Source organism: Bacillus sp. JJ864, from assembly GCF_036963045.1.
In the GTDB taxonomy this organism is placed as follows: domain Bacteria; phylum Bacillota; class Bacilli; order Bacillales; family Bacillaceae_G; genus Bacillus_A; species Bacillus_A pseudomycoides_C.
Map to the genome: position 1 here is coordinate 1 of NZ_JBALLY010000037.1, position 56,562 is coordinate 56,562.

At 38.3% G+C, this 56,562-nt stretch carries 52 protein-coding genes and 5 pseudogenes; 40 read left to right on the forward strand and 17 right to left on the reverse strand.

The genetic code is table 11. The features are described from left to right. Positions 1-381 precede the first annotated feature (381 nt). From V7024_RS07025 to V7024_RS07045, 5 genes are all read left to right on the forward strand, one after another. On the forward strand, positions 382-1,359 hold the full coding sequence (locus tag V7024_RS07025) for a LacI family DNA-binding transcriptional regulator (protein WP_335517550.1): 978 nt from the start codon (positions 382-384) through the stop codon (positions 1,357-1,359). Positions 1,360-1,469: 110 nt separating this feature from the next. Next, a complete protein-coding gene (locus V7024_RS07030; RefSeq protein WP_335517553.1) occupies positions 1,470-2,279 on the forward strand; it encodes an SGNH/GDSL hydrolase family protein in 810 nt (269 codons plus the stop codon). Then, a complete protein-coding gene (locus V7024_RS07035; RefSeq protein WP_335517556.1) occupies positions 2,276-3,193 on the forward strand; it encodes an ABC transporter ATP-binding protein in 918 nt (305 codons plus the stop codon). The genes V7024_RS07030 and V7024_RS07035 overlap by 4 nt, the downstream gene beginning before the upstream one ends. Beyond that, positions 3,186-4,178: an ABC transporter permease gene (locus tag V7024_RS07040; protein ID WP_335517558.1), complete on the forward strand. Its 993-nt coding sequence runs from the start codon at positions 3,186-3,188 to the stop codon at positions 4,176-4,178. Before V7024_RS07035 ends, V7024_RS07040 begins: the two co-directional genes overlap by 8 nt. Positions 4,179-4,197: 19 nt before the next feature. Further along, positions 4,198-4,890 carry a uracil-DNA glycosylase gene (locus V7024_RS07045; protein ID WP_335517562.1) on the forward strand — a complete coding sequence of 231 codons (693 nt, stop codon included), beginning with the start codon at positions 4,198-4,200 and terminating at the stop codon, positions 4,888-4,890. Positions 4,891-5,183: 293 nt separating this feature from the next. Here V7024_RS07045 and V7024_RS07050 read toward each other — a convergent pair whose 3' ends face one another. From V7024_RS07050 to V7024_RS07060, 3 genes are all read right to left on the reverse strand, one after another. Further along, positions 5,184-5,480: a DUF3817 domain-containing protein gene (locus tag V7024_RS07050; protein ID WP_335517565.1), complete on the reverse strand. Its 297-nt coding sequence runs from the start codon at positions 5,478-5,480 to the stop codon at positions 5,184-5,186. A 403-nt stretch (positions 5,481-5,883) separates the two neighbouring features. Continuing rightward, positions 5,884-6,705 carry a Cof-type HAD-IIB family hydrolase gene (locus V7024_RS07055; protein WP_335517568.1) on the reverse strand — a complete coding sequence of 274 codons (822 nt, stop codon included), beginning with the start codon at positions 6,703-6,705 and terminating at the stop codon, positions 5,884-5,886. Positions 6,706-6,879: 174 nt separating this feature from the next. After that, positions 6,880-8,187, reverse strand: coding sequence for a purine/pyrimidine permease (locus tag V7024_RS07060; RefSeq protein WP_335517571.1), 1,308 nt, complete (start codon positions 8,185-8,187; stop codon positions 6,880-6,882). A gap of 98 nt (positions 8,188-8,285) precedes the next feature. On the opposite strand from V7024_RS07060, the pseudogene V7024_RS07065 reads away from it, so the two are divergent. The 3 genes and pseudogenes from V7024_RS07065 to V7024_RS07075 form a co-directional block, all read left to right on the forward strand. Then, positions 8,286-8,573, forward strand: a pseudogene (locus V7024_RS07065) (potassium channel family protein); the annotation flags it as partial. A 92-nt stretch (positions 8,574-8,665) separates the two neighbouring features. Then, a complete protein-coding gene (locus tag V7024_RS07070; RefSeq protein ID WP_098914481.1) occupies positions 8,666-8,947 on the forward strand; it encodes a YwdI family protein in 282 nt (93 codons plus the stop codon). 61 nt (positions 8,948-9,008) lie between these two features. After that, the gene (locus tag V7024_RS07075; RefSeq protein WP_335517574.1) at positions 9,009-9,377 is read left to right on the forward strand and encodes a DUF423 domain-containing protein; all 369 of its coding nucleotides are present in this window, start codon (positions 9,009-9,011) and stop codon (positions 9,375-9,377) included. 161 nt (positions 9,378-9,538) lie between these two features. Here the strand turns inward: V7024_RS07075 and gerQ are convergent, their stop codons facing one another. The 4 genes from gerQ to hemQ all read right to left on the reverse strand — a co-directional run bounded on the left by gerQ (position 9,539) and on the right by hemQ (position 12,986). Further along, on the reverse strand, positions 9,539-9,955 hold the full coding sequence (gerQ, locus tag V7024_RS07080) for a spore coat protein GerQ (RefSeq protein WP_098914483.1): 417 nt from the start codon (positions 9,953-9,955) through the stop codon (positions 9,539-9,541). Between the two features lie 26 nt (positions 9,956-9,981). Continuing rightward, positions 9,982-10,404 carry a cell wall hydrolase gene (locus V7024_RS07085; protein WP_335517578.1) on the reverse strand — a complete coding sequence of 141 codons (423 nt, stop codon included), beginning with the start codon at positions 10,402-10,404 and terminating at the stop codon, positions 9,982-9,984. Positions 10,405-10,793: 389 nt separating this feature from the next. Then, a complete protein-coding gene (locus tag V7024_RS07090; protein WP_335517580.1) occupies positions 10,794-12,074 on the reverse strand; it encodes a serine hydrolase in 1,281 nt (426 codons plus the stop codon). Between the two features lie 168 nt (positions 12,075-12,242). Further along, positions 12,243-12,986 (reverse strand): hydrogen peroxide-dependent heme synthase, encoded by a 744-nt coding sequence (gene hemQ, locus V7024_RS07095; protein ID WP_335517583.1) that lies wholly within the window; start codon positions 12,984-12,986, stop codon positions 12,243-12,245. A 224-nt stretch (positions 12,987-13,210) separates the two neighbouring features. Here hemQ and pta point away from each other — a divergent pair, with 224 nt between their 5' ends. Next, entirely contained in the window at positions 13,211-14,182 is a 972-nt protein-coding gene (pta, locus tag V7024_RS07100) for a phosphate acetyltransferase (protein WP_335517586.1), read from the forward strand. A 34-nt stretch (positions 14,183-14,216) separates the two neighbouring features. Here the strand turns inward: pta and V7024_RS07105 are convergent, their stop codons facing one another. Both V7024_RS07105 and V7024_RS07110 read right to left on the reverse strand, forming a co-directional pair. Then, positions 14,217-15,062 (reverse strand): lipoate--protein ligase family protein, encoded by an 846-nt coding sequence (locus V7024_RS07105; RefSeq protein ID WP_335517589.1) that lies wholly within the window; start codon positions 15,060-15,062, stop codon positions 14,217-14,219. 659 nt (positions 15,063-15,721) lie between these two features. Next, the gene (locus tag V7024_RS07110) at positions 15,722-16,411 is read right to left on the reverse strand and encodes an RsfA family transcriptional regulator (protein ID WP_335517592.1); all 690 of its coding nucleotides are present in this window, start codon (positions 16,409-16,411) and stop codon (positions 15,722-15,724) included. Between the two features lie 236 nt (positions 16,412-16,647). Between V7024_RS07110 and V7024_RS07115 the strand changes: the two genes are divergently transcribed. From V7024_RS07115 to V7024_RS07140, 6 genes are all read left to right on the forward strand, one after another. Then, positions 16,648-16,872 carry a DUF1450 domain-containing protein gene (locus V7024_RS07115; protein WP_020059743.1) on the forward strand — a complete coding sequence of 75 codons (225 nt, stop codon included), beginning with the start codon at positions 16,648-16,650 and terminating at the stop codon, positions 16,870-16,872. 236 nt (positions 16,873-17,108) lie between these two features. Beyond that, positions 17,109-18,155, forward strand: coding sequence for a FecCD family ABC transporter permease (locus tag V7024_RS07120; RefSeq protein ID WP_438824446.1), 1,047 nt, complete (start codon positions 17,109-17,111; stop codon positions 18,153-18,155). Then, positions 18,152-19,168: a FecCD family ABC transporter permease gene (locus V7024_RS07125; protein WP_335517598.1), complete on the forward strand. Its 1,017-nt coding sequence runs from the start codon at positions 18,152-18,154 to the stop codon at positions 19,166-19,168. Before V7024_RS07120 ends, V7024_RS07125 begins: the two co-directional genes overlap by 4 nt. Positions 19,169-19,183: 15 nt before the next feature. Beyond that, a complete protein-coding gene (locus tag V7024_RS07130) occupies positions 19,184-19,975 on the forward strand; it encodes an ABC transporter ATP-binding protein (RefSeq protein ID WP_335517600.1) in 792 nt (263 codons plus the stop codon). Between the two features lie 166 nt (positions 19,976-20,141). Then, complete coding sequence (locus V7024_RS07135) at positions 20,142-21,083, forward strand: ABC transporter substrate-binding protein (RefSeq protein ID WP_335517605.1); 942 nt, start codon at positions 20,142-20,144, stop codon at positions 21,081-21,083. A gap of 138 nt (positions 21,084-21,221) precedes the next feature. Continuing rightward, entirely contained in the window at positions 21,222-22,526 is a 1,305-nt protein-coding gene (locus V7024_RS07140; RefSeq protein ID WP_335517608.1) for an HD domain-containing protein, read from the forward strand. 35 nt (positions 22,527-22,561) lie between these two features. Here V7024_RS07140 and V7024_RS07145 read toward each other — a convergent pair whose 3' ends face one another. Continuing rightward, a complete protein-coding gene (locus V7024_RS07145; RefSeq protein ID WP_020059749.1) occupies positions 22,562-22,750 on the reverse strand; it encodes a 2-hydroxymuconate tautomerase in 189 nt (62 codons plus the stop codon). A 109-nt stretch (positions 22,751-22,859) separates the two neighbouring features. On the opposite strand from V7024_RS07145, the gene V7024_RS07150 reads away from it, so the two are divergent. Genes V7024_RS07150 through V7024_RS07160 form a run of 3 tightly spaced genes read left to right on the forward strand, consistent with a single transcriptional unit; the run spans position 22,860 to position 24,739 of the window. Continuing rightward, positions 22,860-23,534, forward strand: a complete 675-nt coding sequence (locus V7024_RS07150) for a site-2 protease family protein (RefSeq protein ID WP_335517613.1) — start codon at positions 22,860-22,862, stop codon at positions 23,532-23,534. Between the two features lie 16 nt (positions 23,535-23,550). Beyond that, positions 23,551-24,060: a YwhD family protein gene (locus tag V7024_RS07155; protein ID WP_335517616.1), complete on the forward strand. Its 510-nt coding sequence runs from the start codon at positions 23,551-23,553 to the stop codon at positions 24,058-24,060. Positions 24,061-24,097: 37 nt separating this feature from the next. Next, positions 24,098-24,739: a GNAT family N-acetyltransferase gene (locus tag V7024_RS07160; protein ID WP_335517620.1), complete on the forward strand. Its 642-nt coding sequence runs from the start codon at positions 24,098-24,100 to the stop codon at positions 24,737-24,739. Between the two features lie 47 nt (positions 24,740-24,786). Here the strand turns inward: V7024_RS07160 and V7024_RS07165 are convergent, their stop codons facing one another. From V7024_RS07165 to V7024_RS07175, 3 genes are all read right to left on the reverse strand, one after another. Continuing rightward, positions 24,787-26,844, reverse strand: a complete 2,058-nt coding sequence (locus V7024_RS07165) for a transglycosylase domain-containing protein (protein ID WP_335517623.1) — start codon at positions 26,842-26,844, stop codon at positions 24,787-24,789. A gap of 519 nt (positions 26,845-27,363) precedes the next feature. Further along, a complete protein-coding gene (locus tag V7024_RS07170; protein WP_006097186.1) occupies positions 27,364-27,771 on the reverse strand; it encodes a nitrous oxide-stimulated promoter family protein in 408 nt (135 codons plus the stop codon). A 320-nt stretch (positions 27,772-28,091) separates the two neighbouring features. Further along, entirely contained in the window at positions 28,092-28,814 is a 723-nt protein-coding gene (locus V7024_RS07175; protein ID WP_335517628.1) for a glycerophosphodiester phosphodiesterase, read from the reverse strand. A gap of 152 nt (positions 28,815-28,966) precedes the next feature. Here V7024_RS07175 and V7024_RS07180 point away from each other — a divergent pair, with 152 nt between their 5' ends. From V7024_RS07180 to argS, 7 genes are all read left to right on the forward strand, one after another. After that, a complete protein-coding gene (locus tag V7024_RS07180) occupies positions 28,967-29,368 on the forward strand; it encodes a MerR family transcriptional regulator (RefSeq protein ID WP_335517630.1) in 402 nt (133 codons plus the stop codon). A 5-nt stretch (positions 29,369-29,373) separates the two neighbouring features. After that, complete coding sequence (locus V7024_RS07185; protein ID WP_335517633.1) at positions 29,374-30,528, forward strand: MFS transporter; 1,155 nt, start codon at positions 29,374-29,376, stop codon at positions 30,526-30,528. A gap of 366 nt (positions 30,529-30,894) precedes the next feature. Then, positions 30,895-31,722, forward strand: coding sequence for a polyamine aminopropyltransferase (gene speE / locus V7024_RS07190; protein WP_098914502.1), 828 nt, complete (start codon positions 30,895-30,897; stop codon positions 31,720-31,722). Positions 31,723-32,026: 304 nt separating this feature from the next. Further along, a complete protein-coding gene (gene speB, locus V7024_RS07195; protein WP_020059760.1) occupies positions 32,027-32,902 on the forward strand; it encodes an agmatinase in 876 nt (291 codons plus the stop codon). A gap of 242 nt (positions 32,903-33,144) precedes the next feature. Beyond that, positions 33,145-33,504, forward strand: coding sequence for a YxeA family protein (locus V7024_RS07200; protein WP_335517637.1), 360 nt, complete (start codon positions 33,145-33,147; stop codon positions 33,502-33,504). 275 nt (positions 33,505-33,779) lie between these two features. After that, positions 33,780-34,217: a DUF1934 domain-containing protein gene (locus tag V7024_RS07205; protein WP_020059763.1), complete on the forward strand. Its 438-nt coding sequence runs from the start codon at positions 33,780-33,782 to the stop codon at positions 34,215-34,217. Beyond that, positions 34,217-35,887 carry an arginine--tRNA ligase gene (argS, locus tag V7024_RS07210; RefSeq protein WP_335517640.1) on the forward strand — a complete coding sequence of 557 codons (1,671 nt, stop codon included), beginning with the start codon at positions 34,217-34,219 and terminating at the stop codon, positions 35,885-35,887. The genes V7024_RS07205 and argS overlap by 1 nt, the downstream gene beginning before the upstream one ends. A 921-nt stretch (positions 35,888-36,808) precedes the next feature. Here argS and V7024_RS24360 read toward each other — a convergent pair. Next, positions 36,809-37,039, reverse strand: a complete 231-nt coding sequence (locus V7024_RS24360; protein ID WP_438824447.1) for a winged helix-turn-helix domain-containing protein — start codon at positions 37,037-37,039, stop codon at positions 36,809-36,811. A gap of 520 nt (positions 37,040-37,559) precedes the next feature. On the opposite strand from V7024_RS24360, the pseudogene V7024_RS24365 reads away from it, so the two are divergent. Next, positions 37,560-39,924: pseudogene (locus V7024_RS24365) on the forward strand (Cna B-type domain-containing protein); the annotation flags it as partial. A gap of 42 nt (positions 39,925-39,966) precedes the next feature. Then, positions 39,967-40,062, forward strand: a pseudogene (locus tag V7024_RS24370) (Cna B-type domain-containing protein); the annotation flags it as partial. A 196-nt stretch (positions 40,063-40,258) separates the two neighbouring features. Here the strand turns inward: V7024_RS24370 and map are convergent. Next, positions 40,259-41,053, reverse strand: a complete 795-nt coding sequence (map, locus tag V7024_RS07225; RefSeq protein WP_335517649.1) for a type I methionyl aminopeptidase — start codon at positions 41,051-41,053, stop codon at positions 40,259-40,261. A 146-nt stretch (positions 41,054-41,199) separates the two neighbouring features. On the opposite strand from map, the gene V7024_RS07230 reads away from it, so the two are divergent. The 4 genes from V7024_RS07230 to V7024_RS07245 are packed head-to-tail and all read left to right on the forward strand — an operon-like array spanning position 41,200 to position 44,561. Beyond that, the gene (locus V7024_RS07230) at positions 41,200-42,102 is read left to right on the forward strand and encodes an ABC transporter ATP-binding protein (RefSeq protein ID WP_335517652.1); all 903 of its coding nucleotides are present in this window, start codon (positions 41,200-41,202) and stop codon (positions 42,100-42,102) included. Continuing rightward, positions 42,099-42,833 (forward strand): ABC transporter permease, encoded by a 735-nt coding sequence (locus V7024_RS07235; RefSeq protein ID WP_335517655.1) that lies wholly within the window; start codon positions 42,099-42,101, stop codon positions 42,831-42,833. The genes V7024_RS07230 and V7024_RS07235 overlap by 4 nt, the downstream gene beginning before the upstream one ends. 1 nt (position 42,834) lies before the next feature. After that, positions 42,835-43,962, forward strand: a complete 1,128-nt coding sequence (locus V7024_RS07240) for a sensor histidine kinase (RefSeq protein WP_335517658.1) — start codon at positions 42,835-42,837, stop codon at positions 43,960-43,962. Then, on the forward strand, positions 43,959-44,561 hold the full coding sequence (locus tag V7024_RS07245; protein ID WP_335517661.1) for a response regulator transcription factor: 603 nt from the start codon (positions 43,959-43,961) through the stop codon (positions 44,559-44,561). Before V7024_RS07240 ends, V7024_RS07245 begins: the two co-directional genes overlap by 4 nt. 46 nt (positions 44,562-44,607) lie before the next feature. Here the strand turns inward: V7024_RS07245 and V7024_RS07250 are convergent. Further along, positions 44,608-45,260: pseudogene (locus tag V7024_RS07250) on the reverse strand (M4 family metallopeptidase); the annotation flags it as partial. 181 nt (positions 45,261-45,441) lie between these two features. On the opposite strand from V7024_RS07250, the gene V7024_RS07255 reads away from it, so the two are divergent. Both V7024_RS07255 and V7024_RS07260 read left to right on the forward strand, forming a co-directional pair. Next, complete coding sequence (locus tag V7024_RS07255) at positions 45,442-46,299, forward strand: helix-turn-helix domain-containing protein (protein ID WP_335517664.1); 858 nt, start codon at positions 45,442-45,444, stop codon at positions 46,297-46,299. Positions 46,300-46,386: 87 nt separating this feature from the next. Next, entirely contained in the window at positions 46,387-46,533 is a 147-nt protein-coding gene (locus V7024_RS07260) for a quorum-sensing peptide PapR (protein ID WP_335517667.1), read from the forward strand. A gap of 222 nt (positions 46,534-46,755) precedes the next feature. On the opposite strand, the gene cls is transcribed toward V7024_RS07260, so the two are convergent. Further along, entirely contained in the window at positions 46,756-47,949 is a 1,194-nt protein-coding gene (gene cls, locus V7024_RS07265; protein ID WP_335517670.1) for a cardiolipin synthase, read from the reverse strand. A gap of 293 nt (positions 47,950-48,242) precedes the next feature. Here cls and V7024_RS07270 point away from each other — a divergent pair, with 293 nt between their 5' ends. The 7 genes and pseudogenes from V7024_RS07270 to rpoE all read left to right on the forward strand — a co-directional run bounded on the left by V7024_RS07270 (position 48,243) and on the right by rpoE (position 56,278). Continuing rightward, on the forward strand, positions 48,243-50,351 hold the full coding sequence (locus V7024_RS07270) for a (Fe-S)-binding protein (RefSeq protein WP_335517673.1): 2,109 nt from the start codon (positions 48,243-48,245) through the stop codon (positions 50,349-50,351). Positions 50,352-50,480: 129 nt separating this feature from the next. Beyond that, positions 50,481-51,656 (forward strand): annotated as a pseudogene (locus tag V7024_RS07275) (acetyl-CoA C-acetyltransferase); the annotation flags it as partial. A gap of 17 nt (positions 51,657-51,673) precedes the next feature. Beyond that, the gene (locus V7024_RS07280; RefSeq protein WP_335517680.1) at positions 51,674-52,525 is read left to right on the forward strand and encodes a 3-hydroxybutyryl-CoA dehydrogenase; all 852 of its coding nucleotides are present in this window, start codon (positions 51,674-51,676) and stop codon (positions 52,523-52,525) included. 76 nt (positions 52,526-52,601) lie between these two features. Further along, positions 52,602-53,732 carry an acyl-CoA dehydrogenase gene (locus V7024_RS07285; RefSeq protein ID WP_335517683.1) on the forward strand — a complete coding sequence of 377 codons (1,131 nt, stop codon included), beginning with the start codon at positions 52,602-52,604 and terminating at the stop codon, positions 53,730-53,732. Positions 53,733-53,745: 13 nt separating this feature from the next. After that, complete coding sequence (locus V7024_RS07290) at positions 53,746-54,885, forward strand: acyl-CoA dehydrogenase (protein ID WP_335517685.1); 1,140 nt, start codon at positions 53,746-53,748, stop codon at positions 54,883-54,885. Positions 54,886-54,952: 67 nt separating this feature from the next. Further along, on the forward strand, positions 54,953-55,594 hold the full coding sequence (locus V7024_RS07295) for a TetR/AcrR family transcriptional regulator (protein ID WP_335517687.1): 642 nt from the start codon (positions 54,953-54,955) through the stop codon (positions 55,592-55,594). A gap of 150 nt (positions 55,595-55,744) precedes the next feature. Continuing rightward, positions 55,745-56,278 carry a DNA-directed RNA polymerase subunit delta gene (rpoE, locus tag V7024_RS07300; RefSeq protein ID WP_335517691.1) on the forward strand — a complete coding sequence of 178 codons (534 nt, stop codon included), beginning with the start codon at positions 55,745-55,747 and terminating at the stop codon, positions 56,276-56,278. Positions 56,279-56,562: the final 284 nt, after the last annotated feature.

Here is a 56,562-nt window from a genome sequence, read left to right on the forward strand (position 1 = left end):
TTTGCCTCGTCCGAGGGGGCGAAACGACCGGAGATTCTAGCCGCTAGAGCTGGACAATGCTTTCGCTGAATTTTGAGGTGGGAGTATTACTGCCCGTTAATGCGGGATAAAAGCCCCTTTCTTTTTAGGTGGACGAGAGCATCTGGCCGCACATAGAAACGGTCAGGGCCTTTTCCTACCACATGCAAGGTTTAAAACAAAAGGAGAAAGCAAGTAGCGGTCATGTTGTATTTGGCATAGCCGTGATTTATATGTCGAAAAGTTAAAATGGATATATAGTCTGCTAGCACAGGATATAATGTGGAAAGCTTACCAGGTCAAGGGGGACATTTCTAAATTTTTTTGTATGCAGTAATATGTAGGGAGAAGGGAGCTTGTATGATGCCGAATATAAAAAAAATCGCAGAAATGGCAGGGGTCTCAATTTCTACTGTTTCTCGCGTTTTAAATAATCATCCTTATGTAAATGAACAGAAACGAAAAGAGATATTAGCCATTATTGAAAAGTTAAATTACACGCAAAATTCAAATGCAATTCATTTAGTACGTGGAAGAACGAATGCGATTGGTGTGCTTCTCCCGTTCGTCAATAATCAGTATTACAGCGCCATTATAGAGGGGATTTCAAGAGAGGCTGCAAAACATAATTACAATATGATGCTCTGTCAAACGGGTTATAACGTTGATAAAGAGATTGAAGTTTTGAATATGCTAAAGATGAAAAAGTTAGACGGGGTCATTATATGTTCGAAAATCAATGATTGTCAGGAAATCGAAAAATACGCAACATTTGGCCCGGTTGTGACGTGTGAAGATACGATATCCAGTACAATTTCTAGTATTCATATTGATCACTACAAAACGTTTGCTTTAGGAATGGAATATTTAATAGAAAAGGGACACACACGAATCGGTTACTGCATTGGACGAAGTAATAGTTTTAATAGCCAAAATCGAAAAAGAGCTTACGCAGATGCTTTATCATCTATTCACGTTACGCCGCGAGAAGAGTGGCAATTTGTAGACTGTTTCACGATAGAGGATGGGACTCGTATTGTTCAATCGTTACTTCATATGAAAGAGCGTCCAACGGCTCTTCTCGTATCTTGTAATCATATTGCAGCTGGTATTGTAACTGCTGCTCAAAAAAACGGTCTTTCCATTCCAGAGGATCTCACAATTATTGGGTGCGATGATCAGCAAGTTGCAGAAATATTAGATATTACAACCATTGCGCATTCAAGTGTGGAAGTTGGTGCAGGTGCATTTACCATTTTGCACGACCAAATTATGAATAAGAAAGCAGAAGTAAAACGAATTGAGTTATTTGCGAAGTTAACGGAAAGAATGACAACATAAACGAAAAGCACAATCTTAATTAAAATGATTGTGCTTTTTTATAAGAGGAGGAAAATCGCTTTTCAAAATCCCGTTTGGTATAATATGGTCAATCTATAAGGGGGGGTAGCATGAGACCGAAATTTGTGAAAGTTATTTTATTCGTTGCACTAGCTTCTTTTTGTTTATTGGCATACGGATTTATTACTAGTGTGAGTGATGTTCTAAATCCGAAAACTTCTAAGCTAACTCCTACCGTGCAAAAGGAAGCAAAAGGGAAACAACAAAAGGAAACACTGCAAATTGTTAGCTTAGGTGATTCGTTAACACGCGGTGTTGGAGATAAAGAAGGTATTGGATATGTTGGACGGATGAAGAATGAATTGCAAACAAAATACAAACAAAAGGTAGCGCTCACAAACTTGGCGGTGAGTGGTGCGAAAATGCCGGATTTATTAAAACAAATGGAAAGCAGCGGTACCGGGTATGCAATTAAGCAAGCTGATGTGCTTGTTTTGACAATTGGCGGAAATGATTTATTTCCAGGGTGGGAATCACTTGGAAACCTTGATTTAACGACATATCGTCCAGATACCGAAACATTTCAAGCTAATGCGAAGAAAATTTTGGAACAATTGAGGAGTTTAAATCCAAACAGTCCGATTTTTTGGATTGGCTTGTACAATCCATTTGAAGATGTAGAAGAGTTAAAAGGCTCGTCTCCGATTGTTGTCGATTGGAATGGATCATTAGAAAAGCTTGCGCTTAGTTATTCAAACGTATATGTTGTCCCAACATTTGATATGTTCCAAAACCGTGGTAAGGATTTATTATATTCTGATCACTTCCATCCGAATGAAACCGGTTATACATTGATAGCAGATCGTTTATTACAAAACGTTGTTAGTCAGTTAGAACTAGCTGGAGGTGAGAAAAAATGACGACAGTTCTATCTGTCCGGAATTTAAAGAAGGTTATTAAGAAAAAAACGCTCGTTGAAGATGTATCATTTGATATACAGCAAGGAGAAGTATTTGGATTTTTAGGCCCAAACGGAGCGGGGAAGACAACGACGATTCGGATGCTTGTTGGTCTCATTGCAGCAACAGAGGGAACCATTTTGATTGGTGGATATGACATAAAAGAAAATTTTCGCAGTGCGATGCGGCAAATTGGTAGCATTGTTGAAAACCCTGAATTGTATACATATTTAACGGGATTTGAAAATTTAAAGCAATTTGCTCGTATGCTAGGCGGGATTTCCGATGAACGAATTATGGAAATTGCCAAAATGGTACATCTTGATGAACGTATTCACGATAAAGTGAAAACATACTCACTTGGGATGAAGCAACGCCTTGGGATTGCACAAGCTCTTCTTGGTAGTCCGAAACTTCTTATATTAGATGAACCGACAAATGGCCTCGACCCAGCTGGTATTCGAGAACTTCGTGAATTTGTACATACACTTGTGAAAGAAGAAAACATGAGCGTATTCATTTCTAGTCATTTATTAAGCGAAGTACAAATGATTTGTGACCGCGTCGCGATTATTAATAAAGGAAAAGTAATTACGGTCGCAAGAGTTGAAGAGTTAGTGAAACAAGCAAGCGACCGCGTGGAGTGGGTTGTGACGCCGCTAGATAAAGCGAAAGCATTGCTTGAAGAGTCGGATGAAGTGACAGAACTTGTCGTAGAAGAAGGACGACTATTATGCCGCATGAGTCAAGAGCGAGTAAGTTTTTATAATAAGCAGTTAGTTGAGCACGCTGTAGATGTTCATAGTGTAAAACAAGTTGTATTTACATTGGAAGATCTATTTATGGAACTGACAAAGGGGGAGCAACATGCGTGAATTTGCGAACCTCGTCTATAATGAGGCAGAGAAAATATATCGAAAGAAACGTATTGTAGTAGTCATGCTCATTTTGGCGATTTTAATTCCGATTTTTGTTTATGCACAGTACCGAGAAGTGCAGACGACCATAAAGCGTCTTGGTACGAACGATTGGAAGGTATCACTGCAGCAGCAAATCGTTGATTCACAAAACCGTTTAAATAATTCGCGCCTTCCTGAAGAATGGAAATCTTGGTTAAAGGTAAGAGTGCAGCAGCAACAATATTATTTAGATCATAATATTAATCCAAGTGCGCCGGGCGCACCGACATTTGTACGTATGTTTATTGAACAAGGAATTACGCTGTTTATCCCGCTTCTTATTATGATTGTAGCAATTGATATCGTCTCGGGAGAACGGAGCGATGGAACGATGAAAATGCTCCTTACGCGGCCGATTCGGCGTTGGAAAATTCTTTTAAGTAAATATGTAACGATGGTCTTGTTTATTTCACTCATTTTATTGCTTGTCCTAGTTCTTTCTTATGTGTTTTCAGGTATTGTATTTGGTTATGCTGGATGGGATTTGCCGGTGCTGACAGGTTTTGTAACCGAGAAAGATACGTTAAATACAAGTTTTGTTCATCTTATTCCGCAGTGGCAATACATTGTTATGGCTTACGGACTTGCTTGGTTTGTAGCAATTGTTGTTGGCACCATCTCATTTATGGTTTCCGTACTGATTCGCAACACACCAGCTGGTATGGGAGTTATGCTGGCAGCGTTAATTGCTGGAGGTATCTTAAATAACTTTGCCACGTCCTGGGAAGGTGCAAAATATATTTTTAGTGTCAATTTATCGTTAACGGATTATTTATCAGGACAGTTACCAGCGTTGCAAGGATTATCGATGAGTTTTTCATTACTCAATCTCACGATATGGGCAGTTGTATCGCTCATGATCGCTTTTGTAGTATTTACAAAACAAGACATGGTGAATTAATACGATAGGAAGTGACAGAATGGAACAAATACTAAAGAATGATTGGGCGCCGCTACTAGCACCTGAATTTGAAAAACCATACTACCAACAATTACAATCATTTTTAACAGAGGAGTATCGTACACATGTTGTGTATCCAAAGCAGGAGGATGTTTTTAATGCTTTGCGTTATACAAGCTATCAAGATACGAAAGTCCTTATTTTAGGACAAGATCCATATCACGGGCCAAATCAAGCGCATGGGTTAAGTTTTTCGGTGCAACCGGGCGTACGTACGCCACCGTCACTGCAAAATATGTACAAAGAGCTGCAGGATGATCTTGGCTACGAAGTCCCGAATAACGGTTATTTAGTAAAATGGGCAGAGCAAGGTGTGCTTTTACTAAACACTGTATTAACGGTGCGGCAAGGAGAGGCTAATTCTCACAAAGGAAAAGGGTGGGAAGTTTTCACGGATCGTATTATTGAGTTGTTAAATGAACGGGAAAAACCAGTTATCTTTGTATTATGGGGACGCCCTGCACAGACGAAGAAAAAACTTATTACAAATCCTAATCATCATATTATTGAATCTGTTCATCCAAGTCCATTATCAGCACGCCGAGGATTCTTTGGCAGCAAACCATTTTCAAAAATAAATCATTTCTTGGTGAATAATGGAGAACGGGAAATGGATTGGCAAATTCCGAATCCCTCTATATATTCAAATTAAAAAACCGACATAAAAACCTCTTTCTTTTTAGGGAGGAGACCAGAGCAACTGACCGTGCATAGAAGCGGTCAGGGCCTTTTCCTGCCACGCGCAAAGTTTGAAAACAAAGAAAGGCAGCGAGGTGTAGGTCCATTTTTATCTTCATGGCAGCAATTATAGGTAATAAGGGGTGTATTTTTGCTGGAATTATATTCCTTACCAAACTTCTAAATGAAATGTATGGCTGAGTAGTTAAAATTGATTTATATAAATGAAGATCTCAGATAGAAATAGACCGCTACATAGATAGCGGTCTATTTATTTTCTTCTTGTTTTAATTTTGCATCTAGTACGAACGTACCAAATGGAATAACAGATGCAACAAGTGCACCAAACGCCCATGATTTTGACTTATTATGAATCGTCGTTACTTGAATAACGGCGAAGATGAATAGTATAAACAGGACACCGTGTGCCATACCCGTTACAGTAACAGCTTTCGGAAAATCTGCAAAATACTTCAGCGGCATTGCAATGAATAGAAGGATTAGAAAAGAAATCCCTTCTAGTACTCCAATGACTCTTAAACGTCCAATCGGTGTTGATAACATAAAATGGCCTCCTTCATTATGTAAGCTTGTATATGGTAAATTTGTATTCTTTTTGTAAATAAAATAGCCTATATAAATACAAATTAAACAATCGACATAAAAACCCTCTTTTTTAGGCGGGCGAGAGCATCTGGCCATGCATAGAAGCGGTCAGGACCTTTTTCTGCCACATGCCAGATAGCGATCATGTTGTACTTTGTATAGCAGAAACTTATATGTCGGAAAATTAAAATGGATATATAGTTAATTCCATTATAATCAAAAATAAACTTTACACTATGAGAATAGTGTAAAGTTCGAAATATCTTCACAGGCTCATGCATATAAATAATAAATCGCGCCTAAGTATTTGACTCGGGCGCGATTTTATGAATGATTGATTCTCTTCAACGTGAAAACTGTTCTATACTAGCACTTCGCTGTTCAAAACAAATTGTTCTACGACTTTTGCAACACCATCATTCATGTTTGTGTCTGTTATATGATTTGCAATGGCTTTAATATCGTCCGGTGCATTGCCCATTGCAACGCCAAGGCCAGCAAATTCAATCATAGCCTGGTCATTATAGCTATCGCCCATCGCAATCACTTCTTCACGTGTAATACCGAGTTTTTGGATAAGTTGGTGTAAGCTCGTTCCTTTTGTTACACCATACTCTGTAAATTCTAAGAAGAACGGCTTAGAACGCATAACACTTAATTGTCCTTCAAATTCTTGTTGTAATTTCTTTTCAACTTCTGCAAGACGTTCAGGTGCTTTCATCATTAATACTTTCACAACAGGTTCTTTCACTGCACTTACAAAATTATTAACCTCTATAACTGGCATACCTGTAATATAAGCTTCAACTTCTGTATATTCATTATTTTCCTCTGTCACAATCTCATCGCCAATGTACGTATGAATCCAAACATCTTCGTTTTGGCTTGTTTTATATAAATTATGAACAATTTCAGGTGATAATGTGCTGCTAAATAACTCTTCGTTTGTTTTACAGTTAATAATTTTTGCGCCGTTAAACGATAAAATGAAGCTGCCGTATTCTTCTAACTTTAGTTCTTTTGCAATTGGCCACATCGCAAATGTTGGACGACCAGAGGCTAGTACAACTTTTACACCGCGCTCTTGGGCGTTCATTAAGGCTTCTTTCGTACGTGGTGAAATCGTATGGTCATCGCGCAGTAATGTATCATCTAAATCTAGTACAATCATTTTATAAGACATTTGAATAATCCTTCCTATTATGAAATAAATCGTAAGGCATCGAACCTCTTTGAAGATGGAATCGATTCTACATGAATGTATATATGAGCAAGCATATTTTACTTGCCCATATATGTTTCTATTATCGTAACAATTCTTAAAATAGACTGCAACGCTTGAAGTTTGCAATTTTGTTTACGTTTTGTGTCGATTGGATGGGCGAACCTCTTGTTTGTCTGTTGAACGAGAGAATAATATTTCTAGTATAATTGCCATTACAGAGCCGAGTACAAGGCCGTTGCTTAAGAAAGATGCTAGGAATGGCGGCAGTGAAGAAAAGGCCTCTGATGGGATGAACATGACGCCAATTCCGGTAAAGAGAGCGAGGCCTGCAACTTTAAATAAGCGTTCTTTATCTTTCACAGTTTCATATTCTCGAAAAGCCAGCCCAATCATACTGGCGAAGACCGGATAAATCGCTGCATAGCCGACAGCTACTGGAATGGCTGCGATGAATGAAGTAACCTTTGGAAATAAGCTCATAAGAATAATAAAGGATGAACCAAGAATAAACGGTAATCGTTTGTAAATATTCGTTGTCGCAATGAAACCTGCTGATCCAGAAATAGCGACAGGTCCAATTGCTGAAAACAGACCGCCAAGAAGTTGATTAATACCGGTTATAATTCCTGCTTGCTTAAATCGATTTTGCACGGCAGTAGTTTCGTATTTCGAAACTACTTGTTGAACAACGCGAATACTTGCTAACATGTTAGTTAGTAGTAATAACGTAACAAAGAGAACGGTAATAACCATATTCCATTCTAAGCGAGGTGTACCAAATACGAAGATGGATGGCATTCGGATCATGTCTGATATAGGTGTGATGGGATTTGATAGACCGAAACATGCAAATAAAATCCACCCAATTACAATACTGCACAGTACAGAATATTGACCAATCACAGGTAGCTTCGTAACAAAGAAAGATAGAAAAATAATGATAAGAGAAAGAATAAAAACTTTCCCTTGAACAGCTGTATGCTGTCCGTTAAGTCCAAACATGCCTTTTAAAAATGATCCGCTTAGCTGTGCAACGAGTAAAAATAGGTAGGTTCCAATAACAGTTGGTGTAAAATAGCGGACAAGTTTATCAATAAGTCCAAATATACTAAGAAGAATGCAGATGAGACCACTTAATAAGAAGGAATATTGCAGTACGCGAAGCGTTTCACTACTTGAGCCAAATAATACAACGCCTAGGCTTGCATACAAGGAAAAGATACCCCACCAAAGTCCAGCAGGCCCTTCTTGAATGGGTAAGCGATGGCCAAAAGAAGCTTGTAAAATACCTGCAAATCCAAGAACAAATAATGTTCGTTGGACAAAAGCGATCGCTTCTGAACCTTCTAATCCATAGTTAGCGGCGACACTAATTGGAACGATTAGGCTGCCAGCTAAAATAAATAATGCCCATTGCAGGGCAGAAAGAAATGTTTTCATTATATATCAACCTCTTTCTTGTATTCCATTTCTAGTATATATGTATTTGATTTGTTGTGGCAAAGATTGAATAGAGAGAAAAGAGCTGAAAGAATATTATGAGTGCGCGTAAACAATTGAGCATTGCAATTATATGTATGTGTTTTATAGTAATTATTGGAAAAATTGGGTTTATGATGATAGAAGGGATTAGTCTGTTTCAAGCATTTTGGATGACGATGATTACTGTATTAACAGTTGGGTATGGAGATGCCGTTCCATTAACGAAAGCAGGAAAGATTTTTGCGCTTTTAATCATTCCAATCGGTGTTGGTATCGTGACGTATGCGATTGGGGTAGTGGCGGCTATGATTATTGAAGGAAATTTATTTCAGGCCATGCGGAAAAATTTGCAGAACATGATATGATAATAGTATTTGGTCCGGTAGAGAAATTGGAGCAATTTGAGAAAGAATTACAATAGATGAGGTGAGAAAGCATGCAAATATCTAGCGATAAGATTTTAAATAAAATGGCAAGTGAAATTGCAAAAGCGAAGGGGAGTGAATCACATAAAGCAAAAGAACATCTTTTAGTTGTTCGTGCGTTATGTGATCTATTACTTGAAGAACAGCCAGAAGCTTCTGTATATGTTGAACCAAAATTACAAGCAAACGTTATAGCGCCGCAAATGCCTGTTCAACCAATTGCTTCGTTTTCAGGAGAGCCTGTATATGTGAAAGAAGATGATGCAAACGGAAGCTCTCTTTTGGATTTTTAGACGCTAAATAGTTGGATTGTGCGCGGAAATTTTTTATTATTAAATAAAAAGGGGAATTCCAATGAAAATTTTCTTCTTATTAGGTTGTATTGCAGCACCATTAGCTGTTGCACTTGGAGCATTTGGAGCACATGGGCTTGAAGGGAAAATATCAGCGAAAATGTTAGATGTGTGGAAAACAGGTGTTACGTATCAAATGTTCCATGCAGGTGGATTGTTTGTTGTTGCTTTATTAATGGATAAGATTCAATCTTCTCTTGTAAGCGCAGCAGGTTGGTGTATGGTAGCAGGTATTGTGATGTTCTCTGGAAGTCTATACGCATTAAGTACAACAGGTATAAAATTTTTTGGTCCAATCACTCCGCTTGGCGGCGTAGCATTTATTGTAGGCTGGATTTTGCTGGGGACTGCGGTTGTAAAAGGTTTATAAAGTGAAACGTCCTCTTGGGAAACGCTTTTTTTCCAAAAGGTTAGTTGAACCAATCGGGCTCTTACAGATGGTTTGTACCTTACTTCTTTGCTTAACCTCTTACCAGCTGTTTGGGCGGGGTAGAAATAAAACAAAAGCTGGCATTTGCCAGCTTTTTTTTATTATCTTGGAGGGTAAGTTGCTGGTTGTTGTGTGGGGAAGTAGATGATTTCTCCTGGAAATTCTACATAATCAAGATAAATCATAAGCAGTAAATAACGTTTTCCGGACTTAGGTTCACTTAGAATGATATGATCGCGTCCTGCAGCTTCAATGACACCTGTATAGGATTGTGTACCAAGTGTGCTGCCGCGCTCATATGTCATGAATATAGTCGCTGTTTTTCCTTTGTTTAAACGAAGGATATTTTCAATATATGATTGCTCAAGTGGAAGCATCCCTTGAGAAACGGCAAGTTGTGCTTGCGCAGCTTGCGGCGTTGGCATTTGTTGTCCTTGTTGTCCTGGCTGCGGTTGCATATATCCGCCAGATGGTTGATAAAATCCTCCCCCATAGTATGGGTTTTGTTGCTGTGCCATACGAAATCCCTCCTCTTTTCAGTTCACTAATACACACTTGGACAGTCTCCAGCACTTGGTTGGAAAAAGCAATGGTTTTTAAAACGACCAGAGTTTTCTTGATTAAACCAAGTTGGCGGACATTCACCTCCTGGCCTAAAAAACCATAACGAAAAATTAGCGGGCCAGAATCGTTCCCCTTGAATCGTACGTCTTGCCAGAGCGATATCACTTTCACGGGCACGCTGATAGAAGTAACCTTTTTGTGTAGCCTCAAATCCACCAGGACTTTGAAATACCATTTGACGAAGGTTTCGGATCTTTTTAAAGTCTAAGCAATTCCCTTTTACGCGATTGACGCCGACATTTCCAACCATCAGCATTCCTTTAGGTCCTTCTCCTTCTGCTTCTGCCCGCATTAACCTGGCAAGTAGTTTTACATGTTCTTCTGTATAGGGAATAACAGCCATCTGTTTCACCTCTTTTATTACTCTGCTAGAGAAAAGGAAGTGTAGAACAATTACTAATTCATAAGTATGAAAAAAGGGGGGCGGATATGACAACCAAACCATGTTTTAATATGTATCTCTATAGATATTAGTTGAAAAACTAGAATAAAACCCCCTTTTTTTAGGGGGCGAGAGCATCTGGCCATGCATAGAGGCGGTCAGGGCCTTTTCCTGCCACATGCAACGTTTAAAACAAAGGGCGAAAGCAAGTAGCGGACATTTTCTTGCTGCATAGCAGGGACTTATATATTGAAAAATTAAAATGGATTTATATCACTACTCACAAGAAGTAAGGGTTATTCTGAGAGAGAATTGAATAATAAAAAGCTAGCGATTTTGCTAGCTTTTTATTATTCAAATAATTTATTCCACATATTAGAGAAGAAGTCTCCAATGGATCGCATCGTCAATACGAACCAATTTGCTTTGTCTACTTCCTGCGTTGTTTTCACATCGAATTTCATTTGTTTACTTCCATCAAGGAAACCATATTGATCAGTAGATTCTAAAACAAGTGAGCCTACTTTGGCATCCTTTTTCACAGGTGCAACTAAGCTTCCATCTTCGGACATTGATTTGTTTGCTTCATAGGAAATTTTGTAAGGAGGTTTACTTCCTTTTTTGGTGACTACCGTTATCTCTTTTTCAGGTGTCACAGCTACCGTATCTTCTTTTCCTTTTACGACAGGAATCGTATTATTTTTATCTATTTTCAACTTCTGTTTTTCAAAGTTCTTAAAACCATACTCCATTAATGCGCGAGATTCTATAAAACGCTCATCCATTGATTTTGTTTTAATAATAACGGAGATTAGGCGTAAATCACCGCGTTTGGCTGTAATGGTAAAGCAATACCCAGCTGAATCAGAACTTCCTGTTTTTAAGCCGTCTGTTCCTTCATATGCAAATGCAGCGCCTGGTAACATCCAGTTCCAGTTTTCCATACGAATTGGGCGTGGATGATTATCTGGGAAGTTTCTGAACCTTTGTTTTGTATCTGCCAATATCTCTGGATATTTTGTCATAATTGTTCTAGATAAGATTGCCATGTCTCTAGCTGATAAAGAGTTTTCACCGTTTGGATCTGTTCCTTCCGGATGCTTTCCTTTTAAATCAGCGTTATTTAAACCTGTAGCATTTACAAATTTATATTTCTTTAACCCTAGTTTTTTGGCATGTTCATTTGCAAGATTTAAGAAGTTCTTTTCACTTCCTGCAAGAAGTTCGGCAAGTGCAACACTTGATCCGTTTGCTGAGAAGACAATAATAGAATGATATAATTCTTTAACTGTATATTGTCGTCCCTTTTCAAATGGAACGTTGGAAAATTCGTTGTTACGGGAAATCTCGTAAGCATAATCAGAGATATTCACTTTTGTATCCCAGGTGATTTTCCCTTCTTTAATGGCTTCTAAAACGGAGTATATAACCATGAGTTTTGACATACTAGCAATTGCAAGTAATTCATCGGGGTTTTGCTCGTGTAGTATTTTTCCTGTATCTGCATCAAACAGAATAGCAGCAGCGGCTTCAATATGTATGTCTTCTTTCGCATAAGAGGGAGTTGCTCCTATGAAAGAAAACATGAGTGTAAGCCCTAATAAAATAGATAACATTTTCCTCATAATCAATTATCACCTTCGCATCGTTATTAGCATGTAGCTTGTACTATTCTAACATGAGTTTGAATATGGAAAGATTACAATTTTGTAAGCAAACTAGATAATTTTTCTATTTTATTAGAGGTTCCTATTATATAAGACAGCAAAAAAAGGGCAATTTCCGCCCTTTTTTTGCTGTTATACGTGTAAAAATTTTGCGACTTTTTCGCTTGGTAAAATGTTTCCAACAAAGAATGTTCCAAACTCACCGTAGCGTGCACTTACTTCATCAAAGCGCATTTCGTATATAAGTTTCTTAAATTGAAGAACATCATCGGCAAATAATGTTACGCCCCATTCATAATCGTCAAAGCCTACAGAACCAGTAATGATTTGACGTACTTTTCCTGCATATTGACGGCCAATTTTTCCGTGGCTATACATTAATTTTTTGCGATCTTCCATCGGTAACATGTACCAGTTGTCTTCGCCTTGACGACGTTTGTCCATTGGATAGAAACAAACGTGGTTTGCTTTTGGCAACGTTGGGTATAGACGCGCAAGAATTTGTGGATTTTGATATGGATCTTCTTCAGCAGGAAGATAGTTACTTAGCTCCACAACAGATACGTAAGAGTATGCAGGAAGCATATACTCTGCTAATGTTGTTTTATTGAATTCGGCTTCAATTTCATTTAATTCTTCCATTGTTGGACGTAAAATCATGAACATAATATCAGCCTTTTGTCCAACGATTGTATATAGGGCATGGCTACCTTGTTTTGCAGTTTCTGTTTTATTCCATTTTTCAACGATGTTTAAAAATTCGAACATTGCTTGCTGACGTTCATCACTAGACAATGTTTTCCATGCTGCCCAGTCCATAGAACGGAAATCGTGTAAACAATACCAACCATCTAACGTTTTTGCTGCTTCACTCATTAGATTCACCTCGAATAGTCAAGTTTTACACGTTAACTATATCATATATAGATGAAAAAGCATGTACCTTAGTCTTAGGCGCACAAAATTGTCACATTTTCTGGCGGAATTTTGGGAAAATATAATCATTTTTATTTTATCAATTTTTTAGAAGCAATAAGTTTAAAATAGAGATAAAAAGCGGTATTCTTAAATATGGATTTGAATTCGTAGGAGGATTATTGATGAGCGATTTATTTACAACAGTAAAAGTAAAAGTTCAAGGTAAAGGCATTTCTATCGTACTTCCTGAAGGTACTGATGAAAGAATTTTAGGCGCTGCAGAGCGTTTAGCAAAAGAAGAATTAGTAAAACCAATCTTAGTTGGTAATAAGGAAGAAATTAGCGCGAAAGCTGCTAGCATGAACTTAACATTAGCAGGTGTTGATATTTATGACCCAGCTACATACGAAGAAATGGATGCAATGGTAGCATCTTTCGTTGAACGCCGTAAAGGTAAAGCAACAGAAGAAGCTGCTCGTGAAATCTTAAAAGACGAAAACTATTTCGGTACGATGCTTGTATACATGGGAAAAGCACAAGGCTTAGTAAGCGGTGCAGCTCATTCTACAGCTGATACAGTTCGTCCAGCACTTCAAATCATTAAAACAAAACCAGGCGTTACAAAAACTTCTGGCGTATTTATCATGGTACGTGGCGATGAGAAGTACGTATTCGCTGACTGCGCAATCAACATTGCACCAAACAGCCAAGATTTAGCTGAAATTGGTATTGAAAGTGCAAAAACTGCTGAATTATTCGGTATTGACCCACGCGTTGCAATGTTAAGCTTCTCTACAAAAGGTTCTGCGAAATCTCCAGAAACAGAGAAAGTTGTAGAAGCAACTCGCATCGCAAAAGAAATGGCTCCTGAATTAACATTAGACGGTGAGTTCCAATTTGACGCTGCATTTGTACCATCTGTAGCAGAAAAGAAAGCACCAGGTTCTGTTATTAAAGGTGACGCTAACGTATTCGTATTCCCAAGCTTAGAGGCTGGTAATATCGGCTACAAAATTGCACAACGTTTAGGTAACTTCGAAGCAGTGGGACCAATCTTACAAGGCTTAAACATGCCAGTAAATGATTTATCTCGCGGTTGTAACGAAGAAGAAGTGTACAAGCTTGCTTTAATTACAGCAGCACAAGCACTATAATGATGAAAAAAAGCCCTGCATTTGCAGGGCTTTTTTACTTTTCTAATACAAGTGCTTTATTATTGCGGTCAATTATGCGTTGTAAGTGATGTTCATATAGCGGTACTTCATCTACTGTCAGCTGTGACGGCGTTAATTGCGGCGTAAAACGTTGTAATGTTTGTAAAAGGCGCATCATTAAATCTTGTACAGTAATTTCTTCACCAAGTAGTTCAGATAGTGAAGCCATTGTACTTGGTACAATTTCAGGATACGTAAATCTAGTTTCTTCACCTTGAATTGCTAAGTTGTAAAAATCACGAACAAGTGCCGCACGTTCGGAGCCACTTCCTGCAAGGCATAAGTAAATTTGTACAGCTACACCTCCGCGAATGCGGCGCTGTGAAATACCTGCGAATTTTTGATCGCGAATGCTTAAGTCATAGCTACCAGGGCAATAAGAGCCAACAATCTCTTTTGCCACGATATCGACATCGTAATCCTTTAACATTTCTTTGATTAAATGCCACATTGTATCGTATCCAAGGTCTATATCAATTCCCTTTTCTGTTTCTTGAAATAGAAGTGATACATTTAAAACCCCTTCATCAAGTACGACTGCAAGACCACCTGAATTACGAACAATAACATTGAAATTCTTCTGTTTTAAAAAAGAAATCCCTTCCTGTAAATGAGGAAGACGAGAATCTTGAATGCCAAGAACAACTGTATTGTGATGAACCCAAGAGCGCATTGTTGCAGCAGATGTACCGTTGCCAACGGTTGTACATAACGTATCATCCATTGCGAAAGACTGCAGCGCGTGAAATTGTGGACCTAAGCTTGATTGATCAACAATGCGCCACTCTGGCTGAGATAAAATCGAACGAGAATCGCTCATGTAAATAACCCCTTATCTATAAAATGACAATATTTATTATAGCAAAAAAGAGTGATTCTATAAAAACGGACAAAAAGGCCCCTTTTTTAGGAGGGCGAGAGGAACTGGCCGTGCATAGGAGCGGTCAGTGCCCTTTTCTGCCACGTGCTATGTATTAAAACAAAGAGAGAAACGAGTGGGGATCACTTTTTGTTTTGGTTAGCGGTGATTTATAAGTTGAAAAGCTAAGGTGGATATATATAGTTGAGAGTGATTTTATAAAAACGGAAAAAAAAGCCCTTTTCTTTTGGGAGGGCGAGAGGAACTGGCCATGTATAGGAGTGGTCAGTGCCCTTTTCTGCCACGTGCTATGTATTAAAACAAAGAGAGAAAACGAGTGGGGATCACTTTTTGTTTTGGTTAGTGGTGATTTATAAGTTGAAAAGCTAAGGTGGATATATATAGTTGAGAGTGATTTTATAAAAACGGACATAAAAGCCCTTTTCTTTTGGGAGGGCGAGAGGGCCTGGCCATGCACAGGAGCGGTCAGTGCCCTTTTCTGTCACGTGCCAGGATTAAACCAAAGAGAGAAAGGGAGTGGGGTGCACTTTTTGTTTTGGTTAGCGGTGGCTTATGCGTTAAAAAGTCAAAATAAAAAGGATGCTATGATAGCATCCTTTTTATTCTGCAATCTTTTCTAAATTTCCGTTTCGATCCATGCGAAATGATGTTTGTGTACGCTCTTCATCGTCCATTAATGCCAATTTACGTGCACGGTTCATAATTTTCATGAGCGTCTCGTAATCTTCTTGAACGGTTGTTGATTGCTGTTCTAATTTTTCTACTTTCTTTTCTAGTTCAGCATTTCTTCGCATATACTCAGCAAGGTCTTGTTTCAATCTCTCATTCTCTCTTTCGAGTGCGGATACTTTTACATTAGAAGTTCCGAGAGATTGTAGAAAATGGATAACGTCATGCATCGCAATGGAAGAATTTGTTGGCATTGCTTGCGTAGTTTGAATAGGTTGAACGGGTTGAACAGGTTGCTCAATCTCGATACTAATATTTTCGTTAACTGATGCAGTAGATGAAATTGGCGGTGTATATAAAAGGCGTTTTTTTGTTTGCTCGCCCCCATTTGCACGCATTTTATCTTTGCGATGTTTTTTCGCAAGTTGTAATGCTTGATCGTAACTATAGCGTACGACAGCATTCCAGCGGAAGCCGCAAGCTGCTGAGGTGCGATTTAATTTATCACCAACTTCTTCAAAGGCATTTAATTGTGTACTTCCTTCGCGGACGTGACGTAAAACGGTTTCAGCAAGAAGTAAATCATCTTCTTCAGTCCAAGCATCTTGTCTTACTTTCATAGATTCATCTCCCTTTCTTTTTATCAATATCTTATTTTTAGAATGGACAAAATGAATTACTTTTATACAAAGCTGCCAAAATTATGGTAGATTTTGAGTGAAAATATGTTTATATGCCACTTGTTTCTTGCAGGAAGAAAACTTGCATCACATCGAAAAGAAAGGTAAAATACCATTTAGTGTTTATTGTTATATGTACTTGAGAAAAGTTTCAAATAGAGGAAGTGTTATATACAATGGGAAACGAATTTCGTGTGTGTGATGATTGTCAGGCAACGAATATTAAGACGTTAGTACCGCGTTTAAAGAAAATAGATGAATGTGCAGATATTCAAATTGGTTGTCAATCATATTGCGGTCCTGGTCGTAAAAAATCATTTGCATTTGTAAATAATCGTCCAGTTGCAGCGCCAAATGAAGATGAGCTAATTCAAAAAATTGAAGCAAAGTTAAACAAGTAAAAAGATACGATGCTGTATCTTTTTTTGTTTTGTGAAATGTAACAAAGTTTTATATAACAAAATTAGTGGTTGACAAATTTCAGTTTGCGTTTGTAGAATAAAAGAGAACGATATTGAGAATCATTATCAAAAATCAAGTTATATTCTTGATTTTCTTTTTTTGCCTCTTAATGAGAATGAATTTCATTTTCTTGTTATACATATTGAAAGTTAGGATGTTGTAGATGGAAGTGAGTATGAGAAAGGTTTACGAAGAAGAATCGGTAGACAGAAAAGAGATAAAAAGCCGTCCGCTTATCGCCGTGATGATTTTAATCATTGGAACTGCTTTATTAGCTTTAAGTATGGCAGTTTCTATTTCATTTGGTGCTGCTGATATTAGTTTGAAAACAGTATGGCAAGCTGTATTTCAGTTTGATGCATCTACTACATATCATAGTGTGATTCAAGAATTGCGTCTTCCAAGGGCAATTGGAGGAGCAGCTGTAGGGGCGTTTTTAGCAGTATCTGGTGCAATTATGCAAGGGATGATGCGAAACCCACTTGCATCTCCATCACTTATGGGGATTACAGATGGAGCGGTATTTGGCATCGCAATCATGTTTGCATTCTTTCCAAACTCGCCATATGTAATGTTTGTAATTGCTTCTTTTATCGGTGCAGCATTTGGTGCAAGTATTGTATACGGAATTGGAGCAGCGTCTCCGGGCGGATTAACACCAATTAAGTTAGCGTTATCTGGTGCAGCAATTAGTGCCTTACTAGGCGCAATTTCATCTGGGATTGCCTTATATTTTAATCTAGCGCAAGAAGTTAGTATGTGGCATGCAGGCGGCGTTGCTGGTGTGAAATGGACGAGTTTAAATATGTTACTGCCAGTGGGTCTTGTTTGTCTTATTATTGCGATTATGCTAGCGAGGTACATTACGATTTTAAGTTTTGGTGAAGAAATTGCCATTGGCCTTGGACAAAATACGAAGCTCATTAAGTTTATTGGAACAATTCTTGTACTTGTGCTAACAGGTAGTGCTGTTTCCATGGCTGGGTCTGTTGGATTTGTTGGTCTTGTTATTCCGCATTTAACACGTTTTCTTGTGGGGTCAGATTATCGCTGGGTAATCCCATGCTCTGCAGTTTTAGGGGGATTACTTATTGAGTGTGCTGATATGATCTCACGTATTATAAATCCGCCGTTTGAAACGCCAATTGGCGCTGTAACAGCGATGGTTGGTGTACCATTCTTCCTCTACTTAGCACGTAAAGAAGGGAGAGGGAAAATGTGAGGCAAGGAATGTTAACGAGAAAAAACATCTCAGTTTTATCTAGTATTGGTCTGTTAATTTGCATCGTATGTTTAATGAGCTTACATACAGGTACGTTTAAAATTTCACCAGTTGAGGTGCTGAAAACGCTCGTTGGTCTTGGTGCAGAAGATCAAACAACGATTTTATTGGATTTTCGGATGCCGCGAATGATTGTTGCTCTTTTAGTCGGATCAGCTTTAGCGGTATCCGGTGCAATTATGCAAGGATTATCACGAAATCCACTTGCCGACCCAGGAATTATTGGCATTAATGCCGGAGCGGGATTGTCAGTTGTCATCTTTGTTTATTTCTTCTTTGGAAAAGTAACGATGACTTCGTTTTTATCTGTATTCATTCTACCGTTTTTTGCTTTAGTTGGTGCAATAGTAGCGGCGGTCATCATCTATGCACTTGCTTGGAAAGACGGTGTTTCGCCGGTTCGGTTAGTTCTCGTTGGGATTGTGGTAGCAGCTGGGTTCAGTGCTGTGAGTTTAGTGTTCTCGATGAAAATGACAGCGAATGATTTCCGTTTTGCTACGATCTGGTTATCGGGAAGCTTATGGGGGACAGATTGGAAGTTTGTATTAAGTGTGCTGCCGTGGATGCTTATTTTCTTACCAGTTGCTTTTATGAAAGCGCACGTTTTAAATGTAATGAATTTAGGAGATGCGGCGGCAACGGGGCTCGGTCTGAACGTTGAGAAAGAACGCCGTAAGCTATTATTTATCGCTGTTTGCTTAGCTGGTGCATCTGTTGCAGTTGCATGGGGGATTAGTTTTATTGGATTAATGGCACCACATCTTGCCCGCCGTTTAGTAGGCGGGAAATATCAAATTATGCTGCCAACTGCTGCGCTAATCGGAACATTATTGCTATTGTTTTCTGATCTTCTTTCGCGCAGCTTACTTACAACATCAGAAATACCGGTCGGTCTTGTTATTTCAGTAATTGGCGCGCCGTATTTCATTTATTTACTTATAAAAACAAGATAAGGGAGACGGGTCTGTATGCCATCTTTATCAGTTGAGTCGATATCTGTTGGATATAGTGAAAATTTAATTATTGATGGGTTATCTGTTGAAATACCGGAAGGAAAAATTACGACCATCATTGGCCCAAATGGATGCGGGAAATCTACGCTTCTGAAAACAGCATCGCGTATTTTAAAAACAAAACGAGGTACTGTTTATTTGGATGGAAAAGCAATTGAGAAACAGCCGACGAAGGAAATTGCGAAAAAGATGGCAATTTTGCCGCAAACAGCAGAAGTGCCAACAGGTCTTACCGTATTTGAACTTGTTTCATATGGGCGTTTCCCACATCAAAAAGGGTTCGGCACGTTATCAGAAGAAGACTATCGCTACATTCGCTGGGCGCTTGATGTGACTGGTATGAATGAATTTGCTAATCGTCCAGCGGAGGCGCTGTCAGGCGGGCAGCGTCAACGTGTTTGGATCGCGATGGCACTAGCACAAGGAACGGACTTGCTTGTACTAGATGAGCCAACAACATACCTTGATATGGCACATCAACTTGAAGTGCTGAACTTATTAAAAAAGTTAAATGAAGAAGAAGGAAGAACAATTGTGATGGTTATTCATGATCTAAATCACGCTTCTCGTTTTTCTGATCATATGATTGCGTTAAAAGATGGAAGTTTAATGAAGCAAGGAACGCCAGATGAAGTCATGACATCTGAAACGCTTCGCGAAGTGTTTGAAATCGAAGCGCAAATGGTTCCGTGTCCTGTTGGTGGCAAACCAATTTGTCTTACTTATGACTTAATGACAAGTGCGTAGACGGGCTTAATGTTGTTCTAGCGGGCAGTAAATTGCTGACGATAAAGCCTAAGGTTTACTGCCCGCTAGAACGGGAAAAATTTAAAATTCTATAATTCTTTATATATGGTTGTTTTGTTGAGAGCTCTTGTAGCACTTTCACTACAACGGATAAGGAGAGGAAAATATGAAGAAATTCAAAGCTACCCTACTAGTTTTCGTATTAGCGATTACTTCTGTATTATTTGCTGCATGTTCTTCTGATAAGAAAGAAGAAAAGAAAGCAGACGCAAAAAGTGAAGAGCGTGTTGTCAAACATGCAAAAGGGGAAATTAAAATTCCTGCAAATCCAAAGAAAATTGCGGACTTAAGTGGGTCAACAGAAGAGTTGTTAATTTTAGGAATGAAGCCGGTTATTACGGCAAATACGACGCAAGAAAAAATTGATTCACATATTGCAGATAAATTAAAAGGCGTACAACCAGTTGGTTCTGCTTGGGGAGATAAAATTAACATCGAGGCAGTAGCCGCTGCAAAACCAGATTTAATTTTAGTAAACAATCGTCAAGAAAAAATTTATGATCAGTTATCTAAAATTGCACCAACAGTCATGTTAAGTACTCCATTAGATCAATGGCGTCCGAAGTTTGAAGAAGTAGGTAAAATCTTTGATAAAGAACAAGAAACAGCTGCATGGTTAAAGAAATACGATGAAAAGGCAAACAAGTTACATGACCAAATCGTTGCCAAAACTGGCGATGCAAAATTCATGGTAATGGCTGCATATCCGAATGCATTCCGTGTGTACGGTGATTATGGATACGGTAGTGTTCTATTTAAAGATTTAAAATTACCAGCAGTTAATGGTACACCAGCAGATAAGCCGTTAGTACAATTACAAAAAGAAGCATTAATTGATTACAATCCAGACTTCTTATTTGTATTCACAACAGGTGACGGTAACCAGCGTCTAAAAGAATTTCAACAAGAAACCATCTGGAAGAATATGAACGCTGTAAAAAACAACCGCGTGTATATGATTAAAAATGAAGATTTAAATAAAGGATACTTCCCACTTGGTAAAGAGATGTTATTAGACGAACTATCTACGTTTATTTTAGGAAAATAATAATAATAGAGAAAATCACCTTCGTTTTTTGATGGTGATTTTCTTTTTATGCAGTAATATACAGTCTTTCATTTCTTTCTGTTTCGCCTTTCGTTTATAATAGGAGTAAGAACGTATAATGGAGGGCGGTGAATTTTAATGGCATATGTAAGCGATAAATTAAATGAAACGAAAGTGTTTAAAGACCCAGTGCATAAATATGTGCATGTGCGCGATCGCGTAATTTGGGATTTAATCGGCACGAAAGAGTTTCAACGTCTGCGTCGCATTAAGCAGCTAGGGACGACATTTTTTACATTTCACGGTGCGGAGCATAGTCGCTTTACTCATTCACTAGGTGTCTATGAAATTATTCGCCGCATGATTGATGATGTGTTTGATGGAAGACCGGATTGGAATGCTGAAGATCGTTTGTTGTGCTTATGTGCAGCACTTCTTCACGATGTAGGGCACGGTCCTTTTTCTCATTCATTTGAAAAAGTCTTTGAATTGAACCATGAAAAATTTACACAAGCAATTATTGTCGGTGACACAGAAATTCACGAGGTGTTAAGCCGTGTTGATCGTGAGTTTCCGCAAAAAGTAGCAGATGTCATTGCGAAAACTTCTACTAACAAATTAGCGATTAGTATGATTTCTAGCCAAATTGACGCAGATCGTATGGACTATTTATTACGAGATGCGTATTTCACAGGTGTGAAATATGGAAACTTTGATATGGAACGAATATTACGGGTAATGCGTCCATTTAATAATCAAGTTGTGATTAAATATAGCGGGATGCATGCTGTTGAGCATTATATTATGAGCCGTTATCAAATGTACTGGCAAGTATATTTTCATCCAGTCACGCGTAGTGCTGAAGTGATTTTAACGAAAATTTTGCACAGGGCGAAAGCGTTGCATGAACAGTACTATACATTTAAATATCATCCCGTTCATTTCTATTCTTTATTTGAAGGAGAAGTAACGATAGAGGATTATTTAAAGTTAGACGAGAATGTCATGTATTATTACTTCCAAGTATGGCAAGAAGAAGAGGATGCTATTTTAAGTGATTTATGCCGCCGTTTTATGAACCGTAACTTGTTCAAGTGCGTTGATTTTACGGAAAAGCATGGATTAAACAATTGGGTAGAATTAAATAGTTTATTTAAGAAGATTGGGCTTGATCCAGAATATTATTTAGTAGTAGATTCTACGTCGGATTTGCCGTATGACTTTTACCGTGCAGGTGAAGAGGAAGAACGCTTGCCGATTTTACTGCTTATGCCAAATGGAGAGCTGCGCGAATTGTCTCGTGAGTCGGACATTGTGGAAGCAATTACAGGTAAAAAAAGAACAGATCAGAAGCTATTCTATCCGCATGATTTACTGTATGAAGATGGACGAAAAGGAAAAGTAAAAGAAAAAATTATTCGTTTATTAGAAGGAAAAGAGTAAGAGAAGCAGCTGTGCTGCTTCTCTTATAGCAATGATTACTCTTGGTCGCTTAAGCGTTTTCCACCAAGTGCGTAATGATTTTTAGACATTTCTTCAATGAATACAACGATTTTTTCTTCTGGAGCACCAGTAGTTTCACTTACTGCAGCTGTTACTTTTTCAGCAAGGGCTTTCTTTTGCTCTTCTGTACGGCCTTCTAACATTTTCACTGTTACGTATGGCATATGTATCGCTCCTTTTATGTAGATTACAGTACTATTATAACGGATTCTTGAAAAGAACAATCAGAAAATGAAAGATTTTTTGTTTGGATAATGAAGAAGGAGATGAAGTATGGATAATTTCTTTAGATACCCATTGCATGAGTTACCGTTGTTAGCTCTTGCAGTTGCAATGGCACTCTCTGTACATGAGTTTGCACATGCATATGTTGCTTATAAATTTGGAGATTTAACGGCGAAAAATCAAGGGCGTTTAACAATATCACCCCTTTCTCATATCGATCCGATTGGTGCGATCGCATTCTTGTTTATTGGTTTTGGATGGGCGCGCCCTGTACCGGTAAACCCATATAACTTTAAGCGCCCGCGCCTTGCGGGGATTTGCGTTTCGATTGCGGGACCGATTAGTAATTTATTATTAGGGGCTTTCGGACTTGCCGCTTGGTATGGTTTGTTGAAATTTGGAGTGATTGAGGCCGTCCCAGTAGCAGTAGGGGAGACACTATTTCAGTTCTTTCAAATTTTTATCGGGATTAATATCGTTCTATTTGTTTTTAATTTACTACCAATCCCGCCGCTAGACGGTTATCGTGTTTTGGAAGATTTAGCGCCAAGCAATATACGTGCAAAAATGACACAATATGAGAAATACGGTGCGATTCTTTTATTAATTCTTGTTATTACACCGTTAGATCGCTATACGATTCAACCAATATTTCAAGTTGTCATTCCGAATGTTTTAAGTATGTTGCATAGTATAATTGGACCATTATTTGGATTGTATTAGAAGGGGAGGTTTTCCTATGACAGAGAAAAAGAAACAAATCGGTTTTAATATTATTAAAAATGACTCTACAGATGGACACGGCGGCTTTGGGGTCGGCGCATTAAGTCTTGAAAATATTTCTCCTGTTATTATTGATGTAACAGAAGGAACGGCAGTTGTGGACGTTGGAGCTATGCATGCTCGCAGTGCTGTTGAAAAAGGAATTAAATTTTTAATCAATAAAGAAGAAGTACCAAATGCAAAACCATACTGGCTCGTTTGGGTAACAATTGAGCGCACAGCAAAAAGCGCATATTATGCAGGTGTAACTGCATGTGAAATGACAGTAAATCGTGAAATTCGCCGCGGCTATAAATCACTTCCTGAACATGTAAATAAAATGGATAAATCATTAAAGCGTTACATTATGGTTGATCATATGGATGAACCTTCTAAAAAAGTGCTCGGAACATTCTTGAAAGAGCATAATGAAGAGCTATGGAATTCCTCTAGTGAGAAATTACGTAGTGAATTGTTAGGAGAATGATAGGCCCCCCTTTCTTGTTGAAAGGGGTTTTTGTTGTTTGAAAACATGTTTTCCATTGAATGGCGCAGGAAATGCTGATATTTGCCAGGGATATGTATTTAAATGGAAAATCAAGAGGTTAGAGGGTGAAAATATGAGAATGCGCGGGGAGTCTATTTTTATAAAAAGTTTAGAAGAATGTGATGCAGAAGCTATGGTGTATTTGGAATCGAAAAACCGAGGTTTTTTTCAACTGTATACAGCATTACGAGAGGATGATTTTTATACGTTAGAGGGTCAAAAGGAGCGTATTAGAAAAGGGAATGAAAAACAGGAGCTTGATGAGCAGTATTCATTTGGCATTTATCTAAATGAAACAGAAGAATTAATTGGATCTGTTACATTGTCTGAAGTATTACGCGGCCCTTTGCAAGGCTGTTTTATTGGATATACCTTAGACAAACATCATAATGGGAAAGGATATATGACGGAGGCTGTTAAGCTAGTCGTGTCTTACGCATTTGATGAGTTAAAGCTTCATCGGATTGAGGCGGGCGTTATGCCACATAATATCGGATCAATAAAAGTATTAGAGAAATCAGGATTTCATAAAGAGGGAATTGCAAGGAAAAATGTAAAGATAAATGGAAGATGGGAAGACCATCAAGTATTAGCGATTGTAAATGATAAGGATGAATAGAAAGAAAGGGAGCGGTAGAGTACGCTCCCTTATTCGTTCAATTTTTGTTACCACGGAAAATACTTCTTCCACCAGTTTTGTTTATTTTTGTCCTTCTCTTTTAACACTGCCTCAAATTCATCTTTTTCATCAATATGATCCATGCAGTACTCCGTTGGTTCGGTCCCTTTTACAAAATACATTTTGACAGAAACAGGGCACCCTTTCGTGGCGATTTTCCCGTTTTCAGGGTTAATGGTTAACGCGACTACATTGGCCGGTTTTTTAAAGTCTTGTTTTGGGGTTTCTTCTAACCCTTGCTCCATAATCGCGGCCCACATATTTTTTGCATAGACTTGCTCAGCTGGGTTAGAGATTGTTTTTTGTTTATCATAGCCGACCCAAATACCTGTTACGAGCTCTGGTGTAAAGCCGATCATCCAGCTATCTGTCTCGGTTGAACCGGACTTTCCAGCGTACGTGCGTGATAACTTTGGAATCAGATTTTGTCCGGTGACGGAGGTGTAGCTACTTAGCTTTTTATTAAACATGCCCGTCATCATTTCTTCCATTACAAAGGCATTGTTCTCATCAAGAATTTGTTTATTTTCTAAATGAGCATCATACAAAATGTTGCCGTCATGATCGACCACGCGCCGAATAAATGTTGGCTTTACTTGTTTGCCGCCGTTAGCAAGCATGCCATAAGCGTTTACCATTTCAAGAGGCTTTACAGGAGATGTTCCAAGAGCAAGTGATGGGACATCTTTTAATGAACTTGTAATTCCAAATTGCTTCGCTGTTTTTACGAGTGATTCTTCTCCTAAGAAAAGGTGTGTTTTTACAGCGTATACATTGTCGGAAACAGCTAGTGCTTGCATCATTGTAATGAAGTTATCGGCGTAATAGTTTTTATAATTAGTCGGATTATATTTTGAAACACCGTCACCTAAAGTGAACACGGTATATTCACTTTTTAAGCGGGTTGCTGGTGTAAAGCCTTGCTCAAGAGCGGCGTAATATAAAAAGGGTTTAAACGTCGAACCTGGTTGCCGGTACGCCTGTGTTGCCCGGTTGAATTGGCTTTTTTTATAATCACGTCCACCGACAAGGGACATAACTTCGCCCGTTTTAGGATTCATCGATACAATAGCTGTTTCTATCTCCGTTGTACTTGGAATGGTTTCGTTTACTGTACGTTCGGCAATTTTTTGTAACTTTGGATCTAGTGTTGTGTATACGCGCAGGCCGCCGCGTGCTACCGTTTGCTCATCAAGACCAGGATCATTGATGAGAGAAGTTTGCACGGCATCTTGAAAATAAGGTGCAACTTCTGCTACTTCTTCTTTTTCAAGCGGAGCGAAGCTGAGTTGTCCTTGTTTTGCCGCTGCTGCTTCTTTCTTTGTGATATATCCTTGCTCTACCATTTCATTTAAAATGATAGCTTGTCTTTCTTTTGCCCTGCTTTTATGCAAATAGGGAGAATACAAACTTGGTCCTTTTGGAATACCTGCAAGCATACTTGCTTCTGCTAAGTTTAAATCTTTCGCGTTTTTATTAAAGTAAAGACGTGCCGCTGCCTCGATTCCATAGGCACCGTGCCCGTAATAAATCGTGTTTAAATACCCTTGTAAAATATCGTTTTTATTGTAATTCACTTCTAGGCGAACGGTGTACATTGCTTCTAACAGCTTTCGCTTCCATGTTTTATCGTGATCTAAATATAAATTACGCGCATATTGCTGCGTAATTGTACTCGCACCCTGTACTTTTCCCATCGCTTTAATGTCGGCAATCACTGCCCCGCCTATGCGTTTTAAATCAAAGCCATGATGTTTATAAAAGCGCTGATCTTCAATAGAAAGTGTTGCTTCTCTTACGTAAGGTGAAATATGATCGAGGGACACGTTATAGCGTTTCTGCGTTCCGTGACTTTGCCCCATAACAGAATCGTCATTTGCATAAAAGATAGTGGTTTGTGGAACTGCAACAGGTGGTGGTCCTAAAATTTTCGCAACGAGTAACAAAATGAAAATAGTAAAAACAAAGAAAAGGCCACATGATAGCAGTGCAGTAAGGAAAAAGCGCATATATTTCGCATGTTTTTCATTTGCCGTAAGTTCCATTTTTTTTGTCACCCCTCATAGCATACTTTTACTAGTATTGAGGTTTTTGGTTGTTTTTAAACTATATAAATCCATTTTGGTTTTTTGAAATATAAGTCGCTGCTATACAGAACAAAACATGCCCGCTACTTGCTTTCTCTTTTTATTTTAAACTTGCAAGTGCATGATCGGTCCTATGCCTGGCCAGATGCTCTTGCGTCGGTTTTTTCATTTGTATTTATAGGAGTCGCGCCAGCATTTCGCGAATTTCGTACGCTAAGGAATTTCTAAGTTTAAAAACTTGGTTTTACCGTACGTTAAGAAAGTTCCATAAACGATATTTAATGCTTGTTACGGGACTTTGTTTTTGGTAATGAGTTTCGGAACTGGTTTTTGACCATCTTTCTGTTAGTTTCGTTAGAACTCAATAAAGTTCCTTAAACGTCCGTTTTTGGCTCCTATTGTTAAATCCTTGCTATATGTAAACGACAAATAGACCTAAAGATATAATAAAATTGATTTTTTAGGTCTATTTGTCTTTTAGCTCTTTTTTCTTTTCGGTAAGTCAGGAGCCTTCTTCATTGTGTCAACAACATGCATGACCGCGAAATATGGATGTTTTAAAATCATTTTCGGTCCGCTCTTCTTCATAACATCCTTAACGAAATCTTTCATATCTGGTTTATAACAATGAATTTTGCAATTTTGACATGCTGGCTTCTTCTCTTGAAATGGACATTTTGATAAACGAAAATAAGCATACTCTTTTAACTTCTGACATTCTTCACATATAGTATCTTGTTCATGTTCGTTTTTACAATACATATCAATCATAATGCTAATTGTTTTCTCTTCACGTTCAATTCGATTCATGGCTAGTGCCTCCCGTTCCAAAGTCTCTCTGCTTTGATTGTAAGACTTTTTTAGGGGGTTTACATGAATTTTCATTGACAGTTTTTCTAATGTTTATCTCTTTCCTACGAATTATTAATGGAGAATGTCCCTACCAATTATAACCAACAGTAAAAGCGAACACATTAAGACTTAAATAAACATCTTTCTTTTTCTTACGAGCTTCGGATGCTTAAATCAATGGAACGACAAGTGTCCACTCGCTTCTTCTACGCTATTGATTGATCTATTTTGACATGGAACTGATTCTATTGGTAGGTGGGACAGTTTGACGCTTACTGTTATATCAAGTAATTCAGCCTTAGCGTACGGAATCCGCGTTTTATGGTGCTACCCCATATACCAAAAAGAGCTTCTTAGTAAGAAAGAAGCTCAAAGGCACGTGTTGGCCAGTCGGTAATAATGACATCAACGCCGTAATCTATCATCTTTTGTAAATCTTCGTATTCATTAATCGTATAAGGACGGAATATATATCCTTGTTTCTGGGCTGTTTGTACAAACTCTTTTGTGAGTAATTCAAAGTTTGGATGGAGGCCATTAGCCTGTCTTTTTTTTGCTTCAGCAATTGGATCTGCGAGCGGTTCATCGTATAAAATCGCACGGGGAATCTCTGGTGCTAAAGCTGCAAGCAGAGCAACGGATTCATGGTTAAACGAAGAAAATATAATTCGATTAGTAAGATGAAATTCGCGAACAAGATCTACGACTTTCTCTTCTATCCCAGGATAACGAATGACATCTGTTTTTAATTCAATATTTAATTGCAGTGTTGTTGTAGAAAGCCAAATAAGCACTTCGCGGAGCGTTGGAATTTTTGCCTCATGAAAAGAAGAATCCCTACCGGCATCGAGTGCTTGTAATTGATGAACGGTTTGTTCACAGACAAGTCCTGCTCCATTTGTTGTTCGGTCCACAGTTTCATCGTGAATCACAACAAGTTCGCCATCTTTTGATACATGTACATCAAGCTCAATACCATGCGCACCAACGCGCTCTGCTTCTTGAAAAGCAATCATTGTATTTTCAGGGTGTGTACTTCTCACACCGCGATGCGCAAAAATAAGTGGTTGTTTCATATGTAATGGGCTCTCCTTCTCATTTGTTTTAATTCAATTATGAAACTGAGTAATTCAAAAGACAACCTTTGCGGGAAAATTTTACAAAGGTGTAATAGTTGCATAAAAGTTAACGTTAACGTAAAATGTAATAATGTTAAGGGGGAATGGACGTGTATAAAATTGAGGAAGTTACAAAGCAAACTGGTTTAACAAAACGGACTCTTCGTTATTATGAAGAAATTGGTTTAATTCATCCACCAGAGCGCAGCGAAGGAAATATTCGCTTATATACGGACGAAGATGTGGAGCGAATTAAAAAAATTGTAGAAGCGAAAGAAGTATTAGGGATTACGCTTCAAGAAATGCAGTATTTCTTATCGCTTAAAGAACGGATGGAGCAAAGAAGAAATAGCGATAACCCGCAAGGCCGAGAAGTCATTCAAGAAATAGCAAATATGCTGAGCAATCAAATGGAGACGCTAGACAAGAAAATGTTACAAATGCAGCGTGTGAAAGAAGAATTAGAAGATAGCTTGGAAAGAGCAACGAAGTTTTTAGAAAGAGGAGAATGATTCATATGGAGAGTAAACAACGATTTGGAAGGCTCATTACGGTTGTCGCTACGTTTCTTGCCTTTTCAGGAATTGGGGTAGTCGATCCGATTTTGCCAATCATCGCAGAGAAAATTGGGGCAACGCATTGGCAAGTAGAAATGTTATTTACAGCTTATATTTTAACAATGGCCATTATGATGCTGCCAGCTGGTCTTCTTGCGGCAAGGTTTGGTGATAAGCGTATGATGACAATCGGTCTTGCGATTGTAACAGTATTTGCATGTATTTGCGGATTATCACAAACCATTGCACAGTTATCTATTTTTCGTGCTGGCTGGGGTTTAGGAAATGCGATGTTTTTTGCAACGGCGATGACATTATTAATTGCGCTGAGCAAAGAAGTACATGAAGCAGTTGGATTGTATGAGGCTGCGATTGGTTTAGGGATGGCGGGAGGTCCGTTGTTAGGTGGTTTATTAGGTGGACACTCTTGGCGTTATCCATTTTTTGCGACAAGTGTTTTAATTGGTTTAGCATTTATTCTCGTTTTCTTTTTTGTAAAAGAACCAGAGCGCAAAGTGAAACGTCAGTCAGCTGGATTGAAAGAATTACTTAACCTTGTGAAATATAAACCTTTCATACAAGGTGCCATTTCCGGGATGTTATATTACTATGCTTTCTTTGTTGTCTTAGCGTACTCACCGCTTATTCTACATTTATCTGCCATTCAGCTTGGATTCGTCTTTTGCGGCTGGGGTCTTGCGTTAGCGTATGGTTCTGCTAAACTTGCTCATCGATTAGAAGAGAAATATGAGCCGAAGATGTTACTGCGTTATAGCTTACTTGTGTTTGCTGGCTTTTTAATTTTATTATTCTTCGTACAAGTAATGTGGTTACAAATTGCACTTATCATTTTATCAGGATTAGCGTCTGGTCTTAACAATGCATTATTTACAAGTTACGTAATGGACATTTCACCTTATGAAAGATCTATCACATCGGGTGTATATAACTTTGTTCGTTGGTTAGGCGGAGCAATTGCACCGATTCTATCTGGAATTCTCGGTCACGTGATTTCACCGCAAAGTCCGTTTTTAGTAGGAGGAATTGTTGCGCTAGTTGGATGTGTGATGATTTGTATACCAGTTCGTAAAAATGAGAGCAAAACCCTTTCCTAGGAAAGGGTTTTCTTTATATAGTTTGGGTAATATGCAAACGAAAATGACTTGTTTAAAACATATATGAATCTATTTTGATTTGTCGAAGTATAAACTGTTGCTATGTAGAAAAAAGGAACCTTCACTCGCTTGCTCTCTGGTTTTAACTGCGCATGTGGCAGAAAAAGGCCCTGACCGCTTCTATACATGGCCAGATGCTCTCACCCACCGAAAAAGAGTGGTTTTATATCGGTTTTTTAATTTCGATTTATATATTTATGGCATTTTATATTTTTAACTATACATTTTATATGTTTTGTTTTATTTTTGTTAGGGGACATTAATGGTGTCCACATTATAAATTGCAATGAAAGGCGTGATCGCACAATGGAATTATGGTTCACGGAAAAACAAACAAAGCATTTTGGAATTACAGCGCGTATTAACCGCACTTTACATACGGAGCAAACAGAATTTCAAAAGCTTGATATGGTTGAAACTGAAGAATTTGGTAACATGCTTATTTTAGATGGCATGGTTATGACAACACAAAAGGATGAGTTCGTATATCACGAAATGGTAGCGCACGTACCATTATTTACACATCCAAACCCTGAAAACGTTCTAGTTGTTGGCGGCGGTGATGGCGGTGTTATTCGTGAAGTATTAAAACACCCAAGCGTGAAAAAAGCGACACTTGTTGAAATCGATGGAAAAGTAATCGAGTACTCTAAAAAGTACTTACCAGAAATTGCTGGTGAATTAGAAAACCCACGCGTAGATGTAAAAGTAGGCGATGGCTTCCTGCACATTGCTGAAAGCGAAAATGAGTATGACGTAATTATGGTTGATTCTACAGAGCCAGTAGGCCCAGCTGTAAACCTATTTACAAAAGGATTCTATGCTGGAATCTCTAAAGCGTTAAAAGAAGACGGTATTTTCGTAGCGCAAACGGACAACCCTTGGTTCACACCGGAATTAATTTCAACCGTGTTTAAAGACGTAAAAGAAATTTTCCCAATTACGCGTCTATACACAGCTAACATTCCAACATACCCAAGTGGACTTTGGACATTCACAATCGGATCTAAGAAGCATGATCCATTAGAAGTAAGTGAAGAGCGTTTCCACGAAATCGAAACGAAATATTATACAAAAGAGCTTCACAAAGCAGCATTTGCATTACCGAAGTTCGTTGGCGATTTAATTAAGTAAGAAAAGCGGAAGTGGCTCGTTCAGAATGAGAGGGGGATGGAGCTCCTGACAGAGAGGCGTTTTTTGCCTCGGAGGAAGGCGCGAAGCCACCGAACATTCTAGCCACTGAAGCTAGACAGTAAGAAAAGCGGAAGCGGCTCGCTCAGAATGAGAGGAAGCCGATTAAGGTTCTTTCCCGCAGAAGGAGCTTCTTCCTTCTCGTGGGAAAGAATATGGTAAATCGATAAAGAGGAGCAAATAGCTCCAAATTTGAGACAAAATGAAAGGTTGGGATACCTTAAGTTCCAGATAGGAGGAAAAGAATATGCGTTTTGATGAAGCTTATTCAGGTAAAGTGTTTATTAATAGTCATCCAAGTTTTGAAGATGCTGAAGTAGTTATTTATGGGATGCCAATGGATTGGACAGTAAGTTATCGTCCTGGCTCCCGTTTTGGCCCAGCACGTATTCGTGAAGTATCAATTGGATTAGAAGAATATAGTCCATATTTAGATCGTGAACTAGAGGAAGTTAAATATTTTGATGCGGGTGATATTCCGCTTCCTTTCGGTAATGCACAGCGTAGCTTAGACATGATTGAAGAATATGTAACAAAACTATTAGATGCTGGTAAGTTTCCGCTAGGTCTTGGTGGTGAGCACTTAGTGTCTTGGCCAATTTTTAAGGCGATGGCCAAAAAATATCCAGATTTAGCAATCATCCATATGGATGCTCATACAGATTTACGTGAGTCTTATGAAGGTGAGCCTTTATCTCACTCTACACCAATTCGTAAAGTGTGCGATTTAATTGGCCCAGAAAACGTATATTCTTTCGGGATTCGTTCTGGTATGAAAGAAGAATTCGAGTGGGCAAAAGAAGTTGGTATGAACTTATACAAATTTGATGTATTAGAACCATTAAAGAAAGTATTACCAACACTTGCAGGACGCCCAGTCTATGTCACAATTGACATCGACGTATTAGACCCAGCTCATGCTCCTGGTACAGGAACGTTAGAAGCTGGCGGTATTACATCAAAAGAACTATTAGATTCCATTGTTGCAATTGCAAATTCAAATATAAACGTAGTTGGAGCAGACTTAGTTGAAGTAGCTCCTGTATACGATCACAGTGATCAAACACCAATCGCAGCAAGTAAATTTGTGCGCGAAATGTTACTTGGATGGGTGCAAAAATAAAAGCGAAGCTATCAAATATTATAATTATTAATGTTAGTTGAAAGTAAGCTTTCTAAAAAAGGCTATTTCGAATTCATTCGAAATAGCTTTTTTTATGTCGTTTTTTCATCGGAACATATATTCATTAACTTTCCTTACAATGATGTAAGAAAAGTGTAAGGAAAATCGATAGAGATTACCTTTTGTAAATTTTATACTGAAGATAATAATAAGGAAGCGTTATGTAAGAGGTGAAAAGCTTTATGCGTATGATATTAAAAGTTGGAGCGGTATTTGCTATTTTATGCGGGGCAGGAGCCTTTTATTTACAAACGAAAACAGAAGGTCTGCAAGCTTTTGTAGATAACTTTTTTTCAAGTAAGGAAGTAAAGGCATGTTATGCTGTGACAAATCAAGGCGAGAAAAAAGGGGATTGGTATTTGTATGCCTTTGCTGCTTATGATAGAGAAGGAAATAAGCAAGTTGTGAAAAAAATGATAAACCGTGAACTGCGACGTGGGGAATATTTGAAAATCTATGCAAAAGGTAGTCAAGGTCAAGGATGGGCTGAATTGCAAGAGAATGAAGTGCCAACAAATGTGCTAGAAAAATTGAAAAAATAATGGAAACCGAGTTTATAATAAACTTGGTTTCCTATTATTTCATAAGGTTGATGGTTAATTAGGAAAGAAAAATTTATAAATTGTGTTTGCAAATACAGCTTTCAGCAGACAGACACCACTGTTTTTTGATATGATAGAAAGAGTATTTTATTTTTAGGAAAGCGGAAGTGGCTTGCTTAGAATGAGCGGAGAAGGAAGGCGAAAAGCCGCCAAACATTCTAGCCACTGGAGTTAGAAAACGCAATATCTATAACATTTTGAAAGGTGTGCAAGACGTGGAGAAGCAACTTGCAGGCTTACCAGTACAGGTTCACTTTGTAACGGAAATTCGTGAAGGAACGCGAAAGGAAACTATTGCTTTTGATGCAAATGGTCTATACTATGTAAAGGGTCAAAGTACATATGTAACGTTTCAAGAACTGAACGAACAAGGCGAAGTGAAGACAATTATTAAAATCCAAGATGATCAAGTTCTCATTATGCGTTCCGGTGCTGTTTCGATGCGCCAAACTCATAAAAAAGGTGAGTGGACAACAGGAACGTATACAAGTGAGCTTGGAACGTTTGCATTGCAAACGAAAACGGATAACGTCCTTTTTAAATGGTCGGAAGAAAAGAAAAAGGGACAACTCTTTCTAACGTATGCATTGCTTCTAAGTGAACAAGAAGCAGGCCGATATACAATTACCATTAATCTTAAGGAGGCACAATAATGAACTCTTTAGAACAAGTAAAAGAACTCATTAAAGAGGAAATTAAAGCTGCTGTAGTAAAAGCGGAATTAGCGACAGAAGAACAAATTACAAACGTTATATTAGAAACACCAAAAGATAAAGCAAATGGTGACTTCTCTACAAATACGGCGATGCAACTTGCACGTGTAGCGAAAAAAGCACCTCGTATGATTGCAGAAGAATTAGTTGCAAATTTTGATAAAGCAAAAGCTTCTATTGAAAAAATCGAAATTGCTGGCCCTGGTTTCATTAACTTCTATATGGATAACAGCTATTTAACAGATTTAATTCCTACAATTATTACAGCTGGCGAAGCATATGGTGAAACAAACACAGGTAAGAGCGAAAAAGTACAAGTTGAGTTCGTCTCTGCAAACCCAACAGGTGACCTGCACTTAGGTCATGCGCGCGGCGCAGCAGTTGGTGATACGCTATGTAACGTATTAGCAAAAGCAGGCTACGATGTATCTCGTGAATACTATATTAACGATGCAGGTAATCAAATTCATAACTTAGCGCTTTCGGTTGAAGCTCGTTACATGCAAGCGTTAGGTTTAGAAAAAGAAATGCCAGAAGACGGCTACCACGGTGCTGATATTATCGGAATTGGTAAGCACCTTGCAGAAGAATTCGGTGATCGTTACGTGCATGTAGATGCAGCAGAAAGCTATGAGTTCTACCGTCAGTACGGTTTAAAATATGAATTAGAAAAGCTTCAAAAGGACTTAGAAAGTTTCCGTGTAAATTTTGACGTTTGGTATTCTGAAACATCATTATATAAAAACGGTAAAATTGACGAAGCTCTTGCAGTATTAAAAGAGCGCGGTGAAGTGTTTGAAGAAGAGGGCGCAACATGGTTCCGTTCTACAACTTACGGCGATGATAAAAACCGCGTATTAATTAAAAATGATGGTTCTTACACATACTTAACGCCAGATATTGCATATCACCGTGATAAATTAGAGCGCGGTTTTGATAAATTAATCAATATTTGGGGTGCTGACCACCACGGCTACATTCCTCGTATGAAAGCAGCAATTCAAGCGCTTGGATACGATAAAGATACATTAGAAGTAGAAATCATCCAAATGGTACAACTATACCAAAACGGTGAAAAAGTAAAAATGAGTAAACGTACAGGTAAAGCTGTTACACTTCGTGAGCTTATGGAAGAAGTAGGCGTGGATGCAATGCGTTACTTCTTTGCAATGCGCAGCGGTGACTCTCATTTAGACTTTGATATGGACTTAGCGGTATCAAAATCAAATGAAAACCCTGTATACTATGCACAATATGCACATGCACGCGTATGCAGTATTCTTCGTCAAGGTGAAGAACTTGGTTTAGCTGCAGGCGGCGATGTGAATTACAAACTAGTTGCTTCTGAAAAAGAAGTAGACTTATTAAAGAAACTAGGAGAATTCCCAGCAGCAGTTGCAGAAGCAGCACAAAAACGTCTGCCGCACCGCATTACAAGCTATGCATTTGATTTAGCAGCAGCGCTTCATAGCTTCTACAATGCAGAAAAAGTATTAAACCAAGATAATTTAGAATTAAGTAAAGCTCGTTACGATTTAATGCGTGCAGTACGCATTACACTTCAAAATGCATTAGCATTAGTTGGAGTATCTGCACCAGAAAAGATGTAATGTAGAAAATGTCTACTTAGAAATGATATAAAAATATCTGATCAGTCGATAGACTGATCAGATATTAAAATAAGGAAATTGAAAAGTCACGAAGAAACATCACACGTATAGTTTGATGTTGGAAAATCATCCCTGAGAAATTGTTTTCAATTTTCTATTCTAGAGATACATGTGTCAAAAATGTGTTATATTGTTGACACAAAAAATAGAAAATATTGCTTTTTTGTAATTGTTCTAGAATAATAGGCTATTGGAAATAGTTTCTGTTTAAGGGGAATTGTTAGGAAATGACCTAATTGCTGTAATTAATGTTATTACAACTAAGTCACATATTTAAAATAACACTTCATCTAATCAAGTGTCTAAACGATTAGCAAGTAACTAGGGGTTACACGTCTAAAATATGCAAATTATAAAATGATAGAATGATAGAAGAACCCTCTCACTGTTTAGATAGGTGAGGGCATTTAGCCATGCATAGAGGTGGACAAAGTTTTTTCTTGCCATATGCAAGGGTGAAAATAAGGGTAGAAAGCGCGAATGCAGATCATGTTTTGTTCTGCATAACAACGACTGATATGTTGATAAATCAAAAGGAATCTATATAGTACGTGCGGTACAATTTAGTTTTTCATCATTTGATAAGGGTAATGAAAAGATATAAATCTTTCAATTTCGATAATATCATTAATTATGGATACATGTCAATATATCAATTTTTGGATTTTTATCTTTTTAGAAAAACTAATGTATATAAGTTCACTTTCATTCTTCGACATAGAACCCATTAGGCGAAGTACTTTTCTCAATGCACATTTATATACTCCAAAAATGAAAAGACCGACATTTGTATTTCTGTATGATGCATATGAACTCGGTCGACAATTACAATCTTTTTATTACCTCAAATTTCTAATGTATTCAGATTTGGAGAATATGACTATTATCCGTATAGATAAATAATAAATACTTCGTCCAGAGCGTTTTTACATCATATAGCGCTGAGGTTGAAATACTGCTTGTTTTCTTGCCAGTTTGTTTCGGTGTGTAGGTCGGTTTTGTATATCTAAATATAATGCGTTTTAACATATGACCGATTTCACTTCGATTCATGGTTACAGAAAATTTTTCTTCAATAAGGTTCTTTCGCACACGAGTATACTAGCCGGTTTAGGCTTATGTCGTACGCTATACTTTTTGTTCTTCTTCAGGAGAATCATTATAGAAGTTTGCTAAATGTATATTTGTTGCGAAACGGCTTGTCCATATTGCCCACATTAGATTTTTTACGTACTTAGCATTTTACGATGGATAGGAAGAAGTTTTGCAATCTCTACCACATAATACCCTTGCATAATAAGACGAATGATTATGATAGATCCTTTTAAAAGTTGTTCTATTGTTCGTCCATTTCTTTATTTGTTCTTTTTAAATAGTATAAATCAACAATTTCTCCGTTTAGACATATTAAAAAAATTAGATGAGTTTATATAGAAGTAGCATTTCGAGTTTTTAAGTAATAGAAGGGATGAAGAAAGAGAAAAAGATAACAATGGTTATTCAATATATACAATGAAATAATTCAATAGCATTGAGTAATAGAATCTTTGTTATAGTCTCTTCACCCCGAAAATTACCTATATTGTAATTTAAAGGGGGATTAACGCAAGGCATGCATTTAAAAAGAGTCACTTCGATTTTCTCAATTATAATGATTTTTATGTTTACTATAGGTCAGAGTTTAATGCCTATAATCGCAAATGCACAAGAGTTAAATACAGCAGGACTTGTGGATAGTTTTCAGATTGGTAAAACAAATCTACAGACCACCGAACGGACTAAAGTAACTGTAAACTTCAGTGGAAAAAATGGACTTAGGCTGAAGCCAGGAGACACACTAACATTAACACTGCCTCCAGAATTAAAAGGATTAGATAAAACGTTTCCTTTAGATGATTATGGTACTTGTAAAGTCACTGCAGGTACTGTTGTATGTACATTTAATGATAAAGTGAATACACATCAAAATATTAAAGGGTATTTAAACTTTTACGTGGAAGCCGCTAATGTAGGAACGGATCAAAAGAAGGAGATTGAAACCAATTTCGGTACAAATGTAAATAAGCAAACTGTAACGATTACCGGTCCAACCAGTGGTGGTGGTACAGATCCTGGAAAGCCACCGTTTTTTTATAAAACTGGTGATATGAACTCAGGTAAGGACGATGAAGTGCGTTGGTTCTTGAATATAAACTTAAATAAAGAAGAGTTAAGTCGCGATATTGTTGTGACTGATAATTTACAGGAAGGTCAAACACTTAATAAGGATAGTTTCTATATAATTATTGATGATTATCTAGGTCGTCGATCTTTAACGCTACAAGAGTTTGAAAAGCAACGTTACGGAACGATTACCCGTACTGGTGACAGATCATTTAAAGTTTTGCTTTATAGGGATAAAGCACGTCTTGCCTCCTTTACGATTGGTTATACATCTACTATAACGGAAGCTGGAAAGAAGCAAGATTATTTTAAGAATGATTATACGATTGATTACCAAGTTTATAACAAAGACACAGTTACTGAATCAGGTAGTTACCAAGTCGAAAATATGACAGCTGGTGGTGGCGCTAGCGGGGGATTTACCTTCAAAAGGAACGCTAAAAATTGTTAAGCACCTTGAAGGAAATAAAGACAAAGTAATCCCGAATGTTTCATTTAAGTTGTATAAAGAGTCGGATGAACAAGTTGGAGATGTATATACAACAGATGAAAAAGGTATAATCGAAATCAAAGATTTAACACCAGGTAAATATTATGTGCAAGAAGTTTCGGCGCCAAACTATATTGATTTTGACCCGCAGACAAAAGTAGCGTTTGAAGTGAAAGCAGATGCTGTAAACGGAATTGAACTACCGATTTCGAATAAAGTGAAAACTACATCTGTTGCAGGAACGAAGACTTGGAACGATAACAATGCACCAGATCGTCCAAAAACGATCAAAGTAGACTTACTACAAAACGGCACAGTGATTGCGACGCAAGAAGCAAGCGAAGCAACAGGCTGGAAGTATGAATTTAAAGATTTAACAGTCTACGATACAGATGGTAAAGAGTACAAGTATGAAGTAAAAGAACAACCAGTAAATGGATATGAATCCAAAGTGAATGGTTATGACATTACAAATACAAAAGTAGGAAAGACAAAAGTAGAAGGAACAAAAATATGGAAGGACGACAATGCGAAAGATCGTCCAACAATGATCAAGGTCGACTTACTACAGGACGGCCAAGTGATTGCGACACAAGAAGTAACAGCAGCAAATGATTGGAAGTATAAATTTGCAGATTTACCAGCTTATGATGCAAATGGAAAAGCCTACACGTATACAGTGAAAGAACAACCAGTGGCAGGATATGAATCCAAGGTGAATGGTTATGACATTATAAATACAAAAGTAGGCGAAACGAAAGTAGAAGGGACGAAGATTTGGAAGGATAACAACGCAACAGATCGTCCAGCAAAAATCACAGTTACCTTACTACAAAATGGTAAAGAAATCGCAACAAAAGAAGTAACAGCGGCAACAGATTGGAAGTACACATTTGAAAAACTACAAGCCTATGATGCAAATGGAGTAGCGTACAAGTATACAGTAAAAGAACAGGCAGTTGACGGATATAAATCCGAAGTAAACGGTACTGACATCACAAATACAAAAGTAGAAGGAACAAAGACATGGAAAGACGATAATGCAAAAAATCGTCCAACAATGATTAAAGTAGACTTACTACAAAACGGCAAAGTAATCGCAACACAAGAAGTAACAGCTGAAAAAAGCTGGAAGTATGAATTTAAAGATTTAGCAGCATATGATGTAGATGGCAAAGCATATAAGTATGAAGTAAAAGAACAGCCAGTAGATGGCTACAAAACAGAAGTAAAAGGTTATGACATTACGAATACAAAGATTCCGGAATGGACAGATGAAGATCCAAAAGGTCCAAACACAAATAGCGATTCAAAAGTTCCATCTAATAAAGAAAACAATAAGACGACAGTATTACTTCCTAAAACAGGAGGAACACCAGCGGAAATGATTTCAATTGTTGGAGGAATGGTATTGTTCGTTTTAGGTGGAATTCTATTCGCTCGTCAACGAATGAAACAATAAAAAGCTTTAGAGTATGACTGATAGCCCCTTTAGGGAATCATTCAAAAAACTTCATGGAAAGATGAAGAAAAGAATGAACCCTAAAGGGTTTTTTTCTATGTTGAAAACGGAAAGCTTTTTAAATGAAATCAGCGCGCTAAGGTTGAGTACCTCGGCGCGCTGATCTTGTTTTTTATGAGAGGGTTGTGTTTTTTGCTTATAGCTCTGTTAAAATAATCGGTTCGCCGCGAGTTACAACGATTGTATGCTCGCACTGTGCAACTAGGCTTTTATCTGGTGTGACAAATGTCCAGCCATCATCGCCGCGTTCGATAATATGATCTGCCCCCATAGATACAAATGGTTCTACCGCTATGACAAGTCCGTCTTTTAAGAGAGCGTTATCCGTTGGGTCGAAATAACTTAAAATATGATTTGGTGCTTCGTGTAAGCTAAGGCCGATGCCGTGCCCTGTTAAGTTTTCAATGACTTTATAGCCATTTTTACGAGCATCATTGTTAACCGCACGACCAATTTGATTTTGTTTTGCACCAGCTTTTACTTTTTTCATAGCTGCCCAAAATGCACTTTCAGCAGCAGCACAAAGTTTTTCTTTTGCTTCGTCTTGCCCAAGCACAAATGAAATACCTGTATCTGCATAGTAACCATCAAGTGCCGCAGATACGTCGACGTTTACTAAGTCGCCCTCTTTTAGAACACAGTCTCCCGGGATGCCGTGCGCAACTTCTTCATTGACGCTAATGCAAGTTGTACCTGGAAATTTATATTCTTTTTCAGGTGCAGAAATAGCACCGTGCTCATCTAATACTTTCTTACCGATTAAATCAAGTTCTTTCGTTGTCATACCTGGTTTCGCTTGTTTTTTCATTTCCTCGCGAGCAAGCGCAACGATGCGGCCGATTTTCCGTAAGCCTTCTAAATCTTGTTCATTGCGAATAATCATGAAAACCACTGTCCTTCCTCGAATGTACATCTTACATGATTGTATCATGTTTATTTTTGTCCTGCTACTGACGTGGAAAGTCGCTCATTTCAAGATTTCCTGACATTTGTCATATTCATGTCATGACGTATCGTACTGTTTTCCATCTCTTCCAATTTATACAATATAAATATAAGAACGACGGAGGTGGAGAAATGAAACAAATAATTGAAGTAAATGGTGTTTCAAAAACATTTAAACATAAAAAAGCAGTAAATAACGTTTCATTTACAGTAGCGAAAGGGGAAATCGTTGCATTACTTGGACCGAACGGAGCTGGTAAAACGACAACAATTTCGATGATGCTCGGATTAAGGGATCCTTCAGAAGGAAAAGTTTCAATCTTCGGTAAGAGCCCAAAACACCGAGATGTTCGCAATCGCCTTGGAGCAATGCTACAAGAAGTGAGCGTCATTGATAGTGTGTCAGTAGAAGAAGCAATTGATTTGTTTCGTAGTTATTATACGAATCCAATTGCAAAAGAAACATTACTTCAGCTATCCAATTTAGCATCAGAAAGAAAGCAAAGATGTGAAAAGTTATCTGGCGGTCAAAAAAGACGTTTAAACTTTGCACTCGCACTTGCTGGGAATCCCGATTTACTTTTCTTAGATGAACCAACAGTAGGGATGGACATTACGTCTAGAAAAAGCTTTTGGGATACAATTCGAAAATTAGCGGATGAAGGAAAAACAATAATTTTAACAACACATTATTTAGAAGAAGCGGATGCATTAGCAGATCGAATTTTATTATTTGGTAACGGTAAAATCATTGCGGATGGAACGCCAGATGAAATGAAAGCAACGATTTCTCAAAAAACAATCTCGTTTTATGCAAAAGAGGAACTGCCGACGAGCATGCTTCGCAGCTTACCTCATGTTACAAGTGTTCAGTGGCATGAAAACCGTGTGGTGCTGACAACGGATGATACGGATGCTACGCTTCGAGAAATTTTTCATAAAAACTTACCTGTTATGGATATTGCTGTTGAGCGAGGCAGCTTGGATGAAGCCTTTGAACAGTTTGTTGCCAATCAGAAGGAGGAAATCGCATGAGAGCGTTTTGGATGCAATGTAAAATAGAAATATTACGTACGTTTCGCAATAAATTATTTATCTTTTTCTCATTATTAATGCCGGTTATGTTTTACTATATTTTCACAAATGTCGTATCATCACCAGAAAACGGTGATGCATGGAAAGCGCACTATTTAATTTCGATGGCTACTTTTAGTATTGTAGGATCAGCACTCTTTGGCTTTGGTGGTCGCTTATCACAAGAAAAAGGGCAAGGTTGGACACAGCTTTTACAAATTACACCGCTGCCAGAAGGCGTGTATTTATTTGCAAAAATTGTTGCTCAAACGGTTGTAAATGCTTTTTCAATTGCAGTTATTTTTATCGCAGGTATATTAATAAATCATGTAGACTTAACGATTGGACAGTGGATTGGCGCTGGATTATGGTTATTAATTGGTGTTACACCATTTCTAGCAATTGGAACGATTATCGGTGCTATTAAGAAGGCTGATGCTGCTATGGGACTTGCGAATATGTTAAATATGTGTTTAGCGATTCTCGGTGGATTATGGATGCCAATTGAAATACTTCCAAAAACGTTGAGAAGTATTGGAGAATGGATGCCAACGTATCATTTCGGAAGCGGAGCTTGGGACATTGTTGCTGGTAAGACAATTGGCTGGGAAAATGCAGCCATTTTAGGAGGTTATTTTATCGCTTTTGTTGTACTATCAATATATATAAGAAAAAGACAGGAAGCGGTATAAAATGTTTGAAAAGAAGCAGTTTGAAATCTTTCCAAAGCATATGGGTTTTTTCCCTTATATATGGCTCGTATATTTGTTGTACCCTCTTTACTACTTGATGGGGCAATCAGGTTGGAAATTGCTATTAGGAGGCGGGATGCTTGCACTCTTTGTTATTGCATACCGCCAGCTTTATTTTGTACCGAAGAATTTTGTTATGTGGGCTTGCATTCAACTTGTAATTACATTCTTATTTGGTACGTTTTATGACCCATCTATGATTTTCTTTGGATTCTATACAGCAAACGCAATGGGGTTTGCTGCGACAAAAAAACAATTTCGATTGTTGTTTGTCTTTTTGATCGTAATGATTGGTTCTTTTATGTTGATGAACATACGTGAGTTTGCAAACACGTCTGCTATAACTGTAATCCCGATGTTTATTTTAATGATTGTTACACCTTTTGGTATGCGGAATTTTAATCAGAAAAAAGTATTAAGAACACAATTAAGTGAAGCAAATGAACAAATTCGTGATTTAGTGAAGCGCGAAGAACGACAGCGTATTGCAAGAGATTTACACGATACGTTAGGACATACGTTATCGCTTATTACATTAAAAGGCCAGCTTGTTGAGAAGCTTATTGTGAAAAATCCGGAACGCGCTTGTCTAGAGGCGAAGGAAATTACGCAAACATCAAGAACGGCGTTAAAACAATTGCGAGAATTAATTTCTGATATGCGGATGATTACTGTAGAAGAAGAGCTAGAGCAAGTGAAGGTGATTCTTCAAGCTGCTAGTATATCGTTAGAGGTGCAACAGGAGACAAGAACGGATGTATTATCGCCGCTAGAACAAAACATTGTAGGAATGTGTGTACGTGAAGCGGTGACAAATGTGGTGAAGCATAGTAAGGCAACAAAATGTACGATTACATTATTTGAAGAACAAGGGAAATTGGTTGTACAAGTAAAGGATAATGGCATTGGATTACAAAAAAATCATGATGGGAATGGTATTCTTGGCATGAGGGAGCGCTTGGCTCTTATTGATGGAGTGCTTCAATTAAATGATATTCATGATGGAACGATGTTAATGATACATGTCCCAATTGTCATAAGAACAGGGAAAGAAGGTGCGCGTGCATGATTCGAATCATCATTGCAGAAGATCAGCGTATGCTTCGCGGAGCGTTAGGAGCTTTGCTAGATTTAGAAGATGATATTGAAGTTGTTGGGCAAGCGGAAAACGGAGAAGAGGCTTTGCAGTTAATTGAAACATTACAGCCGGATATTAGTATTATGGACATTGAAATGCCGATTCAAAGCGGGCTGGATGTTGCTGAAACGTTACGGAAACAACAATCACCGTGCAAAGTTATGATTTTAACAACATTTGCAAGGCCTGGTTATTTCGAGCGGGCAATGAAAGCAAATGTACAGGGATATTTATTAAAAGATAGTCCGAGTGAGGATCTTGCAGCGGCAATTCGTAATGTTATGAATGGGAAACGAGAAATTTCTCCTGAGCTTATGTTTGGACTTTGGCAAGAACAAAATCCTTTAACAGATAGGGAAAAAGAAGTTCTTCTATTAGCGAAAGAAGGAAAAACGACAAATGAAATCGCCAAAATACTATACCTTTCATCTGGGACCGTTCGAAATTATATTTCGGATGTTTTAACGAAGCTAGATGCAAAAAATCGGATTGAGGCGATTGGGATTGCCGAAGAAAAAGGCTGGATATGAAAAAAGATGTTTACCAATGTGAATCGGTAAACATCTTTTTTTATCATTTTTCTTGGAATAATATTTCACCATGAATTAAATCAATAATGGCGTGACGGTTAATGACTTGATCATTATTTTCATATGTAAATATAATAACATCGGCATATGTGTAGCTGCCGTCTTGTTTTTTATAAATGACATTTTCACTAGTAAATTCTTTTTCTACCGCATCGTTTGGAATTTGAAGAGCATTTTGTAAGGAAGATTTTACTTCATTTTTCGACAAAAAATTTGTTATAGTAAGATTAGGTTGTTGTGCTAAATTTTGGGCAACTTTACCGCTGACAGTTGTAATTACTCTATTTTTATCTACTTTTACAATTAAGTCTTGACCGTATACTTTGTAGCTTTTATATGTTTGGGTAAGACATACTTCTGTTTGATTTTCTTTTGTTTCTTTTTATTTGTAAGTTGGAAAGCAACACTTTTTTCAGTGGTAACTTGTTCTTGTTGTGCTTTTGCCCTTTGTACTTCACCTTTTAAGTATTTTTTCGCAATATTTTCTTTCGTGTTGTTTTGGGGCTCTGTTAATTTGCCGATAGTTAGGCCAGGCTGAGCAACTTCGACTTGTACTTGGTTTTTATCAATTTCTTACGCATGAATTACTTCAGTTGATAAAGTAAGGAGCAGATCGAAAGAAAGAAGGGCACTAGTCATTTTTTATAATTCATCTCTAACACTCCTAATCTTGTATTTGTATGAGATGAATTGTAAGAGGAAATTGCTGAACTTTATATAAATTATACAATATTTCATATCGAAAATTGTCGAAATGGCATTATTATAGTGGTATGGCCATTTTTTTACTAAATTGCTATAAATGGGATGGTGGACGAATATGCACGCGCAAAAACTGGGAGTTGAAATTAAAAAGATTAGAGCAATGAGAGGTTTAACACAAAAGCAGTTATCTGATAACATATGTCATCAATCAGAAGTAAGTAGAATTGAATCAGGAGTAGTATATCCAAGTATGGATATATTGCAAGGAATTGCGGCGAAGCTACAAATACCCATCATTCATTTTTATGAAGTGCTAGCTTATTCTGATATTGAACGAAAAAAGCAGTTTAAAGATCATATTCAATCATTATGCAAACAAAAGAAATATGAAGAAATTTATAAAAAGGTATGGGATGAATTAAAGAAAGAAGAAGATCAGCCAGAGTTTCAACAGTTTCTTCTTTGGCACTATCACTTATCGGCATATGTGTTGAAAAAAGTGAATTATGAATACTGTATTTTGGAGTTAAAAAAAATAATAAATCAGCAATTAGTAGGTATCGATGTATTTCAAAATTTATATGTTGAAAATTCAATTGCAAATATTTATGCGGAAAATGGACATATTCAAAAAAGCCTCGAACTTTATCAAGATATTTTAAAACAGTTAGAGTCACTACATAGTAACGAGGAATTTGCGATAAAGGTTGGCTATAATTATGCTAAGACATTGTATGCAGATGAACAGTATGAACGAGCTCTTTATCACGTTGAAAAAGCAATTGAAACATCATGCCGCATTGGTAACATGGCACTCATTGGGCAATTATTTTATCAAAAAGGAGAATGTCTTGAAAAGTTAGGGCATTCAGAAGCTGAGATTAGAATTGCTTATGAAAAAGCGCTTTTCTTCTTTGAACTATTGGACTTACATTCTTATAAAAATACATTGTTAAACAAAATGAAAATTTAATTAGGTAAAAAATGGGTATGCATAATTGCATGTTTTATGGGTAAAATTTCATGTTATATTTAAAAAAAGACATAGGGGGAATGGAATATGAAGAAAGTTCTTGTTGGAAGTTTATTAACATTAGCAATGCTAGCTAGTATTTCATTTGGAAGTACGTTAGTAGAGCAAAATCAAGCAGTAACAAATCATAGCGATGTAGTACAATTAGCTTCAGATTTACCATATGAGCACTAAGATATAAAAACAACCGTCTAATCAAGGCGGTTGTTTCTTTTTTAGGTCTTATTTCCTCCTGTAATAATCTTCAGCATAAGTTTACCGTTCAAGTGTACTACTGCTTCGGCGTTTTATTCCCCGAATAGAGTCCGCTACTCATCTAAATCTTGATTCAGTTATTTCCATCTTGTAAAGGTCATTGTTTTTGCAGGAGAACAGTCCCACAATGTAAGTTTCATTTTATAGAAAAAAAGAAAGTAACGTTCCAATCCATTCTTTTCCTTTATCTAAAAGGGATAAAGAAGAAACATCGTCCATAGAAAGTAAAACGGATGCTTCTAAGTCTTGGTCAATTTCTTTTTTCACTTGTTCTAAAAATGGTGAGCCATATAATATACAATTAATTTCATGATTAATATATAAGCTTCGTTTATCAAAATTTGCCGTTCCAATATCACAAATACAGCCATCTACCATTATAATTTTCGCGTGAAAAAATCCATCTAGAAATTCATAAATATGACAGCCTGCTTGAATAAGCTTCCGGCAATATGGAAGTTTTGCTTCGCGAACGAATGGATGATCCGCTTTTTTAGGTACGAGTATCGTGATATGAACGCCTCTTTTTTGAGCGCGCAGCAATGCGTTCATTAGTTTTTTGCTAGGAATAAAATAGGGCGTACCAATATACAGCTCTTTTGTTGCCTTTTCAATAAGATTGAGAAAAGTTTGTTGTAAATATGCGCCGTCAGTTGGTACAAATTGATGAGAAGTTGCACCTTTTGTTAGTATTGGAAAATAATAATTTTCGTGCAATAAGTCTTCATTTGTATCATCGCGCCAATCGTGCAGAAACTGCGTTTGCAAATCTTGTACACCTTCTTCGGTAAGCCGTAGATGATAGTCACGCCAAGGCCCTAGTTCTTGGTCGTTCCCTAAGTATTCTTCCCCGATGTTGAAGCCTCCAATGTATCCAATTTTCCCATCAATAATTGTAATTTTTCTATGGTTTCTTTGGTTAACAGAGAAAAAGAGAAAGGGAAGGCGGATTTTATGACAAAATGAAAAGTGCACACCGCGCTTCTTTAACTTATGGATCATTTGTTTTGACAAATGATGGCTGCCGATTCGATCAAGGAGAAGGCGAACTTCAATACCTTGCTCTGCTTTTTCCATTAAAAGCTGTAAAAAGGTATGGCTAATCTCATCATTTTTTACGATAAAAAACAAAATATGTATATGATGTTTAGCGTGTTGTATATCAGTAAATAGTTCCTTATATAATGTTTGACCATATGTATACAGTTTAAAATTACTATGGCGTACAGGAAAGGAACGTGGTTTAAGGTTGTTTAAATGGATTTTTCTTCCGCACATAAAGTCGAAGGTTGCCCACAGTAAGAGAAAGATAAGGACGAGAAATAAAAAGCCCATGTAGTCATTCCCCCCTCTATATTCATTTATATCCCGCTATTTGCCCACACCTAAATATTCAGAGACTGTTGGCATCAATGGGAAAGGAAAAAACCTACTGATGGAAGTGTCGCTTTATAGTTTCACCGAAATAAAAAGCTTTATGAAAAAATATATTGTTGTATAACAAAAAACTGTTGACTGAATGCTCACTCATCATATAATGGGAGTAGGGGTAATAAATTCAGAAAATTATTTATTTTTGAAGATTCAAAAATAAAAAGTATACTACATGGAGAGGGGTTGGCAGAAATATGAATAGCTTATTAATTGTCAATTGGTTGGCGACAATCGCCGTCATAGCGTATGCAGCGTATTTATTTGTGTATCTTATCCGCACACGAATTACCTACATACAATTAGGAAAGAAAATAGAGTTTGATCGCCGTTTCAAAGAAAGATGGGATCTTATTAAAGGGAATGTCTTCGGACAAAAGAAGCTGCTCAAAGATAAAAAAAGCGGCATCATGCACGTTATGTTTTTTTACGGATTTATTCTTGTCCAGTTTGGAGCAATTGACTTCGTATGGAAAGGCTTAGCACCAGGATCACATCTTCCACTTGGACCACTATATTCTGCATTTACATTCTTCCAAGAAATCGTCACACTCATCATTTTAATCGCAGTCTTTTGGGCTTTTTATAGAAGGTATATTGAGAAGCTTGTTCGCCTAAAGAGGAACTTTAAAGCAGGACTTGTTTTAATTTTTATCGGCGGCTTAATGTTATCCGTTCTCCTTGGTAATGGAATGGGCATCATTTGGCATGGCGAGGAATTATCGTGGAGTGAACCAATCGCTTCTGCAATCGCTTACTTATTTTCTGGAATTGGAGAAACAGCTGCAATTGTCGTGTTCTATTTTGCATGGTGGCTGCATCTACTTATTTTGTTAACGTTTTTAGTTTACGTTCCGCAATCGAAACATGCGCATTTAATTGCAGGACCAGTAAATGTATACTTTAGCCGTTTAACAAACCCAGGGAAATTAGAAAAAATTGATTTTGAAGATGAAACGCAAGAAACATTTGGCGTTGGAAAAATTGAAGACTTCAAACAAACGCAGCTTATTGATTTATATGCATGCGTAGAGTGCGGCCGCTGCACGAATATGTGCCCGGCAACAGGAACTGGTAAGATGTTGTCGCCAATGGATTTAATTTTAAAATTGCGTGACCATTTAACAGATAAAGGTGCAGCAGTAACGTCGCGCGCACCGTGGGTACCAACCGTTGCATTTAACAATACAAAAGGCAACCAATTAGCGATGATGGCAGCTGGAGAGGGACAACATGAATCGGCAGCAACGCTCACATACAATCCAAGTTTAATTGGTGATGTCATTACTGAAACAGAAATTTGGGCTTGTACAACGTGCCGTAACTGTGAAGATCAATGTCCGGTTATGAACGAACACGTTGATAAAATTATTGATTTGCGCCGCTACCTCGTTTTAACAGAAGGAAAAATGGATCCAGAAGCGCAGCGTGCTCTGACAAATATCGAGCGTCAAGGAAACCCTTGGGGACTAAATCGTAAAGAGCGTGAAACGTGGCGTACGATGGAAGAAGAAGTTTCCATTCCAACTGTGAAAGAAAAAACGAAAGCAGGCGAAGAGTTTGAATACTTATTCTGGGTAGGTTCCATGGGATCCTATGACAACCGAAGCCAGAAAATTGCGTTATCATTTGCGAAGTTAATGAATGAAGCTGGTATTTCCTTTGCGATCCTCGGAAATAAAGAGAAAAACTCAGGAGATACACCGCGCCGCCTTGGAAATGAATTTATTTTTCAAGATATGGCGAGTAAAAATATTGAAGAATTCGAGAAAGCAGGTGTGAAGAAGATTGTTACGATCGATCCGCATGCGTATAACACGTTTAAAAATGAGTATCCAGACTTTGGCTTACAAGCAGAAGTCTATCATCATACAGAATTGTTAGCACAGTGGGTGAAAGAAGGGCGCTTAAAGCCAGTTCACCGCGTAGAAGAAACGATTACGTATCACGATTCCTGTTATTTAGGACGTTATAACGAAGTATATGAAGCGCCGCGCAATATTTTAAAAGCGATTCCAGGTGTGAAGCTTGTTGAAATGGAACGTAATCGCGAAACGGGAATGTGCTGCGGAGCTGGCGGCGGTCTGATGTGGATGGAAGAGACGGCTGGTTCGCGCATTAACGTGGCACGTACCGAACAAGCACTTTCTACATCGCCGACGATGATCGGTACGGGCTGCCCGTATTGCTTAACGATGATCAGCGATGGTACGAAGGCGAAAGAAGTAGAAGAGCGCGTGCAAACGCTTGATATAACAGAGATTTTAGAGCGCTCTGTCATCGGGCCGAAGAAAGAAGCAATGTAACATATAAGAATCCGTACAACTTTAGATAAAAGGAGGTGCAAACAGTGCACCTCTTTCTCACAACAGCTGCACTGAACGAGCGTTCAATCAACGCCGTAATAAGAAGAAATGGGGGAATATGTTTTGACAAGAACAGTAATTTTAAGTGCTGCAAGAACACCTGTTGGAAAGTTTGGGGGAGCTTTAAAGGATGTAAAGGCAACGGAGCTTGGAGGAATTGCAATTGGAGCGGCATTAGAGCGCGCGAATGTTGTAGCAAGTGATATTGAAGAAGTTGTATTTGGGGCGGTTATTCAAGGAGGACAAGGGCAAATTCCATCGCGTCAGGCTGCTAGAGAAGCAGGGATTCCGTGGGAGACTCGCACAGAAACAGTGAATAAAGTTTGTGCATCCGGACTTCGTGCTGTAACGTTAGCAGATCAAATTATTCGTACTGGCGATCATTCGTTACTTGTAGCAGGCGGCATGGAATCGATGAGCAATAGTCCATATATTTTACGCGGCGCACGCTGGGGATATCGTATGGGACATAACGAAGTTGTCGACTTAAACGTGGCAGATGGTTTAACGTGCTCATTTACTGGCATACATATGGGTGTGTACGGCGGCGATGTTGCGAAAGAAGACGGCATTTCCCGTGAAGTGCAAGACGAATGGGCATATAGAAGTCATATGCGTGCGACCCAAGCGCAAAAGGAAGGCCGCTTTGAAGAAGAAATTGTCCCTGTATCTGTGCCGCAGCGAAAAGGGGGACCGGTAGTCGTAGCGCACGACGAAGCACCGCGCGAAGATACAACCGTTGAAAAATTAGCAAAGCTAAAACCTGTATTTGATAAGGATGCAGCGGTTACGGCTGGGAACGCACCAGGTTTAAATGATGGAGCAGCGGCGCTCGTATTAATGAGTGAAGAGCGTGCGAAGGCAGAAGGAAGAAAACCCCTTGCAACGATTTTAGGGCATACAGCAATTGCGGTGGAAGCAAAGGATTTTCCGAGAACACCAGGCTATGCCATTAACGAGTTATTAAAGAAAACAGGCAAGAAAGTGGAAGACATTGATTTATTTGAGATTAATGAAGCGTTTGCTGCTGTAGCAATTGCAAGTGCAAATATTGCAGGCATTGATCCAGAGAAGATTAACGTAAACGGCGGAGCAGTTGCGATGGGGCATCCAATTGGAGCAAGCGGGGCGCGCATTATCGTGACTCTTATTCATGCATTGAAGCAGCGCGGCGGCGGAATCGGGATTGCTTCTATTTGCAGCGGCGGTGGTCAAGGCGACGCAATCATGATTGAGGTTCAGTAAAAAAGGGGGCTATAAACATGACAGTACAAAAGATTGTCGTAATTGGTTCGGGGCAAATGGGTTCTGGAATTGCACAGGTGTGTGCGATGGCAGGTTATGACGTATATATGCAAGATTTAAAACAAGAGCAGTTAGACCGCGGAATCGGGATTATTACTAAAAATTTATCTAGACAAGTCGAGAAGGGCCGCATGAGCGAAGAGGATAAGCAGGCAACGTTAAATCGTCTGACAGCAACGCTTACGCTAGATTGTGTAAAAGAAGCAGACCTTGTCATCGAAGCGGCTGTGGAAAGAATGGACATTAAAAAGCGAATTTTTGCGAACTTAGATGAATTAGCACCGGAGCATACGATTTTGGCAACAAATACATCTTCGCTGCCAATTACTGAAATTGCAGCTGTTACAAATCGTCCAGAAAAAGTCATCGGTATGCACTTTATGAATCCAGTTCCGGTTATGAAGCTTGTCGAAATTATTCGCGGCTTAGCAACAGAGGACGCTGTATATGAAACGATTGAGGATATTACAAAAAAAATCGGCAAAGTCCCAGTTGAAGTAAATGACTTCCCAGGGTTTGTTTCTAATCGTATTTTATTGCCAATGATTAACGAGGCAATTTATACGCTATATGAAGGCGTGGCAACGAAAGAAGCAATCGATGAAGTCATGAAGCTTGGCATGAATCATCCGATGGGACCGTTGACACTTGCTGATTTTATCGGTTTAGATACGTGTTTATACATTATGGAAGTACTGCATGAAGGATTAGGAGATAGCAAATATCGACCATGCCCGCTCCTACGTAAATATGTGAACGCAGGCTGGTTAGGACGTAAGACAGGACGCGGTTTTTACGTTTATGAATAATAAACACCTTTTTCGGTGTACTAGTGGTCTTACTAAATCGTTCAATCACAATAGAAAATAATTTGAGGTGGAGTAGATGAACTTTCAATTTACAGAAGAGCAGCAAATGATGCGGAAAATGGTTCGGGACTTTGCCGGGAAGGAAATTGCTCCCTTTGTTCCTATTATGGAACAAGGGGTGTTTCCTAGAGAAGTCCTAAAGAAAATGGGTGAGCTTGGACTAATGGGGATACCGATTCCAGCGAAATACGGCGGAGTGGAAATGGACTTTATTTCGTATATTTTAGCCATTCATGAAATTTCAAAAGTAAGCGCTACCGTAGGGGTGATTTTAGCGGTACATACCTCTGTTGGAACGAATCCTATTTTATATTTTGGAACAGAAGAGCAAAAACAAAAATATCTTCCAAAGTTGGCAGCGGGTGAATATTTAGGGGCATTTGCATTAACAGAGCCAGGCGCTGGATCAGATGCTGGGAGCCTGAAATCAAGGGCAGTTAGGCACGGTGATGAGTACGTTATTAACGGCTCAAAAGTATTCATCACAAACGGCGGCGAAGCGGATACATATATCGTGTTTGCTTCTACAAATCCAGATGCGGGTACGCGCGGGATATCGGCATTTATTGTCCCAAAAAATACACCGGGTTTAATTGTTGGAAAAGATGAACACAAAATGGGGTTATTAGGTTCTCGTACAGTGCAATTAACGTTTGAAGATATGAAAGTTCCTGCTGAGAATTTGCTTGGCGAAGAAGGCCAAGGTTTTAAAGTGGCGATGGCAAATTTAGATGTTGGTCGCATCGGTATCGGGGCACAGTCACTTGGCATCGCTGAAGCAGCGCTGGAGTGTGCTACTGATTATGCGAAAGAGCGTCATCAATTTGGCAAACCAATTGCTGCGCAGCAAGGATTAGGATTTAAGCTAGCGGATATGGCAACAGCTGTCGAAGCAGCTCGCCTGCTCGTATACCGCGCTGCATCACTAAGAGCACAAGGTCTACCATGCGGAAAGGAAGCATCAATTGCAAAATTATTTGCTTCCAAAACAGCAGTAGAAGTTGCTGTTGAAGGTGTGCAGGTGCTTGGTGGTTATGGCTATACAAAAGAGTATCCTGCGGAGCGCTTCTTCCGCGATGCAAAAATATGTGAGATTTATGAGGGAACAAGCGAGATTCAGCGCTTAGTTATTAGTAGAGCGCTTTAAGGGGGAAATAGAGATGCATTTTAAACTATCAGAAGAGCACGAAATGATTCGGAAAATGGTTCGTGACTTTGCGAGAAATGAAGTGGCACCAACGGCAGCGGAGCGCGACGAGGAAGAACGCTTTGACCGCGCTTTATTTGATCAAATGGCGGAGCTTGGCTTAACTGGTATTCCGTGGCCTGAAGAGTACGGCGGAATTGGAAGCGATTACTTAGCTTATGTGATTGCGGTAGAAGAGCTGTCACGTGTTTGCGCATCTACAGGTGTAACGTTATCGGCGCATACATCGCTTGCAGGATGGCCAATTTTAAAATTTGGTACAGAGGAGCAAAAACAGAAATATTTACGTCCGATGGCAGAAGGAAAGAAAATTGGCGCTTACGGCTTAACAGAGCCGGGTTCAGGCTCTGATGCTGGTGGAATGAAAACAACAGCAAAGCGTGACGGCGATCATTATATTTTAAACGGTTCGAAAATTTTCATTACAAATGGCGGAATTGCGGATATTTATGTTGTGTTTGCACTGACAGATTCAGAGTCAAAGCAGCGCGGAACAAGTACATTTATTGTGGAAAGCAATGCGACTGGATTTTCTGTTGGAAAGAAAGAGAGCAAGCTTGGTATTCGTTCTTCACCGACGACGGAGATTATATTTGAAGATTGCCGCATTCCTGCCGAGAACTTACTTGGCGAGGAAGGCGAAGGATTTAAAATTGCAATGCAAACGTTAGACGGCGGCCGTAATGGTATTGCCGCGCAAGCGGTTGGTATCGCACAAGGCGCACTTGATGCTGCTGCTGATTATGCGAAGGAACGCCATCAGTTTGGGAAACCAATTGCCGCGCAGCAAGGAATTGGCTTTAAACTAGCGGATATGGCGACGGGAGTAGAGGCGGCGCGCTTGTTAACATATCAAGCGGCTTGGCTTGAATCAGAAGGTTTGCCGTATGGAAAAGAATCAGCAATGTCGAAATTATTTGCAGGAGATACAGCAATGAAAGTGACAACAGAGGCTGTGCAAGTATTTGGAGGGTACGGTTATACAAAAGATTATCCAGTGGAACGCTTTATGCGCGATGCAAAGATTACACAAATTTACGAAGGGACGCAAGAAATTCAGCGTCTTGTTATTTCACGCATGTTAACAAAGTAGAAGTGATAAGAAGCGTAGGAGCCTCCTACGCTTCTTCCTGCAAAATGATAGAAAAGGGGTGAAGGAGATGGTTAAGCACAATGTACAAGCATCTGTGAAAGATGAAAGACTCATTGCACTTCGGCGTGAACAAATGATTAAAGGTGCTGTGCAGCTCTTTAAACAAAAAGGATTTCCGCGCACAACAACGAGAGAAATCGCAAAGGCAGCAGGCTTTAGCATTGGTACACTCTATGAATATATTCGAACGAAAGATGATGTGCTTTATTTAGTGTGTGATAGTATTTATGAACATGTAAAAGAGCGCTTAGAGCAAGTGCTTTGCAAAGGAAAAGGCAATGTTGATAGTTTAAAAGCAGCGATTACAAATTACTTTAAAGTTATGGATGAATTGCAAGAAGAGGTTCTTATTATGTATCAAGAGGTTCGTTTTCTATCAAAAGAATCGCTGCCTTACGTATTAGAGAAAGAATTTCAAATGGTAGGAATGTTCGAAGATATTTTACAGCAATGTGTTCAAAATAAAGTATTTACTTTAACAAAAAAAGAGATTCAACTGCTTGCTCATAATATTTTTATTCAAGGACAAATGTGGGGATTTCGTCGCTGGGCGTTGCAGAAACTTTATACATTGGAAGAGTATACAGAGATGCAAATTCGCTATGTATTAAATGGTGCTCATATGATTCAAAATGAAAAAGGAAAATAACCTTCCATATGCAGAGGGAATCACTTTATGATTCCCTGTTTTTTTTGTGGCATATTTGGTGCAGTTTTGTTTATAATGAATAGTATGGATTTTTTTTGAACAGGCCTTTATATAATTAGGATATATTTTAAGAAAGGAAGTGCCGCACAAGTGAATTTAAAGCAATTTTCACCAGAAGAGCTAAAAGAATTGTCCATGATCGAAGTTGTACATAGCTTGTTAGAGGGCAAAAAACAAGCAACACCGTTTCATGATTTAGTTCAAGAAACTGCTCAATTACTGGAACTATCTGAAGAACAAGTTGCTGCGAAAATCGCGCAATTTTATACAGATTTAAATATCGATGGGCGCTTTATCAACCTTGGAGAAAATCGTTGGGGATTGCGTGGATGGTACCCATACGAGCAAATTGATGAAGAAATTTTACCTCAACCGAAGCCTAAGAAGAAACGTAAAGCTGAGGAAGATGAGTTAGATGACTACATCGAAGAAGATGCTGATTTCGAAGACGATGGCGACATCGAAGAAGAAGATGTAGAAGATGTAGAAGATCTTGATGAACTTCTTGATGAAGAAGAAGAAGATGATCTTGATGACTTAGATGAAGAAGAAGATAATGATGATTTCGTTGAGGAAGATGAATTAGAATACGACGAATCAGAAGAAGAAGAGGAAGAGTTGTAGTTCTTGACTTTTCATTATCGTCCATGTAGAATCATTTTTGGGCTCTTTAAAAAAGACGATAATAACTTTTACGTGTAAATATAAAAGAAAATTGCTCCCTATTTATTACTTTTGGTGATAAAGGGAGCAATTTTCTTTTTTGTTTTTTGTTTAGAAAAATGAAAGAGTCTAACAATAAGATAAGGTAAGTGTTAGCTACATACGCTGCGATTTGCAGCGGTAATTATATAACAGCAAAGTAGAAGGGAGCACATTCATGACTAAGTATATTTTTGTAACAGGCG

Excerpts from the sequence above, each read along its gene's own strand:
- V7024_RS07025 (WP_335517550.1), top strand. The coding sequence starts at position 382 with ATGCCGAATATAAAAAAAATCGCAGAAATGGCAGGGGTCTCAATTTCT.
- V7024_RS07030 (WP_335517553.1), top strand. The coding sequence starts at position 1,470 with ATGAGACCGAAATTTGTGAAAGTTATTTTATTCGTTGCACTAGCTTCT.
- V7024_RS07035 (WP_335517556.1), top strand. The coding sequence starts at position 2,276 with ATGACGACAGTTCTATCTGTCCGGAATTTAAAGAAGGTTATTAAGAAA.
- V7024_RS07040 (WP_335517558.1), top strand. The coding sequence starts at position 3,186 with ATGCGTGAATTTGCGAACCTCGTCTATAATGAGGCAGAGAAAATATAT.
- V7024_RS07045 (WP_335517562.1), top strand. The coding sequence starts at position 4,198 with ATGGAACAAATACTAAAGAATGATTGGGCGCCGCTACTAGCACCTGAA.
- V7024_RS07050 (WP_335517565.1), bottom strand. The coding sequence starts at position 5,480 with ATGTTATCAACACCGATTGGACGTTTAAGAGTCATTGGAGTACTAGAA.
- V7024_RS07055 (WP_335517568.1), bottom strand. The coding sequence starts at position 6,705 with ATGTCTTATAAAATGATTGTACTAGATTTAGATGATACATTACTGCGC.
- V7024_RS07060 (WP_335517571.1), bottom strand. The coding sequence starts at position 8,187 with ATGAAAACATTTCTTTCTGCCCTGCAATGGGCATTATTTATTTTAGCT.
- V7024_RS07070 (WP_098914481.1), top strand. The coding sequence starts at position 8,666 with ATGCAAATATCTAGCGATAAGATTTTAAATAAAATGGCAAGTGAAATT.
- V7024_RS07075 (WP_335517574.1), top strand. The coding sequence starts at position 9,009 with ATGAAAATTTTCTTCTTATTAGGTTGTATTGCAGCACCATTAGCTGTT.
- gerQ (WP_098914483.1), bottom strand. The coding sequence starts at position 9,955 with ATGGCACAGCAACAAAACCCATACTATGGGGGAGGATTTTATCAACCA.
- V7024_RS07085 (WP_335517578.1), bottom strand. The coding sequence starts at position 10,404 with ATGGCTGTTATTCCCTATACAGAAGAACATGTAAAACTACTTGCCAGG.
- hemQ (WP_335517583.1), bottom strand. The coding sequence starts at position 12,986 with ATGAGTGAAGCAGCAAAAACGTTAGATGGTTGGTATTGTTTACACGAT.
- pta (WP_335517586.1), top strand. The coding sequence starts at position 13,211 with ATGAGCGATTTATTTACAACAGTAAAAGTAAAAGTTCAAGGTAAAGGC.
- V7024_RS07105 (WP_335517589.1), bottom strand. The coding sequence starts at position 15,062 with ATGAGCGATTCTCGTTCGATTTTATCTCAGCCAGAGTGGCGCATTGTT.
- V7024_RS07110 (WP_335517592.1), bottom strand. The coding sequence starts at position 16,411 with ATGAAAGTAAGACAAGATGCTTGGACTGAAGAAGATGATTTACTTCTT.
- V7024_RS07115 (WP_020059743.1), top strand. The coding sequence starts at position 16,648 with ATGGGAAACGAATTTCGTGTGTGTGATGATTGTCAGGCAACGAATATT.
- V7024_RS07120 (WP_438824446.1), top strand. The coding sequence starts at position 17,109 with ATGAGAAAGGTTTACGAAGAAGAATCGGTAGACAGAAAAGAGATAAAA.
- V7024_RS07130 (WP_335517600.1), top strand. The coding sequence starts at position 19,184 with ATGCCATCTTTATCAGTTGAGTCGATATCTGTTGGATATAGTGAAAAT.
- V7024_RS07135 (WP_335517605.1), top strand. The coding sequence starts at position 20,142 with ATGAAGAAATTCAAAGCTACCCTACTAGTTTTCGTATTAGCGATTACT.
- V7024_RS07140 (WP_335517608.1), top strand. The coding sequence starts at position 21,222 with ATGGCATATGTAAGCGATAAATTAAATGAAACGAAAGTGTTTAAAGAC.
- V7024_RS07145 (WP_020059749.1), bottom strand. The coding sequence starts at position 22,750 with ATGCCATACGTAACAGTGAAAATGTTAGAAGGCCGTACAGAAGAGCAA.
- V7024_RS07150 (WP_335517613.1), top strand. The coding sequence starts at position 22,860 with ATGGATAATTTCTTTAGATACCCATTGCATGAGTTACCGTTGTTAGCT.
- V7024_RS07155 (WP_335517616.1), top strand. The coding sequence starts at position 23,551 with ATGACAGAGAAAAAGAAACAAATCGGTTTTAATATTATTAAAAATGAC.
- V7024_RS07165 (WP_335517623.1), bottom strand. The coding sequence starts at position 26,844 with ATGGAACTTACGGCAAATGAAAAACATGCGAAATATATGCGCTTTTTC.
- V7024_RS07170 (WP_006097186.1), bottom strand. The coding sequence starts at position 27,771 with ATGAAAATTCATGTAAACCCCCTAAAAAAGTCTTACAATCAAAGCAGA.
- V7024_RS07175 (WP_335517628.1), bottom strand. The coding sequence starts at position 28,814 with ATGAAACAACCACTTATTTTTGCGCATCGCGGTGTGAGAAGTACACAC.
- V7024_RS07185 (WP_335517633.1), top strand. The coding sequence starts at position 29,374 with ATGGAGAGTAAACAACGATTTGGAAGGCTCATTACGGTTGTCGCTACG.
- speE (WP_098914502.1), top strand. The coding sequence starts at position 30,895 with ATGGAATTATGGTTCACGGAAAAACAAACAAAGCATTTTGGAATTACA.
- speB (WP_020059760.1), top strand. The coding sequence starts at position 32,027 with ATGCGTTTTGATGAAGCTTATTCAGGTAAAGTGTTTATTAATAGTCAT.
- V7024_RS07200 (WP_335517637.1), top strand. The coding sequence starts at position 33,145 with ATGCGTATGATATTAAAAGTTGGAGCGGTATTTGCTATTTTATGCGGG.
- argS (WP_335517640.1), top strand. The coding sequence starts at position 34,217 with ATGAACTCTTTAGAACAAGTAAAAGAACTCATTAAAGAGGAAATTAAA.
- map (WP_335517649.1), bottom strand. The coding sequence starts at position 41,053 with ATGATACAATCATGTAAGATGTACATTCGAGGAAGGACAGTGGTTTTC.
- V7024_RS07230 (WP_335517652.1), top strand. The coding sequence starts at position 41,200 with ATGAAACAAATAATTGAAGTAAATGGTGTTTCAAAAACATTTAAACAT.
- V7024_RS07235 (WP_335517655.1), top strand. The coding sequence starts at position 42,099 with ATGAGAGCGTTTTGGATGCAATGTAAAATAGAAATATTACGTACGTTT.
- V7024_RS07240 (WP_335517658.1), top strand. The coding sequence starts at position 42,835 with ATGTTTGAAAAGAAGCAGTTTGAAATCTTTCCAAAGCATATGGGTTTT.
- V7024_RS07245 (WP_335517661.1), top strand. The coding sequence starts at position 43,959 with ATGATTCGAATCATCATTGCAGAAGATCAGCGTATGCTTCGCGGAGCG.
- V7024_RS07255 (WP_335517664.1), top strand. The coding sequence starts at position 45,442 with ATGCACGCGCAAAAACTGGGAGTTGAAATTAAAAAGATTAGAGCAATG.
- V7024_RS07260 (WP_335517667.1), top strand. The coding sequence starts at position 46,387 with ATGAAGAAAGTTCTTGTTGGAAGTTTATTAACATTAGCAATGCTAGCT.
- cls (WP_335517670.1), bottom strand. The coding sequence starts at position 47,949 with ATGGGCTTTTTATTTCTCGTCCTTATCTTTCTCTTACTGTGGGCAACC.
- V7024_RS07270 (WP_335517673.1), top strand. The coding sequence starts at position 48,243 with ATGAATAGCTTATTAATTGTCAATTGGTTGGCGACAATCGCCGTCATA.
- V7024_RS07280 (WP_335517680.1), top strand. The coding sequence starts at position 51,674 with ATGACAGTACAAAAGATTGTCGTAATTGGTTCGGGGCAAATGGGTTCT.
- V7024_RS07285 (WP_335517683.1), top strand. The coding sequence starts at position 52,602 with ATGAACTTTCAATTTACAGAAGAGCAGCAAATGATGCGGAAAATGGTT.
- V7024_RS07290 (WP_335517685.1), top strand. The coding sequence starts at position 53,746 with ATGCATTTTAAACTATCAGAAGAGCACGAAATGATTCGGAAAATGGTT.
- V7024_RS07295 (WP_335517687.1), top strand. The coding sequence starts at position 54,953 with ATGGTTAAGCACAATGTACAAGCATCTGTGAAAGATGAAAGACTCATT.